Below are 57,671 nucleotides of genomic sequence, written 5' to 3'. Positions count from 1 at the left end.
TGTCAATGCACAAGGGCTACCAGAGTTACCAGAAAACAATACCTACCAAATGTGGAGTGATGTTGATGGTGAAATGATAAATATGGGATTGCTCCCTACCGATCAGGAGTTAATTACATTAAAGTACATCGATAAAGCGGAATCATTGAACATTACCATAGAACCCGCGGGAGGCAATGACCACCCTACTGTCGAAAAGTTGATTGCCTATGTGACTTTGTAGTTATAATGGTTTCTAAATTGGCATACTAACTAAATTTAGAAATCATGAAAAAATTAATTGCAGAATTTATTGGAACGTTGTGGCTTGTGCTTGGCGGATGTGGTAGTGCGGTCATTGCAGCGGCTTATCCTGAATTGGGTATAGGGTTTGTTGGCGTAGCCTTAGCCTTTGGCTTAACTGTCTTAACCATGGCATATGCAATCGGTCATATTTCAGGTTGTCATTTAAATCCTGCCGTATCAATCGGCTTGGCTATTGCTGGGCGTTTTGATAAGAAAGACTTATTCCCTTACATTATCGCACAACTTCTAGGAGCCATCGCTGGCGCAGGAATATTGTATGCTATTGCTACAGGAAAACCTGGATTTGAACTAGGCGGATTTGCGGCCAACGGTTTTGGAAAACATTCCCCAGGAGAGTACAATATGTTTTCAGCCTTCTTTACCGAATTGATTCTGACCTTTATGTTTTTAATCATTATTCTAGGGGCTACCCATTCAAAGGCTCCTAAAGGAATGGCTGGTCTGGCCATTGGTTTAGGCCTGACACTGATTCATCTCATTAGTATTCCCGTTACCAACACATCGGTTAATCCAGCGCGTAGTACAAGTCAGGCATTATTCGCAGAGGGCGCATGGGCAATTCCACAATTATGGTTGTTTTGGGTCGCTCCGATTCTAGGTGCTATCCTAGCCGGTTTTGTTTACAGTATTATATCCCCAGAAAATGAATAGACTTTAGCTAATTCACTTGACTAAAAGCGCAATCAGACATGGTTGCGTTTTTTTAAGAAACTGGTTCACCGTACAAGTCAAAATCGGAAGCTTCTGTAATCTTAATATTGGTAAAATCACCAATCTTCACATAATGCGCGGTGGCATCAATGAGCACTTCATTATCTACATCAGGAGAATCAAATTCAGTTCGACCAACAAAGTGGTTCCCTTCTTTTCGGTCAATAATACAGCGATAGGTTTCACCTATTCGTTCTTGGTTCAACTCCCACGAAATTTGTGACTGCACTTCCATAATTTCATTGGCGCGTTGTTGTTTCACTTCTTCTGGAACATCATCGACTAAATTATAGGCATGCGTATTTTCTTCATGGCTATAGGTAAAGCAACCCAAACGCTCAAAACGCATATCGATCACCCATTGTTTTAAAGTTTGAAAGTCCTCTTCCGTTTCACCCGGATAACCCACAATCAATGTTGTTCTAATGGCCATTTCTGGTACGGTCTCCCTAAAGTCTTTTAGTAATTTGGTTGTTTTAGCTTTGGTTGTTCCGCGACGCATACTCTTTAAAATGGGATCGGCTATATGTTGTAATGGAATATCAATATAATTGCAGATTTTAGGTTCGGTTTTCATCACATCCAAAACGTCCATTGGAAAACCAGTAGGAAAAGCATAGTGCAAACGAATCCATTCAATTCCCTCTACCTTCACTAATTTTTGAAGTAATTCAGCAAGATTTCGTTTTTTATATAAGTCAAGACCATAATACGTTAAATCTTGTGCGATTAATATCAATTCTTTGACTCCTTTTACGGCTAACTTTTCTGCCTCTTCGACCAATTCTTCAATCGGTTTACTTTTATGTTTTCCTCGCATTAATGGAATAGCACAGAAAGAACAAGGTCTATCACAACCTTCAGCAATCTTTAAATATGCATAATTCTTTGGGGTGGTTGTCAATCGCTCACCTATCAGTTCATACTTATAATCTGCACCTAGTGCTTTTAACAAATTGGGTAAATCGCTGGTTCCAAAGTATTCATCAACATTCGGAATCTCTTTTTGTAAATCGGGCTTGTAACGTTCACTCAAACATCCAGTTACGAAGACCTTATCTACCTCGCCAGCTTCCTTCTTTTCAACATACTCTAAAATGGTATTGACACTCTCTTCCTTAGCATTGGCAATAAACCCACAGGTATTGATCACAACAACATTTCCCTCTTCTTCATGAACAACCTCTTTGTTGTTCGCTTTAAGCTGCCCCATTAGTACCTCGGAGTCGTAAACATTCTTACTACAACCCAACGTTACTACGTTGATTTTGTTCTTTTTAAGTGATTTTGTGCGCATAGTGTTCAAATGGATGGCAAAAATACGATAAGCCCGTGCAATTGGTCGATTTTAACGCATATTTCTTTGGGTACTACGTTAAACTTAAAAGGCTTATCAGTGTCTAAATCTAAAACCTAGCCTTATGAAAAAGTTAATCTATATTATATTTTTAGTTTGTCTGTCAATAGCTTGTTCTACTGATAATACAGAACCTACGAATACCGATACTACTGAAGAATCACAAGCTTCAAATTTATACTTTCCTCCTTCACAATCCGCAACTTGGGAAAGCGCAACTATTGCAGAACTTAACTGGAATGCTAATGGCGAACAACCTTTACAAGAATTCTTAGATGAAAACGGCACCAAGGCCTTTATCATTTTAAAAGACGGGAAAATTGTAACAGAATGGTATTTTGATGATCATACCCAAAACACGAGCTGGTATTGGGCCTCGGCAGGAAAAACTTTGACCGCTTTTACAGTTGGAGTTGCACAAGAAAATGTTTTCTTGAATATCAACGATAAAACCTCAGATTACCTTGGTCAAAATTGGACTTCTTTGGAACAAGAGAAAGAAGATTTAATCACAATTTGGCATCAACTTACTATGACATCAGGAATGAACGATTTACAATTTGATTGCGTTACCCAAGACTGTTTGACCTACGTTGCTGATGCAGGAAATCGTTGGGCATATCATAACGGGCCTTATACCTTGTTGCAAAGTGTTGTGGCCAATGCTACACAAGAAGACTGGTCTGACTATTTTAACACTAACCTAAGGGATAGAATTGGGATGGATGGTTTTTGGTTTTCAACCAACGATTTGAACAATGTATTTTTTAGCACAGCTCGCAGTATGGCGCGTTTTGGGCTTTTGAACCTAAACAATGGTATTTGGGATGGAGAAACAATTTTAGCGGATACAAACTATTTAAGCGATATGAAATCAACTTCTCAAAATATTAATGATGCCTATGGGTATTTATGGTGGTTGAATGGAAAATCAACTTATCGTGCCCCTAGTTCACAATTAGAATTTAATGGAGAATTGATACCCAATGCGCCAGCAGACACCTATTCCGGGTTGGGTAAAAATGATCAAAAGTTATATGTAGTTCCAAGCCAAAACTTAGTAATTGTTAGAATGGGTGAAGATGCTGGCGAAAGCCTTTTAGGCCCTTCAAGTTTTGACAATGAGCTTTGGGGCTTGCTCAACGATTTGATGAATTGACTACTTTTCGAGAAGTACCTGCCATTTTTCAATATTCTTTTCGTTCATGCGGACAAACTCATCCTTTTCTAATTCCCGCACAATTTTAAGTGATTTTTTTGCTGATGAGATAGCTGCTTTATAATCCCATAGTTTAGCTTCCACCAGACTTTTGACCCGATGAAAATAATAGGTATCACCACCTAATTCCAATGCTTTATTCAAATATACCAAAGCTCTTTCAAAATCTTTTCCTTGTTCTTGAAGGTATCGTCCAGATTCATAATAAGTTTGAGCAGTAGGGTTTTCTTTGATTTGCTTTGCAATCTCCAATTCCATTTGCGAATGGGTATCTACGTTAAAAGGAATGGTTATCTGGGTTGATTCCCAAATTAAATTCAGGCTAAAAGAATTATGGGTAATGGAATCAAAAGCAATTAAAAAGTTTTCTTGGTGATAGGGTATTACGTGGGGCTTTACTTTAATTCTAAATGCATCTTCTGCCGGATTGTAATTTTTACGCCCATCACCCCAATGTGTTATATTGGTATGGAAAGCAATTTCCCATTCCTCTCTCTTAGGGAAAGCATATAATGCATACGTTCCTTTTGGCAGCGAATTCCCTTTGACTTCCACATCAGTATTAATAGTGATTTTGGTGCTTTCATTCGCACCAACACGCCAAATACGACCATAAGGCACTAGCCCACCGATTACTTTTCTTCCTCTTACTGCTGGTCTGGAGTATTCGATTGAAATTTTAGATAAGCCTATTTCTTGCTCAATTTGAGCGAAAGGACTCGATTTTGGGTAAGTTATTTGTGAGTTAACAACAGTGTTTACTAGAACACACAAAATGATTGAAAACAAATTACTTTTCGGCATATTTTAAACCTTAAAAAAAGAATCTACAAACTCGTATTTATTAAAAACCTGTAGGTCTTCAATACCTTCACCTACCCCTATGTATTTTACGGGTATTTGAAATTGGTCTGAAATTCCGATGACCACACCACCTTTTGCGGTACCATCTAATTTAGTGACCGCTAATGAAGATACTTCGGTGGCTTTAGTAAACTGTTTTGCTTGTTCAAAAGCATTTTGCCCAGTCGAGCCATCCAACACCAATAACACCTCATGTGGTGCCTCTGGCACCACTTTTTGCATTACCCGTTTTACCTTGGACAACTCGTTCATCAGGTTCACTTTATTATGTAAGCGCCCTGCTGTATCAATTAAAACAACATCTGCTTCATCTGCCACAGCAGAATTTAAAGTATCAAAAGCCACGGATGCGGGGTCGCTGCCCATTTTTTGTTTGATAATAGGTACTTCTACTCGATTGGCCCAAACCTCTAATTGGTCAATAGCTGCTGCCCGAAACGTATCGCCAGCCCCTAAAACCACTTTCAATCCTTTATTCTTGAATTGATTCGCCAATTTACCAATAGTCGTCGTCTTACCTACTCCATTGACACCAACCACCATAATTACATGGGGTTTGTGCGTAGTTGGCAAAGCAAAATCAGTATCCTCACCCACATGGGTTTCAGAAAGTAAACCAGCAATCTCCTCACGAAGAATCTGGTTCAATTCATTTGCCCCTAAATATTTGTCTCTTGAAACACGTTCTTCAATGCGCTCAATAATCTTTAAAGTGGTATCAACGCCAACATCAGAAGTTACCAATACCTCTTCTAAATTATCCAATACCTCATTGTCAACTTTTGATTTACCGGCAACCGCTTTGTTTAACTTACCAAAAAAACTACTTTTTGTCTTTTCAAGGCCTTTATCTAGGGTCTCTTTTTTGTCTTTAGAGAATATATTTTTAAACAAACTCATGGATGATTATTGTTGTAAATCAAAGATAGGAAAGTAAGGGCAGTTTTGTTAAACTAAAAAAGCCGCTAAATAGCGGCTTCTTATATATGTGTTCTTGTATAAGATTATTTTTTAGATAACCAATCGTTTACCAACTCTGGTGACATTACGGACTCGACGAATGTGTATGCACCTGTTTTTGGTGACTTTACCATTTTAATGGCTTTTGTCAATCTCTTTGAACTTCCTTGTAAAGTTGCTACGGTCTTCTTTGCCATGGCTTATAAGTCTTTTATTTAATTTCTTTATGAACTGTCATACGCTTAAGAATAGGATTAAATTTCTTAATCTGCATTCTATCAGGCGTGTTCTTTTTATTCTTTGTAGTTATGTAACGAGAAGTGCCTGGCATACCTGATTCTTTATGCTCCGTACATTCTAGTATAACTTGGATTCTATTGCCTTTCTTTGCCATTTTTCTAATCTTTTACTTCACAAAACCTTTAGCCCTTGCGTCTTTCAAAGCAGCAGAGATACCTTTCTTGTTAATAATTTTGATTCCTTTTGAAGAAACATTAAGGGTTACCCACTTATCTTCTTCTGGAATGTAGAATTTCTTTTTGGAAATATTGACGTCGAATCTTCTCTTCGTTTTATTGATAGAGAAAGAAACGTTGTTACCAAACATCACCTTTTTTCCTGTAACTTCACAAACTTTGGACATCTCCCTAACTTTTGAGTGATTTTATTGAGGGTGCAAATTTAGTTATTTCTGTTAGACAGACAAAAATTAATTCTCAAAATTTCAGAATTTCTTTTTGAAGTAATTCAAAAGCTTTATTGACCGACTTTTGAACGATACGTTCGCGATGATTACCCATCGTAAATTTCTGAGCAAAAGTATGTTCCGGTGTGCTTATCCCAATAAAAACCGTACCGACCGGTTCTTCAGAATCACCTTTGGTCGGGCCTGCGTTTCCTGTGGTAGCTATAGCAAAATCAGTATCTAAAATTTGCTTGGCATTTCGTGCCATGGCGACTGCCACCTCTTCACTTACAACCGAATGTGTTTTGATAAGGTCTTCATCAACCCCTAGTAGCTTTATTTTAGTTTCTGTGGCATAACTGACCACACTACCCTTGAAATAGTTTGAAGCACCAGGAATAGCCGTTAACTGTTCTGCAATTTTCCCTCCGGTAAAACTCTCCGCGGTAGCTAAAGTCATTTCTTTTTGAGTAAGCAGGTTTGCAATAAGAGCCTCTAAACTTTCATCTTCCTCTTCCCCATAAATGATATCTCCAATAAGCGGATATAATTTTTTAGCTTCAATATTGACCAAGTCTTGAAGTGATTTTTTGTTTTCTCCCTTTGCAGTCAATCTTAATCGAACGCGACCTAAACTTGGAAGATATGCTAGTCTAATTGGGGCAGGAAGGCTATTTTCCCAATCCTCAATACTATTTGCGATTGCGCTTTCGCCCAAACCATAAGTCATTATGGTCTTATGGATAATATGGGGGCGTTTATACTTTCTAATGATTCGTGGAAGTACTTCCTTACTAATCAACCCTTTCATTTCAAAAGGTACGCCCGGTAAGGAAATAAATGACGTACCCTCTTTTTCCATCCATAATCCAGGAGCTGTACCAAAATCATTCTGAAGCACATCAGCTTTGGTTGGCACTAGAGCTTGTAATCTGTTCAAATCTGAAATGGGAGTAGAAATGTATTTATCAAAAAGCATTTCTATATGAGACAGCACATCTTTATTTTGTACCAAAGTATCATCAAAATACTCGCAAAGTGTATGCTTGGTAATATCATCTTTGGTAGGACCAAGACCACCAGTAATAATAACAACTTGGCTCCTTTGATTGGCTGCCCTTAGTACATCTAATATATGCTGTCTGTCATCTTGAACAGAAGTGATTTGATAGACAGAAACCCCAATCTTGTTTAATTCTTTTGCAATAAAAGCGGAATTAGAATCCACTATTTGACCAATCAATATTTCATCACCTATCGTAATGATTTCTGCCTGCATAGTATACTTTTAAATATATTGATGTCATCATCAAAATTCAAAAATAACCAAAACGAATTTTATGAATACTAGGAATAACTTAGACGTTAAAATCTTTTTGTAGTTCAGAAATTACTTGTTCAACATCTTTCTTTAGCAAAGGGAATTTAGCTATAATATCTTCCATATTACCAGCAGTTTTACCCAAAGTTTCTATTTCTAATGCGTTGGCCCGTGTTTGTTCCATACCCAAGAGGTCTACATTGGGTTTTATTTTATGTGCCATCTTATATATCTGATCAAAATCCTTCTCATCAATCGCACTTTCTAAAGCACTTAAATCTTCAGGAACTTCTTCCAGAAAAACTGAAACAACGGAAAGTATGAAATCTTCATCACCTTCAGCCAATTCATTAATCTTATCTAGGGTGTAAATCATTATTTTACATTAATTGCAAAAATTTGCTCATCTTCAATTCTCCCTTGAAGGTAATCATTTGCAACTACTTTTCCAACACCAGCTGGAGTACCAGTAAAGAGAATATCGCCCTTTTTGAGCGTAAAATAGGTGGAAACGTAAGAAATTAACTCATCTATCTTCCACAACATCAGCGAAGTATCTCCTTTTTGTACAATTTCCCCATTCTTTAACAATGAAAACCCTAATTTGTCTATTTTTTCGTACTTTTCTTTTTGTAACCACTTACCAACTACTGCAGATCCATCAAAACCTTTTGCTTTTTCCCATGGTAAACCTTTTGCCTTTAACCCTGACTGTAAATCCCGTGCTGTGAAATCTATTCCTAAACCAATCTCATCATAATACTTGTGCGAAAACTTTTCAGATATGTGTTTGCCGAGCTTTTTTATTTTTACTAAAATCTCAACCTCATAATGAACTTCATTGGAGAATTCAGGAATATAAAAATCTTGTTCTTTTGGTAGTATTGCGGAGTCGGGTTTGATGAAAACTACAGGTTCTGAAGGACGTTCATTGCTAAGTTCGTCAATATGGGCAGCATAATTTCTGCCAATGCAAATTAATTTCATAAAGGCTTTATGAGAGTTTATTATTGAGTTTGCTCAGCTTAAGCTGTGTCAACACCTTCTTAGTGTATAAAGGGAAGTCAGCATTTAAAATCCAGCCAAAATAACCAGGCTCCTTTTCCATTACCTCATCAACAGTTTTTCCTTTATGCTTTCCAAAAGCAAAAATGGGTTGATCATCTTTATTAACCCCAATAAAGCCAGCAAAATCTAAAGATTGTTTACGGGTAGTAAATTCAGATAGTTTTTTTGTATTGTTCTCTAAGTCAGGATAACGCTCTAATTGTGATAAAAGAACCTCATAAGTGGCCAAGGTATCTGCTTCTGCGCTATGCGCACCTTCTAAATCTTTATCACAATAAAATTTATAAGCTGCGCCAAGAGTTCGCTTCTCCATTTTGTGAAAAATTGTTTGGACGTCCACGGAAACCATATGTTTCATATCAAAGTCAACATCAGCACGAAGCATTTCTTCAGCTAAAAGTGGAATATCAAATCTGTCTGAATTGAAACCAGCCAAATCACTGTCTTTTATCATTTTATAGATTTCTTTTGACAGTTGTTTAAAATTAGGTTCTTTGGCTACTTTATCATTAGAGATGCCATGTACGGCTATTACCTCTGCTGGAATTTCCATTTCAGGGTTTACCAACCATGTTTTGCTCTCTTTATTTCCGTTCGGAAATACCTTTAAAATAGATATCTCAACAATACGGTCCTTTGCTACGTTGGTCCCTGTCGTTTCTAGGTCAAAAAAACAAATTGGTTTAGTAAGTTTGAGTTGCATAAGTATTTATTTAGATATGGAAAAAAGCCAAGGCAACAATTCTGCTTCCGCAAAAGCATTGTCCCAGCTATTATGACCTACATTTGGATATAAAGAATACGTGACATCCGAACTCACCTTTTGTAATGCATTTACCATTTGAGTAGAATATATAGGCGGTACAGCCTCATCAGCATCTCCATGGAATACCCACCAATGCGTTTTCTTTATTTTATTCGCAATTACAGGATTAGCCCCGCCACAAATTGGAAATGCCGCTATGAACATTCTGGGATTTCGCCTTACCAATTCAAAAGTACCCATCCCGCCCATTGATAATCCACCCACATACATTTGGTCTTTATTAATGTTATACTTCTCTTTCAAATGCTTTATCAATCCTTCCAATAATAGCATATCGGCAGTAGGTTTGGCTTTCTTATAAAATGTAAACTCACGATTAGCCAATTGACCTCCATAACCCACCTTGGCCCATGAACTATTTGCTTTACATTGAGGAAATACAACAATGGCTGGGTAGTTTTCACGAACCTCGTCTTTTAAAAACAAACTAGAACCATGCACCAATTGAGATTCATTGTCATTCCCACGTTCGCCGGACCCATGCAAAACCAATATCAAAGGATATTGTTTCTGTTCATCAAAGTCTTTTGGTAATAGTATTCGATAGGGCATAGCTCCATTATCCATTTCAAATACCTGCTTTTGGTAAGATGCTACATCCTGGGCATTAAGATTTACCAAACAAAAAAGAGCAGTAACTACAATAAAGAAAAATGACTTCATTTGTTCTTAAATTTTGACTACCCTAAAATTAGAAAAGTATACGCAGAAAAAGGGAACAATAACTAGATTTCTCGATTAACATCCCAAGCTTCTAAGTAATCAGCAACTGCTTTAACAAACATTCCACCCAAAGCCCCATTAACAACCCTGTGATCATAGCTGTGCGATAAGAACATTTTGCTTCTAACTCCAATAAAGTCTCCTTCGGGAGTTTCAATTACTGATGGCATTTTTCGAATAGCCCCTAAAGCTAAAATACCTACTTGAGGTTGATTAATTATAGGTGTGCCAAAAATACTACCAAATGTACCTACGTTAGTAACTGTATAGGTTCCATCTTTGATATCATCTGGTTTGAGCTGATTGTTTCTTGCACGATTAGCCAAATCATTCACTGTTTTTGCCATCCCAACTAAGTTTAATCTATCAGCATTTTTTATTACCGGTACAATCAAATTACCGTCGGGCAAGGCAGCAGCCATGCCAATATTTATATTCCTTTTTTTGATAACGGTGTCACCATCTAAAGAAATATTGACCATAGGATATTTTTTTAAGGCAACAGCAACGGCCTCCATAAAAATAGGTGTAAACGTAAGCTTCTCACCTTCGCGTTCTTCAAAGGATCTCTTTGTTTTATTTCTCCAATTGACCACATTGGTCACATCAACTTCGACAAAACTTTGTACGTGGGCAGAATTTGAAATACTCTCTACCATATGATGCGCGATTAACTTGCCCATTCTGGTCAGTGGTATGCGTTCATCACCCGAGACAGATTCAACCTTCTTCGATTTTAGAACTTCTGCAACTGGTTTAATAACAGCAGTCTTTTCTTCTCTCGGCATATCAGGTTTGACCTGAATTTCTTCCACAAACTTAATTTTGCCACTACTTCTATTATCAATAAATGCCAGTATATCATTCTTGGTAACACGACCTTCCTTTCCTGTCCCTTGAATTGCATCCAGCTCCGTGATTGAAATACCTTCTTGTTTAGCTATATTTTTAACTAATGGAGAATAAAAACGCTCAGAATTAGAAAGGTCATAGATAGGGGTTGCTACAGTTTCCTTAGCAATGGAAAGTTCCTTTTCAATCTGGGCAACAGGTGTTTCAATGTTTTTCTCTACAACAACTGGAGCAATTTCTACTTGCCCCTCGCTTTGTTCAAAAGCACCATCTACCTCGATTACAGCAACTACTTCACCAACTTTAATGACATCATCAACATCAAATCTTTTCTCAACAAGTTTCCCTTCGACCTCGCTGGGCACTTCAGAATCTACCTTATCCGTAGCTATTTCGAAGATCGCTTCATCAAGTTCTACGGTATCTCCAACTTCTTTAAGCCAAGTCGTCAGTGTCGCTTCGGCAACACTTTCTCCCATCTGAGGTAATTTCAATTCAAAATTTGGCATATTCTTAATTAAAGTATCGTTTACGGCTTATTTTTTGCAAAAATACTACAAAAATGTCCTTATTTCTGATTTAAACGTATTAAATATAATATTTCGTATTCCTATTTTGTTCTAAATTCAATTTGCTTTCATTGAGTTTTCAAAGGGCACTCTATTTAAAATACTTCGACCTAAAGTCACTTCATCTGCATATTCTAATTCATCACCAACAGCTATTCCTCTGGCAATGGTAGAAGTAGTCACGTCAATACCTTCTAACTGTTTATAAATATAAAAGTTGGTAGTGTCACCTTCCATAGTCGAGCTCAAAGCAAAAATCAACTCTTTTATATTGCCTTCTTTTATTTTAGTTATCAAGGGAACAATATTAAGGTCTTGAGGACCAATACCTTCCATGGGGGATATTTTTCCCCCTAAGACATGATAAAGTCCTTGATATTGAGAAGTGTTTTCTATGGCCATTACATCTCGAATATCTTCCACAACACAGACCAATGAGGCATCTCTTTTGGGGTTGGCACATATTTCGCACAATTCAGTATCAGAAATGTTGTAGCACGAACTACAGAAATTAATTTCTGTCCTAAGCTTTAAAATTGCTTCTGCTAACAATGTGGTTTGTTGCTCTGGCTGCTTTAAAAGATGTAAAACCAGGCGCAATGCTGTCCGCTTGCCGATTCCTGGTAGCTGAGATACCTCGTAAACTGCATTCTCCAATAGCTTTGATGCGTATTCCATTCGTATAGTTGAGCAAGTAAAATTACGATTTTACATTTATGATTAGAGATATTTGTACTTTGCATTACAAATTGATTTTATGACCGCTACTCAAATTATACTCCTTATAGTAGCCTATTTTATTGTACTCCTTCTGATTTCCTATTTCACAGGGAAAAACGATTCTAATGCTGATTTTTTTAAAGCAGGAAAGAAATCTCCTTGGTATTTGGTTGCTTTTGGTATGGTAGGAGCATCGCTGTCTGGAGTGACATTTATTTCGGTTCCAGGCTGGGTAGAAGCCTCACAATTCGGGTATTTTCAAGTCGTCTTGGGGTATTTAGTGGGTTATTTTGTAGTTGCATTTGTGCTACTTCCAATTTACTACAAACTCAACCTTACCTCTATTTATGAATATTTACTTGAACGATTTGGGAAAGTAAGTCATAAGACAGGTGCTTTTTTCTTTTTTGTATCCCGTGTATTGGGGGCGGCTTTTAGGTTATACCTAGTTGCAATTGTTTTACAGCAATTTGTATTTGATGATTTCGGAATTCCTTTCGAAATTACCGTAATCATTTCTATTTTATTGATTTGGATTTACACTAACAAAGGGGGAATCAAAACCATCGTCTGGACAGATACGCTACAAACCGCCTTTATGATTGCTGCTGTTGTCTTATCTATTATTTTAATCAATCGGGAATTGGATTGGAGCTTTGGTGAGTTTTTGGTTTCTGAAGAATTAAAACAATACAATAAAGTATTATTCACTGAAGATTTTTTGGCTCGTAATCATTTTATCAAATCTTTTGTGGGTGGCATGTTTGTTACCATATGTATGACAGGGCTTGATCAGGATATGATGCAAAAAAACCTGACCTGCAAAAATTTAAAAGACGCTCAAAAAAACATGGTTTCTTTCAGTTTTGTATTGGTTGGTGTTACTTTTTTGTTCATGCTCTTAGGCGCACTTTTATTCATGTATGCTAACCAAAACACTATCACAATGCCATTAATGGATGGAAACCCAAAAACCGATTTGCTCTTCCCTGAAATAGCATTAAACAGTGGACTTGGATTAACGCTTTCCATCACTTTTATGCTGGGGCTTATAGCCGCAGCCTATAGCAGTGCTGATAGCGCATTAACTTCGTTGACCACATCTTTTTGTGTAGATTTTCTGAATTTAGAAAAGAAAGAAGAAGCAGAAAAAAAGCGTGTTCGCAAAAGAACCCATATTTGGATGAGTCTTGCACTAATCATAGTGATTATTGCCTTTAAATACATATTGAGCAGCAATGTGATTGACAGTTTGTTGACCGTAGCTGGGTATACCTATGGTCCATTGCTCGGGCTATTTGCCTTTGGTATTTTTACCAAACATAAAATTAAAGATAGATATGTATGGATTGTCAGTATTTTATCGGTAATACTAATTGCAATAATTGCCAATGTAGACAAAGCTTATTTAGGAGGATATGTTTTAGGGTATGAATTATTACCTTTAAATGGCCTATTGACCTTTTTTGGTCTTTGGTGTATTCGCCATAAAAACAACAACTTAAAAAATACTAGATGAAGGCTTTAATCTTTTCATTTTTATTTATTTCTATCTGCACGGTTTTCTCACAAGAAATAGTGAAACTGCCGCATAATACCATTGACGGGGTTACATGGACGAATCCGGAAAAAGAATACTTTTCCAATATTTGGATGACCCAAGTTGTGACTAATGTATCTGAACCAACCATGCAGGTTTATAGACCAACCAAAGAAAGTAACACGGGTACTGCAGTTATAATAGCGCCAGGGGGAGGCCTTTATGCCCATAGTATCAATAGTGAGGGCAATGAGGTGGCCAAATGGTTAGCTAAAAAAGGGATAACCGGTTTTGTATTAAAATATAGATTGGTTCCCACTGGTGAAGATGGGGTTGCAGACATCACCAAGTTATCGCAAACGAATCCACAAAAAATTGGAGAAGAAGTTGCCAAGGTTATGCCATATTCTATTCAAGATGGTTTAAATGCGATTTCTCACATCCGCGAAAATGCCTTAAACTATGGAATTGATCCAGAAAAAATTGGCTTTATGGGCTTCTCTGCGGGGGGTTCGGTAACTATGGGAGTTTCTTATAATTACGAAGAAAAGAACCGTCCTGATTTTTTAGTTCCTGTTTATGCTTGGACGGATGCAATGGCCGTTCAAACACCCAAAGAAGATGCTCCACCCATGTTAGTTGTTTGTGCCACTGACGACCCACTTGGTTTAGCAAAAGGTTCTATTGACCTGTATTTGTCAATGTTCAATGCAGGAAAAATTGTTGGTCTACATATGTATTCTAAGGGCGGCCATGGTTTTGGAATGCGAAAAAACGGATTACCATCAGACACTTGGATAGAACGTTTTCATGATTGGTCAATAGTAGAAGGAATCACTAAAGTTAAAATTCAATGATCAAATATTTTTCAATTCTCTTAATCGTCTTTGTCTCTATTCAGTCTACTGCCCAAAATGCCTTTCAAAAGGAAGTTGACAGTATTACTAGACGTAACGATAGTCTTTGGGACAATAACAAAGAAACCATTGTATTTACAGGGAGTTCGAGTATTCGGTTCTGGACAGATGTACAAGAACGTTTTCCAAAATATCAAATTTTAAATTCCGGTTTTGGAGGTTCACAGACTGCAGATTTATTATATCATTTAGATAAGTTGGTTTTGCGATACCAACCAGTCCAAGTATTTATCTATGAAGGGGATAACGATGTTTTTGCAAGAAAAAGGCCTCGTCAAATTATCAAAACTACTCAAGAGGTCTTACAACAGATTCAAACTAAATTACCAAATTCAGAAATCGTTTTGATTTCAGCCAAACCCAGTATCTCACGTTGGAAACTAAAAGGAAAATACAAACGGTTAAATAAACGTTTTTCAAAAATCGCTTCAGAAAATCCTAGAATCAGTTATGCCGATGTTTGGGATATTATGCTTAATGGTAGAAAAGTTAGAACAGATATCTTTATTGAAGATGGGCTTCATATGAACAAATTGGGTTACGATCTCTGGTATGAAAAAATCAAATCTTTTTTACCATAATACTATCAAAGTTTGAAAAAATAATACAAATCTTTATGACTTTTTCTCTCGTACCTTTGAGTTTAGTCAAAAGTTTAACCCTTCATAAAACTAGCTATGCTTAAATCTGCAATTTATAAAGGTATAATTGTATATACTGCGCTATTATTTTGTTTCGCCTGTACTGAACCAAAAAAAGAAGTACTTGTTCCCGATATCGATTTAGCTGAAGAAGCCCTGATTCCAATGCCTTTAAAGGTCATCCCAACAAATTCTGCATTTGCGTTAGATCAATTCACCGCGATATACACCTCATCAAGCGATAGCAGTCTTGCTGATATAGGAGCGTTTTTATCAACTAAAATTCAGTCAAAAACGGGGTTAAGACTACCTGTAAATGATACGGAAGGGAGTACAGTAGATCGTATTATTTTTATTAACCAAACTGAAAATTTGGAACTGAAAGAACATGAAGCCTACCAACTATACATTAACAAAGATTCATTGATTTTAAACGCAAAAACTACTGAAGGAGCTTTTAGAGGAATACAAACACTAAGGCAGTTAATTCCGGAAAAAAGCAACGACACCTTGAATGAGCATTCCATTTGGCCTATTCCCTCAGGTAAAATTATAGATGAACCAAATTTTGAGTTTAGAGGGGCAATGCTTGATGTTGCGCGTCACTTTTTTGGTGTAGATGAAGTCAAAAAGTTTATTGACATACTTGCCTATTACAAAATCAATGTATTGCACATGCATTTGACCGATGATCAAGGTTGGCGGATTGAGATAAAATCTTGGCCAAGGCTTACAGAAATAGGTGGTAGTACAGAGGTAGGTGGTGAATCTGGAGGTTTTTATACGCAAGAAGAATATAAAGAACTCGTGGCATATGCCAGCAAGCACCATATGATGATAATTCCTGAAGTCGATATGCCAGGTCATACCAACGCAGCGTCAGTTTCCTATCCATTCTTAAATGGCAATGGAAAAACACCTAAACTATACGAGGGAACCCATGTTGGTTTTAGTACATTTGACACTCGCAAAGACACCGTTTATTCTTTCATTGATGATGTTGTTCGAGAAATATCTCAGATGAGCCCAGGCCCATATTTTCATATTGGTGGTGATGAAAGTCACGTTACTAAGAAAAATGATTATAAATACTTTGTAGAACGTGTTGAAAAAATCGTTCAGAAACATGGAAAGAGAATGATTGGTTGGGATGAAGTGGCCACGGCAGATATAGATTCAACCTCAATTACACAATTCTGGAATAGCGAAGACAATGCAAGATCTGCCGTTAAGAAAGGAATGCAGGTTATTCTCTCGCCTGCAAAAAAAGCATATTTAGATATGCAATATGATCCATTATCAAAATATGGGTTGCACTGGGCTGCCTATATTCCCGTTGATTCTGCCTACGTGTGGACTCCTGAAACTTATAGTGGAATTGACAATGAAAACATTTTAGGTGTTGAGGCGCCGCTTTGGTCAGAGACCATTAGCAATTCTTCTGAGTTGGAGTATCTAGCGTTCCCAAGAGCAATTGGTTATTCTGAACTGAGCTGGTCTACAGAAGAAAACAGGGATTGGGAAAACTATAAAGTTAGACTGGCGAAACAAGCTCCATTCTTAGAACGAATGAATGTAAATTATTATCCTTCAAAATTAATAGACTGGGAGAAAAGCAAACATACTGTCGAAACAATTAAAAAAGACTAGAGTAGAAAAAAATTTTACTCCTCTTCACTTTTGGCAACTTCTTCATCATCTGTATCAGAAAAGTCTGTGATACCTTGTTCGTGAAGAATGTTATACCATTGAATTATTTTTTTAATATCGCTGGCATATACCCTATCCTCATCATAGTTTGGTAATATTTCAAAGAAGTATTCTTCTAATTTTAACTTATCCTCTTTATGACCTACTGATGTCTTCTCACCTTTTTCTTTATCCTTAATTTTTTGGAAAACATCTTTTAGGGGAACCTCCTCTTCCAAAGTGTAAATTGCAATTTCCGATAATACACTTACATTATTTTGCAAACTTACAGTCACTCTTTTGCCGTCTAATAAAGATTCTCCAACAAAACCGGCTCGGGTTTGTGTCAATAATTTATAAAGTCCTGGTTTACCCCCTATCGATAAGATTTTATCTAAAGCCATTTAAAACAATTTAGTGCGCGCAAATTTATACTTTTCATTAAAAATATGAGTGATTAGCGTCCTTTTTTAAGATTAGGAAAGCGCATTTTATAATCTACGTTTATTTTTCCTTTAGAAATTTTATCCAACCTACTTTTTAGCAATCGCTTTTTTAAAGACGATAGTTTATCTGTAAACAAAATACCTTCTATATGATCGTATTCATGTTGAATTACACGCGCAACTAATCCATCATAAATTTCTGTACGTGTTTTAAAGTTTTCATCTTGGTAAGAAATTGTAATCGTATCTTTTCTATTGACATCTTCTCTAATATCAGGTATGCTCAAACATCCTTCATTGAAAGCCCAATCTTCACCAGTTTCCTCTTCAATCTTCGCATTGATAAATACTTTCTTGAAGCCTTTCAAAACTTCTTGTTCTTCTTTGCTCAAGTCCTCATCATCTGCAAAAGGGGTAGCATCAATCACAAATAATCTTAACGAAAGTCCTACCTGGGGTGCGGCTAATCCAACACCACTAGCTTTATACATGGTTTCCCACATATTTGCTATTAATTCTTTCAATTTAGGGTGACCAGCATTGATATCTGATGCTCTTTTTCGCAAAACGGGGTCACCGTAGGCAACAATGGATAAAATCATAGGTTTAAATTCTTTCAAGATAAGATTGTAAGATTAAGGTGGCGCTAATCTCATCAACTAGTGCTTTGTCTTGTCTCTTTTTTTTTTTCACTCCGCCAGCCAACATGCTTTGCATGGCCATTTTTGAGGTAAAACGTTCATCTTGTCGTTCAACTCTTACCTTAGGAAACTGCTTTTCAAGTTTTTTTAAAAAAATTTGAATCAAAGCTTCCGATTCCGAAGCCGTTCCATCCATTTGTTTGGGTTCTCCCAAAATAATACGCTCTACATCTTCATTGGCCAAATACTTCTTTAAAAATTCCAATAACTCTTTAGTTGGAACAGTTGTAAGACCTGATGCTATCAACTGCATTTCATCAGTGACAGCTATTCCTGTGCGTACTTTTCCATAATCCAAAGCCAATATTCGAGCCAATCTTGAAATTTTGGCAAAAATAAACCTAAAATTGTTATGCATTTAAATTTGACCAAAATATTGTGATGGTTAAGATTATATTTACCAAAAATTTAGAACATGTATGCACTTCGAACTCGAATTGAAAATGCCTGGGATAACCGAGAGCTTTTAAAAGATCAAGAAACCCAAAATGCTATTCGAGAGGTTATTTCAATGCTAGATGATGGAAAATTACGTTGCGCTGAACCCTCTTTAGACGGTTGGCAAATCAATGAATGGGTCAAAAAAGGTGTTGTACTTTACTTTCCTATTCAAAAAATGGAAACCCTAGAAGCAGGAATCTTTGAATATCATGACAAGATTCCGTTGAAGCGTGGGTATGAACAAAAAGGTATTCGGGTTGTTCCACATGCTGTTGCTAGACATGGGGCATACATTTCAAACGGGACTATATTAATGCCAAGTTATGTGAATATTGGTGCATATGTAGATGAAGGTACCATGGTAGATACTTGGGCCACAGTGGGTAGCTGTGCCCAGATTGGTAAAAATGTTCACCTTAGCGGTGGCGTAGGAATTGGCGGAGTATTAGAACCCTTACAAGCGGCGCCTGTTATTATAGAAGATAATTGCTTTATTGGTTCTCGCTGTATTGTTGTTGAGGGGGTACGAGTAGAAAAAGAAGCTGTTTTAGGGGCCAATGTGGTGCTAACGGGATCAACAAAAATAATTGATGTGACCGGTAACCAGCCTGTTGAAAGAAAAGGAGTCGTCCCTTCTGGTTCTGTAGTAATTCCTGGTAGTTATACCAAAAAATTCAATGCGGGCGAATATCAAGTGCCTTGTGCCCTTATTATTGGAAAAAGAAAAGAAAGCACCAACAAGAAAACCTCATTGAATGACGCACTTCGCGAGTATAATGTAGCCGTTTAGTATCTTTATTAAATGAAAAAGATTCTCGTCATTCAACAAAAAATGATTGGTGATGTTTTGGCGAGTACTGTTGTCTGCGAACACCTAAAAATTCATTTCTCCGAGGCGGAAGTACATTTTCTGATTAACGAACACACTCGGGCCGTAGTTGATGGAAATCCATTTATTGACAAAATAGTATTGTTTGAAAATAGATTTAAAAAGGAAAAACTTCAGTTTTATAGGTTTTTAAAAGAGGTGAAAAGTGAACGGTATGATATTGTTATTGATGTATACTGCAAACTAGAGAGTAACCTAATCAGTTATTTTTCAAGGGCAGCCATCAAAATTTCATACAAAAAATGGTATTCAAAATTCATTTACGACCATTTGTTTAGCTATTCTCAAAACCCAGATACTAAATTGGGGCTGGCAATTGAAAATCGCCTTTTATTGCTCTCTCCTATTACTGCCAAGCTTAAAAAACCAGAATTGGCACCAAAAATATTTCTTGCTAATGAAGAGATAAAAGCAGCCGAGAAACTTTTAGAACGACATAAAACAGATTCTTCTAAAAAAGTATTTATGATTGGCATACAAGGCAGTAGCCCTATTAAAAGTTACCCATTGGAATACCTTGCCAAAGTAATTGATTATTTGACAGAAGCCTATGAAATAACATTACTTCTTAACTATATTCCGAGTCAAAAATCTAGTGTTTTAGAGCTTCTTAATTTATGTTCTACAAAATCTAAAAAAGCTATTAAGGAGAATGTTTTTTGTCCTTCACTAAGAGAATTTTTAGGACTCTTAAGTATTTGTGATGCTTATATTGGTAATGAAGGTGGTGCAACTAATATGTCTAAAGCATTAGATACCCCTAATTTTTCTATTTTTTCTCCTTGGATAAATAAAAAAGCGTGGTTAACCTACAATCAAAACACTGCTAATCGCGCTGTTCATTTGGCAGATTATTTTGAGAATGAAATCAACCTAATGCCTAAAAAGGAACGAAGGAAAAATTCATTACAACTTTACCAACGTTTCAAGCCAGAATATTTTAAAGAGGAATTGTTAAGCTTTGTCAAAAGCGAAGTCTTCTCTAACCAGTAATACCTGGTAAGCATCTATAACAATTCTCCATCCATTTTTAACCATATAGGCGATGACTAACTTGCCTTTACCCCCATTAGGTAAATCACAGTCATCAATTAAGACAACGCTATTCTCATGCAGCTTATCTTCAATTGCTTTAAATTCTAACAAATGGTGTTCTTGACTTTTTTTTTGTACTTCTACGTCACTGCTATAATCATAACTATCCAAATAAAGTAAATCTACTTTGTCATTAAATTCATCTAAAAATATCAAAGAATCAGAATGATGAATCTTTACAACTTTATTTAAGTTTTGATTATCTACTTCTTGCTGGGCGTTTCTGCAAGATTCTTCACTAATATCAACAGAATGTACAAAAGCATTATTCTCTTGAGCCCACTTGCCAAATACTATAGTAGCCGCACCATTACTTTTCGTCCCTCTTAGTCCTTCTCTTGAAGTACCAGTTTCAATAATGATGTTTGCGTTGATAGCATTCATTAAATCCATCGCTTTTAAGAAACTACCTCTTCTCTTTCTAAAATCATATCTAAAAGGCATAAAAGGATATAAAGACTTATGCTTAATAAACTTTCCAAGAAAAAAGGCGAAAACTCCTATGGCAAGAATTCCAATAAACCAATCCATACAATGTTTTTTCAAATATAAGCCAACCTTTTGCACTTTTTGTAATCTATAAGGTGTAAGGTTGATGATTTGAAAAAAATATGGGACGTAAGAAAAATACTTCTCTGTACAATTTTATCTTCTTTTTTTTGTTATAGTTTTACACTACCAAACCGCAAGAATACCAAACTATGGCTGAAATGCACACCCCAAAGCAGAAGCTATCGGCATTGATTATAACCTATAATGAAATAGGTTACATTGAAAGATGTATTGAATCTATTTCATTTGCAGATGAAATTATTGTTGTTGATTCTTACAGTACAGATGGCACCTATGAGTATCTTTTAACTCAATCTAATGTAAAGGTCATACAAAATCCTTTTGCAAATTTTACAGCTCAAAAGTCGTATGCTTTGGAACAAGCTTCGAACGATTGGGTGCTTTTTGTTGATGCAGACGAAGTGGTTACAGAAAGCTTGGAGTCTGAAATTATAGAAACCATTAACGACCCTAAATCTTGTGAAGCATATTGGTTTTATAGAACATTTATGTTCCAAAATCAAAAGCTAAATTTTAGCGGTTGGCAGACAGATAAGAACCATCGTCTTTTCAGAAAAAACAAAGTGAAATTTACTGATGCCAAGTTGGTACACGAAACTTTAGAAGTTGATGGAAACTCTTGCATTTTAAAAGAAAAATTAACCCACTACTGTTATAAAAACTTTGAAGACTATAAATCTAAGATGCTTCATTATGGAAGACTTAAAGCAAAAGAAGCTTTCTACAAAGAAAAAAGTTTCAATTATTTACTTTTAGTTGTAAAGCCACTTTGGAAGTTCTTGTACCAGTATATATTGCGTTTAGGTTTCTTAGATGGTAAAAAAGGCATCACTGTATGTTATTTAAACGCCTTGAGTACGCTGGAACGTTACCGTGAATTAAAACGCTTGGAAAAGAAAAACGAATTAGCATACTATTTAGTTATGCCATAGTGTGTCCACACATGCTTTTCAAGTCTTGTTTCTTTTCTAATTTTCCTGTTTTTTGAAATTGATTCTGGAGTTTTATAGCCTCTTTTATGATCTAAGTGAACACAAACTGCACTGTATCTTAACTGTTTAGATTTAAGTCCAAAATTAAAAAGTCGCTCTCCTAATTCTCTATCTTGACCGCCGTATTGCATTCTTTCATCAAAACCATTGACGTTTAAGATATCCTTTTTCCAACCGGAAGAATTATGCCCATTCCAACTGGCGTTAGTTGGCGTTACTGTATTTAAAAGTTTTGAAATAACTCCCCTTGCTGTCAACTTATTATTCTTAAATGTTTTAGGAATACCTTTTTCTTTTAGCCAACTAATTTGAAAACAATTTTGCTGTTCAATATCTTCTAAAGTAATTAGTTTAGAGATATTCATTGGCAACATATAATAGCCTCCAGAGATAAAATATCCTTTTTGCTTATTTATATAATGAACATGAACAAAATCTTCACGAGGAATACAATCTCCGTCTGTCATAATAATATAATCAGCGTTGCATGCCTCTACTGATTTATTTAAAATTCGGGATTTTTGGAAACCATTATCTTCCTGCCATACATGTACAATGTTATAGAACACTTTCTCTTTTAATTCTTCTAATAGCTCTTTTGTCTTAGGCCCAGAACCATCGTCTGCAATGACAATTTCAAAATCTTTAAAGGTTTGACAGTTAAAACCCCAAAGTACTTTTTTAAGCCATTCTTCAGCATTATAAGTACTTATTATTACAGATATTTTAGGTGATTCCATTCTGACAAAAATATAAATATTAAACTGTTCCACTATATCTTTAATTTTGCAATACTTGAAATTGATTTTTATGAAAGTAAAAGAAATTCCTATTTCTCTTTTTCACTCTTTGCGTTTGATGACTTTATCAAAAAAGAGGTTAACTAAAAATGGGCGAAATTCTCCTTTAATAGTTTCATTAGCTACTATTCCGTCACGTCTTAATATTGTCCATTTAACCATTAGAAGTATCCTAAACCAATCTATACTTCCAGAAAAAATAATTTTATGGTTACATAAAGATTTAAAAAATAGTATCCCTAAAAAGCTTTCTAGGTTAGAAGGAGAATTTTTTGAGATTAGATTTTCTAAACTTACCTCTTCGCACAGAAAACTTGTTAATACCTTAAAAATATATCCGAATCATATCATCATCACCTGTGATGATGATATGATTTACAGGAAAAATTGGTTAGAAAATATTTACAATGCCCATCAAAAGAGCCCAACATCGATTATTGCAAATCAAGTACGTTGTATTTCATATTATGATAATAAAGTATTAGCCTACACCAAATGGGCATTAATAAATGGTGCTTGCAACAATGGGAAAGCTTTATTACCAATAGGAGCCTGCGGAACACTTTACCCTCCAAATTCTTTATTTAAAGATGTTATAAATTCTGAGCTTTTTTTAAAATTAACACCTACTACAGACGATCTTTGGTTTAAGGCAATGTCTCTAAAACAAAATACTACTTCTTTACTCTCTGAGTACTTAACAAAAGAACCCATACCTATTTGGGGCTCCCAAGGTGTATCTCTAAAAAAAGGTAATATCAAGGAAGATAAAAATCGAATTCAATGGCGGAAAGTTGCTGATTATTATAGCTTACATGAATTAGTTAAGTAATGACAATAGAAATAAACAATTGCATTGAGAAATTAAAAAATGGTGGTCTTATCCTATACCCCACTGATACTGCTTGGGGTATTGGTTGCGATGCCACTAATGAAGAAGCGGTTAAAAATGTATATCAATTAAAAAAAAGAGAAGACAGCAAAACATTAATTTGTTTAGTTGCCGACCAAGCTATGCTAGAAAGATATGTTGAAGAGGTACCAGATGTGGCATACGATATCATTGATTTAGCTAGCAAACCAACCACCATAGTTTTTGATAAACCAAAAGGCTTAGCTAAAAATCTAATTGCTTCAGACAATACTATTGCGATACGGGTAGTTTCAGATAAATTTTGTCAATACCTAATCAATAAATTTGGTAAACCGATAATTGCAGCTTCAGTAAATTTTTCTGGTATATCATCCAAAAATTTTAATCAGATTGAAAACCAAATTTTAAAAGGCGTTGACTATGTGGTAAATTTGCAAGTGGAAAAGAAAAATTCACCACTTTCCTCTATGATAAAACTAAGCAACAATGGGGTGGTCAAAATCATTAGGGAATAAATCTAATTTTCGCACTTACAAAACAACATCTCGATGAATTTAAAAAAAGCCCTAAATCATGATATATTTCAAATTATCGGCACAATCGCAGATGACACAAAGGTCAATTGTTATGTGATTGGAGGCTTCGTAAGAGATTTTTTACTGAATAGGGGCAATGCGGCAAAAGATATTGATATTGTAACCATTGGTAGTGGGATTGAACTAGCCCAAGCCGTGGCCAAAAAGTTGAAGGGAAACCCAGATGTCACCATTTTTAAAAATTTTGGTACTGCCATGATTAAATACAATGGGCTTGAACTCGAGTTTGTAGGTGCAAGAAAAGAAAGCTATCAGAGAGAGAGCAGAAAACCTATTGTCGAAAACGGCACTTTGGAAGATGACCAAAACCGTAGAGATTTTACAATTAATGCGCTAGCGATTTCACTAAATTCAAAAAATTATGGAACGCTTCTTGACCCATTCAATGGTATTCAAGATTTGAACAAAAAAGTGCTACGAACACCACTTGAGCCATCTATAACCTATTCCGATGACCCATTAAGAATGATGCGCGCCATACGTTTTGCTGCGCAATTAAAGTTTGAGATAACTTCTGAATCGTTGGATGCCATTACCCAGAATAAAGAGCGTTTCAAAATTATTTCTAAAGAGCGTATTGTAGATGAGATACACAAAATTTTAATGAGCAACAAACCTTCCATAGGTTTTAGGCTTATGCACGAAACAGGGTTGCTTTCAATTGTGCTGCCCGAACTTAAAGCTTTACAAGGCATAGAAGAAGTAGAAGGACAAAAGCACAAAGATAATTTTTGGCATACTTTAGAAGTGGTTGATAATATCTCAAAAACCACGAATAACCTTTGGTTGCGATGGGCAGCGCTGTTACATGACATTGGCAAAGCCCCTACAAAGCGTTTTGTTAAAAAAATCGGCTGGACTTTTCACGCACATGAATTTGTTGGCTCTAAAATGGTTTATAAACTATTCAAGAGGTTAAAAATGCCTTTAAACGACAAAATGAAGTTCGTACAAAAAATGGTATTCATGAGTTCACGGCCTATCATATTGGCCGAAGAACATGTAACAGATTCAGCTGTGAGAAGATTGGTTTTTGATGCTGGTGACTATGTTGATGATTTGATGACACTTTGCGAGGCAGATATAACAACAAAGAATCCTGGAAAGCAAAAAAGATATCTGAAAAACTTTCAGTTGGTCCGTCAAAAAATCGTTGAAGTTGAAGAACGTGATCGCATTCGCAATTTTCAACCGCCAGTTTCTGGTGAAGAGATTATGAAAACTTTTGATTTAAAGCCTTCTAAGGAAATTGGCATTATTAAAGAAGCAATAAAGGAAGCTATTTTATCTGGGGAGATACCTAATGAACATGATTCGGCATTTGTTTTTATGGTAGAAAAAGGCAAGAAACTTGGTTTAAAGCCCATTGCAATATGAATGTAAAATTTATAAAGCTTGCCAAGCTTAGTTTGATTCTAATCTATTTAGTTATCATTGCCGGAGCTGTGGTTAGAATGACCGGCAGTGGTATGGGATGCCCTGATTGGCCTAAATGTTTTGGGTATTACATTCCTCCAACCGATGCAAAAACATTACAATGGCAACCCAATAGGGTTTTCATTAAAGGTCAAGTAATTATTTATGAAGAGAGCTTACAGGTCGCAAAAAATAACTTCACCACTACAGGAAGTTTTGAACTCAATAACTGGAAACCATACCTTAAACATGACTATGCTAAATTTAATGTTTGGCATACATGGATTGAATATATCAATAGACTTTTAGGTGCACTGGCAGGTTTGGCAACGTTAGCGTTGGCCTTATTTTCTATTCGGTTTTGGAAAGAAAGAAAATATATCTCCATAGTATCATTGCTAGTGGTATTTGGCATGGGATTTCAAGCTTGGTTAGGAGCAACTGTAGTATATTCGGTCTTAGAACCGGTAAAAATAACTACCCATATGATTATGGCTTTGGTCATCGTAGCTTTACTATTATTGATTATTCATAAGGCCAGTCAAAAAAATACTCAAGTATTAATTGCAAAATCAACACAAGCACTCGTGTTATCAACCTTAATATTGACATTGATACAAATAGTGCTCGGAACTCAAGTTAGGCAGTTTGTTGATGACCAATTAACCCTTGTTGGCGAAAATGCGAAAAATCTTTGGTTAGAAAACCCTTCAATACAATTTTATATTCATCGTTCTATGTCCATTCTCGTTTTTCTTTTAAATGGATACTTATTTTTTGACATAAGAAAAAAACAGCTTCCATTTGATAAAATAAAATGGATTGCATTTATAATCATGCTCGAGATAATCAGTGGTATTGCGATGTACTATTTTGATTTTCCATTTGCAAGTCAACCATTACATTTAGTTTTGGCGAGTGTGCTCTTTGGAATACAATTTTATCTATTTTTAGAAGCTACCAACAAGAGCAAAAGTCATAAATCTTTGTAACTTTGCCTCTACCCAATTTTAGAGGATGATTTATAAAATCAGGATAATTCTTGATACACAAGAAGATATTTTCAGAGATATTGAGATTGAAGCTAGTCAAAGTTTAGAAGAGCTCCATAATGCCATAACTCAAGCATTTGGTTTTATGGGAAATGAAATGGCTTCTTTCTACACTTGTGATGAAGAATGGAATCAAGATGAAGAAATTGCGCTCTTTGATATGAGCGAAGGTGGTTCTGAAGTTCGCTTAATGAATGAAACGTGGCTTGAAGACACTCTTACTGAAAAATCGCCTAAAATGATTTATGTCTACGATTTTTTTAATATGTGGACCTTTTTTGTGGAATTAGCCGACATCGCTGAGAAAGAAGACGGTAGAGCCTATCCAAACATCTTATTTAGTTTTGGTGAATTACCAGATTCTCCACCTGAAAAAAACTTTGAATCAAAACCATCGGTTGACTTTGATGATGACCTTGGAAATTATGATGATTTGGACTTTGATGAAAACTGGAATTAGTTACCCAAACTAAAACCGCTGCCTTAATTTATATATCAATTCATAACCTTTTTACAAACATATGCTCAACTTTTATCCCGCCCAAATCGAAAGTGTATCGCTGCACAGAGTAGGAAACAAAAACAAAAACGAAGGTGTTTTTTTATCTTCTGAACCCCACAATCTAAATGATGAAATATCTGGCTTGTTAAAAGAATACTTTTTCAGGCCTTTTCGCGAAAAAGAAGAAAATTATTTCAAATTTGCGCACGAAGTTGATGCAGACTTCAATGAAATATTTAAAGTGGTTTCAGAAATCTTTGCAGACTCATCTAAAGTCCATCTGCTCTCAAAAAAAATAGCCACGCATCTTTTTGAACAATCCAACCACCCACATATCAAAAGTGGTGAAGTTTATGTTGTCCAATTTTCGGATATGGTTCTTGACAATAAAAAAGTTGATGCCATTGGTATTTTTAAAAGTGAGTTGAAACACGATTTTTTACAATTTCAGGAGAATAAAGAAAATCTTGAAATTATTATTCGACAAGGTATCAACATTAATAAGCTCGATAAAGGATGCCTTGTTTTTAACGTAGATAAAGAAGAAGGGTATAAAGTATTGTCAATTGACAGCAATCGCTATGATGCAAAATATTGGTTGGAAAATTTTCTTGGACTAGAACCTCTTTCAGATGATAATTTCAAAACAAAAAACTACTTGAAGTTCTGCCAAAACTTTGCCAAAGACGTAGTGCTTCCTGCTGAAGACAAACAACAAGAAGTTCTTTTTATGAACCGTGCGGTAAATCATTTTGCTAAGAATGATGCTTTTGAAGAAAGTAGTTTTCTGAATGAGGTAATGGAAAACCCAGAATTAATTCCTGAGTTTAAACACTACAAAGTTGAAAAAGGTCCGAAATATAGTATTGAAGACGTTTCTAATTTTGACATCGCTAATAAAGCAGTTTCAGATGCCAGGAAAAAAATAAAGAACGTCATCAATTTAGATACCAATATTCAAATCAAAATGGATTTTATCAATCCAGAATCAGCTGAAAAATTTGTGGAAAAGGGTTGGGATGAGGAACGCCAGATGTACTACTATCTAGTATATTTTAATAAGGAGCAGAAGCACTAGGTTGTAAATATTGAGCTAAGAATTATTGAATCTTAATATTCTGTTCAATAATTTGCTTCATACTTACATCTTCATAATTCCGTTTTACAAAATTTAAGGCCAAGTCAAGAACATCTCCCATAGTCTTACATTTTTTAAAATTCAAATCGAGCGTAAGCTCATAAATCTGTTCAGAAAGAGTAGCAATATTTTCTTTTGTTGAAATTACATCGGTCTTACAAATACTTCTTAATCTTTTAATACGAACCCCAGAACTTAATATTCGTTTAGCAACGATTGAGCGTTCTTCCAATTTATATTGATCTACAGAATCTCTAAGAAGTTTACTACGGACCAATTCTACCATTTGATAGTTTTCTTTAAAAAATTGGGGACGGTATACTTTTAATTTCCCTTCAAAACATTGTTGGTCAAAATCTATAGCTCGAATACGATATACTACATGATCAAAATCATGAACGGGAACAATGACATAGTTATATGATCGCATATCACCCAATAGCCGAATCATGCAGCGTTCATTGAACTTGACAAACTCCTTGGCAAGTTGTGCTTTTTCAGGTTCTGAGCATTTTGGCAACATGTTCTTTATAAATTCATCACCTGGTATACCGGCAATATGCTCTTCTATCAAAGTGTCCTTATAAACTAAAAAGTTAAGATTATAAGGTGATAGCATATGTTCCAATTCCAATCCATAAATACGGGAGGCATCGGTCTTTTTTACATAGAAGTACGTAAAGTTATCATTAAGGATATTTCTGATTTTTATTCGAAAAGGTTTTGAATTCCCAAAGGTGCAAAAGTCAACTGCATCAACATTTAAATATTGATGAATATTATTACTTCCATCGGAATGTAAAATAGAGTACACTTTTTTAAGGCTATCATCAATTTCTTTTCTGTCAAACTCCGAATAATAAACTCGAATCCAAAGGGTATCTTCATCATTTGAGTCATAAACCGTCACCGAGCCAGAGAATCTAAGTAGGTCTTCATAAAAAATTGGAATTTCAATTTTTCGACTGTACTCACTTAAATAATCATCTAGCTTTTTGCTAACGGCAAATGCAGGTTTTTTCTTCGACATCAATTTTTCTTCCGACATATTCTAAACTTTTAAAATATCGTTTTGTATACTTAAAAACATATTTATATTGCCTTTCTAACAGTTCGGTCTTTTCTTACAAAAGCTTACCTATTTAGCCTCAACACTTTAGAATGTTAGAATAATTCTATTCTACAATTTACACAATTCTTAACGTTACCAACATCTTCGGCCCATTTTACAACATATTATTGGCAACCTCTAGCACTTATACTTTTTTTGATGTTCGGTAAAATGAGAAAATACCCCAAAAAGTAAACTGATGCGCCAAAAAATTCTGTTTTTATTATTCGTAATAGGATTTAGTTTTTCTATACATGCCCAATTAAGTGACCTTCATTACCTACCGCCATTAAAACAAGGTCAAAACAATGCTGGTATTAGAGAACAAGCGGTATATCTTTCAACGCCCGAACCTACAACATTCGCCGTAAACGTATATAGAGGAACTGGCACTACACCAATAGCAACCTTTAATATTTCGAATGTTAGCCCAGCTGTATACTCAATGAGCAACGGAGATAACAATATTATTTTGGTCAATAACGCTAATACCGGTATTGTTTTGGATAACAGTGGATTACGATTTGAATCTCCAAGCGGTAACCAGTTCTATGTAAATTATAGAGGTAATTCGCAATCCCAAGCTGCATCTTTAACTTCAAAAGGGCGACAGGCCTTAGGACAACGTTTCAAATGGGGGGGTGTACCTAATTTAGGTTCACATTCTTCAAAATCAAATACACTAGGTATAATGGCAACGGAAGACAATACGACCGTTAGACTTTTTGGATATGATCCAGGCTGTGAATTTAGAGTTGGAAACGATAGGGCTGGAATAACAGATAATACCTATACGATTACGTTAGATGCGAATGAATCATTTGTTTTTGAAACTTACATTGGAACTTCTCCAACTCAAGCTCACGAAGATGGGTGGATCGGAGCCACTATAGAATCAGACAAAGATATTGCTATCAGCAATGGATCTATAAATTTTGGAAGACAAGTGGGAGCTTCTAATAGAGATGCCGGTATCGACCAACCCGTACCAGAAAACAAACTCGGCAAAGATTATGTTTTCGTCAGAGGTAATGGTAATACCAATGGATGGACCGAATTTCCTTTAGTAATCGCAATTGATGACAACACACAAATTTTTGTAAACGGTGGTACCGTACCTATCGCAACAATAAACGAAGGTGATTATTACGAAATCCCAAGTAGCTATTTCTCATCAAACACCGTAGGAGCTAACATGTTTGTTCAGACTTCAAAAGATGTTTATGCCTACCAATGTATGGCTGGAGCAAGTCAAGTCTACACCCAAGGTCTTAATTTTGTAGCGCCAGTAAATTGTCTTCTGCCAGATGTAATGGATAACATTCCCGACATCCGAAATATGGCTGGTCAAACTGTTACCGGTGGTATGACCATTATTGCAGCAACAAACACACCTGATGCTAATATTCAAGTAACAGATGGCAATGGCCCTGTAACATTGCCCGCACATGTTCCAGTTGCAGGATCTGCAGATTGGAAAACTTTTTTTATTCCTAATCTAAATGGAAATGTAAGTGTACAATCAACTGGTCCGATGGCGATTGGTTTTTTTGGATATAATGGTGCCCGTGGTGTAGCCGGTTATTTCTCCGGTTTTGATACGGTTCCAGAAGTAATTTTAGAAATTCGTGGTGGCAGTGGATGCTTTGTTGGTTCTGAAATTTTTGAAGCAACAGGTAATTTTGATGCCTATCAATGGTTTGAAGACGGCGTTGCTATTCCAGGTGCAAATGCTCCTAGTTACGCACCTTCAGGGGCTGGTGATTTCTTTGTTCGCGGTACAAAAGGTCCATGTACATATGATAGTAATTCTATACGAGCACTTTACTGTGACCCAGATATCGTTATCAACAAATCGGTTGATCAGCCTGAAATCATGGAAGGCGAAACGGCAACGTTTACTATTAGAATTAGAAATTTAGGTATAGGCCCATTGACCAACTTACAGCTAACCGATAATATTCCAGCTGGTCTATCATTCGTCAGCGCTTTTACAATTGATGGAAGTTGGAGCGGTAATACTTGGGATATTGGTACCTTAAATGGTGGTGAGACGGCTACATTGGAACTCGAGGTTAGAGGTGACGAAATCGACACCTTACCTTTAGTCAGTTTAACCAATACCGTAACACATACCCAAGACCAAACAGATACCAACATTTCTGAAGACATACCTTCTGTTAGCATCATCGTACATAATGATTTTGATAATGATGGTGTTCGAGATATTACAGATTTAGATGATGACAATGATGGTATCTATGATACTGACGAATGTGGTACAACGATATGTTTTGAGACCATTGTAAACGAAAGTTTTGAGAGTCCTGCAATCCCAGGAGCTACTTACAGAGTACTAAGCGAAAATGATGTACCTGGTTGGCTTACTACCGCAACAGATGGTCAAATAGAACTTTGGTCTGATAATTTTCAAGGAGTACCAGCTTTTAATGGTAATCAATTTGCAGAACTAAATGCAAACCAAAGCTCTGCATTATATCAAAATCTCTGTTTAACACCGGGTACGGTGATGAATTGGTCATTGCGTCATAGAGGCCGCGCAGGTACAGATGTGATGCGGGTTAGAATTGGCGCTGATCTAGCGTCTGCAGCCGAACAGGCAATTATGACTGATGATAATACTGCTTGGGGCCTCTACACAGGTACATATACAGTTCCTTTAGGGCAAACTAATACCGTATTTATTTTTGAAGCAGTTTCTACAGCTGGAGGCAACCTATCCGTAGGCAACTTTATTGATGATATTCAAATTAGCATTGCTAATGTTCCTGTTTGTCAGGATACCGATAATGATGGGCTTCCTGATAACCTTGATTTAGATAGTGATGGTGACGGCTGTAGCGATGCCAATGAATTTTATAAAGATGAAAATGCCGATGGTGGTGATGATGGTGAATACGGTAATGGAACACCTGTAGTTGACCCAACTGATGGAACGGTGAATGATGCCACTTATATAAGGGTCTTGGCACCTGAGATTCTACTAGGGAATACTACTGAAGATTTAGGCGGTAACGATATTAACGGACAAGATGTAAGTCTTGGCCAAACTTTTGAATACGTACTCCGTTTTCAAAACACAGGTGATGATGATGCCACGAACTATACGATAAGGGATATCCTTCCTGCAAATGTTACTTTTAATACGGTAGATCTTTCTAACGCATCGGGAACACCTGCTCCTAGTTATGACCCCATAACTAATGAGCTTACATTTCAAATTCCAGATGAGCTGGTCGAAGTTGGTGATCCTGAATATAGTATCAGAATTGAAGTGACCATTGCTTTAAATTGCTCTGATTTTGTGGCTGCCTGTTCTTCGACTTTAGAAAACTTGGCATATTCAACTTACCAAGGTGCAACCAATACAGCAATTTTTACTGATGAAAATGGTTCTCCTTCTATTACAGCATGCCCTAGAACCCCTGAAGTCGCTAGCAACTCAATTTTCAACGACCTTAGCAATTGTAACCAAGCACGAACCGTACAATTGTGTGGTGATGATGTTTTATTAGCAGCAGGCAGTGGATTTACTATCTACAATTGGGTCTTGGATACCAATGGAAATGGTCAAGTTGATGGTTCTGACATTGTTCTAAATGATGGAGATTCAGATGGAGACCCAAGTACTTTTTTGGCAACTCAAATAGGTGATTACATTGTCGAAAAATCTGCAGGGGGTACTTGTCCTGATTTAGTGGAGCGAATTACAGTTGAACGTTTTGGTACAACGCAGACCAATCCGATTGTTGATTACTTCAATCAAGTAAACAGCGATGCAAATCCTGATAATGACATGCAGGGTGAAATCGTAACCTGTTCCATTGATGGTGATTTATTACCAAAGATTTTCTTATGCGGAGCTTCCGATGAGGCTACAATTCAATTAGGTATTACTGATGCTCAAAGTATTACTTGGGAAAAATTGGATGAAGCCAGTTGTTCTGATACTGGTGATGATTGTGCCAATAAAAATGGTACATGTCTTTGGAATTCCGTAGCTACATCAGACAATTTCACCTTAACTGAAAGTGGAGAGTTCAGGGTAGTCATCAACTATCAAAATGGTTGTTTTAGTCGCTTTTACTTCAATGTATTTAAAAATGAATTGGACATTGATTATGCCTCATCAGATATACTTTGTAGCACACCAGGTAACATAAGAATAACCAATGTGGGATCGGGTTATGGTTTTCAATTGGTAGATGCCGCCGATAATGATAATATCATTGTACCCTACAATACGAATAATGGACCAAACTTTGACATTGCCACTAGCGGAACCTATAAAGTCCAAATCACACAATTAGACCCAAGTAATGGTACTCCTGTGATTGGAGGTTGTATTTTTGAAACTCCTGAAATAGGTATTCAAGAAAGAAACTTTAGTGTTACCTTAAGCACTACACCAGCAGATTGCAATGACTTGGGTACAATCACTGTTCAAGCTTTAGATGCTCTACCAAATTATAGTTACGAGCTTCGATTGGATGATGGCAGCAATGGAGGGCAAGGGTCTCTTGTGAGCAATCAACCGGCTCTAAATGACAACACCTATACTTTTATCAATGTAAACCCAGAAGATTATATTGTTGTAACGCGCACTCAAGATGGTTGTTTTGATTCACAGCAAATTACGGTAGCTGAAATAGACGACCCTCAACTGAGCGCTGTCGTTTCTGAACATATCACTTGTAACTCGGGAATTGTAACCGTTACACCTAGTAATGGACTTCCAGACCCTGATTATAATATGGCTATTTGGAGCAGAGATGGTGTGAATTTATATCCAAGCCCCCCTGATATTAATGATATTCCGATTGCCGATATCCAGACAACAAATAATTTCTTATTTAGGGAAAGTACAGATGGTGGCGATTATCAATTTATTGTTTTTGATAGTAATGGATGTTATGCGATTTCAAATACAGTAACAGTTGTATTTTATGGTAGTCCCGTAATTACTGCCTCTAATTCAGATATTACTTGTGCTGATTCTTCCACAGCCACCTTAACAGTTGGTGTTACAGGTGGAACGGCACCTTACCAGTACAGTCTTGACGGTGGTATAAATTATCAGAACAGCAATGAATTTTTTAATCTTTCGGCAGGTCTTTATACCATAACAGTTATGGATTCTAGCGGGACTAGCGGGACTAACTGTGTCGAAAGCTTTGATTATGAAATTTTACAACCTTATAGACTTACTGCATCTGCAACCATTGTTGAGGATGCTTCATGTAACCCTGCTGGTGCATTGGTTAAAATATTAAACCCAAATGGAGGTCAGGGTCCCTATGAATTTAGTTTTGATGGGGGAAGCACTTTCAGTGCGTTGGATACACAAAATTTACTAGCAGGTACCTATCAATTAGTACTTAGGGATGCCCTAGATTGTACCTTTGATATGGACTTAACTGTTCCTGCTTCTACTACGGACCCTAGCTTTACGCAAGATGTTACATACGATTGTGATGGATTGGGTACGATAACCATTGACCCTTCTAACACAACGGATTTCACCTATTCTTATACGTTGAACGGAACTACAAATACACCTGTTGATAACAATATATTTACCAATGTTTTGGATGGTACCCATACGGTGACCGTTGGGTATTCAAGTAGTATTACCCCAGAACAAAGTACTTTGTTTAATGAAAATTTTGGAGTTGGCCCAACTACTCAAATAGGCGAAATAGGGCCAGGTTATTGTTACGAACCACAAGATGGCACTGCAACGGCATGTAACCTAGGACCAGCAGGTATCTTGGTAGATGGCGAATATGCAGTTACCACAGCGGTTACAAACCCAATTCCTGCATATCTCAATCCTAATGACCATACAGGTTTGGTAAATGGCCGATTCTTTGCTATCAATCCAAGTAATAACTTGGTTGGTCTTAATAGTGTGATATGGCAAAGAAATGCTATAGAGATATTACCAAATAGAGATATTACTATAACTTTTTACGCATATAATCTTCGTCAAACAGGCTCTGCTGGCAACAACCCAGAAATTGAAATCCAATTATTGGATGCCGGCGGTGCAATCATCAATAGTTCTGTTACCGCAGAAATACCAAAAAACAATAATGCCAATGACTGGCATGAAAGAACAGTAACCTTTAACCCTGGTGCCAATACTCAAGTTGATGTGGTTTTAATTAGTAGCCAGGCTAGTGATGATGGCAACGAATTAATTCTTGATGATATTCAGGCATTTCAGTTGCCTGAAATTTGTGAAAAAACAGTTGATATTACTGTTTTTGTTGAAGACAATCAACAGTTCTCAGCTAATCTTTTAGGTACTACGGACCCAAGTTGTAGTGGTAGTACAGATGGCTCTATACGTTTTGAGGTTTCAAACTTTGACGTTACGACCGGTTTTGAATATTCGACTGATGGAGGAACTAACTGGACTACATCTTTAAATTCACCTGTTACAACTCCAAGTACATTGGCCGACGGGAGCTATACCGTACAAGTCAGAAAAGTAAATGACAATTCATGTAACACAGATTTTCCTGCGACCTTGACCGAACCGTCCATAATAGTTCCCACATTAAATCAAACAGCAGATTATACTTGTTTCAATACCGGAGGAACTTTAGAGGCTTCCGTAACCGGAGGCAACCCATCATATGCTTATCAACTGGAAACCACTGGTGGGGCTATAGTAACCCCTTACCAAACCAATACACAATTCACCAATATTGCCGACGGGGATTATATCGTTCGTGTTCGAGATCAAAACGGATGCGAAGTAGCGATGGCCTTAACAGATGCCGTAACTATTAGTCCTCCAACGAACTTAACATTTAATACGACACCAACGGCCTGTTATTCAGGCACCAATGATGGGTCTATATTGGTAGATGTGACTTCTGGTAATGGTAACTATGAATTTAGAATAAATTCAGGCCCATGGATAACTCCTACACCATCAAATGCCATAAGTCATACGTTTGGAGGACTTTCTACGGGTAATTATGATATTGAGGTAAGAGACCAATTAGGGTGTCCAACCGCTCCAAATACCCAAACAGTGGTGATCAACCCACAACTGGTAGTAACTGTCGATGTGACTCAACTAAGCGCTTGTAATGATGGTTTGATTACCGTAAATGCCACCGGCGGAAATGGCACATTACTATATGCTATAGTGCCAGCGAATACAAGTCCGTCAGGTTCTTACGGCCCAGCAAATACGTTAACCATTACCGAAGCAATGGCTACTGCCAACCCTTCTGGTTATGATGTGCATGTTCAAGATAATAACGGAACACCGGCTATTTGTTCTTTTGTTGAAGAAGACATTATTTTAACACCTGTTACTCCATTATCGGTAGTCCCTACAGCAACAGATCCCTTATGTTTTGATGGGCTTGGTGAAATTGCTATTTCAGTTACTGGTGGTACTGGTCCATATTCGTATACACTGACCGATCTTTCACCAGCAGATGGTATTGACTATACAAGAAATAGTCCAAATATTAATGCGAATACCTTAACATATGCTGGTATAGGTATAGGCAATTATGAAGTAACCATAACGGATACGAATGGATGTAATATCACCTCAACTACGGTAGCCATTAACAATGCAATAGAAATTGTAGCGGATATTCGACCCATATTACCCGCTGCATGTGCAAGTACTGTGGAAAATGATTTTGGGTTTGAATTTTTCAATATAACTACACCAACAGGAACTCCTGGTACGGTAGAATACAGTAATGATGGAGGAACCACATGGCAGACCTCTCCTGAGTTAAGAGGTAGTGTAGCTAACCCAACCTTTTCTGGAACGGAAGTATTTCCTTCCATAAGGGTAGAAGTAGCTCCCGGCGTGTTTTGTCAACAAGATTTTGACAGGTACATCATTCCATTCCCATTAGATGATTTGGATATTACTCTATCGGCCATTGTAATTGGCTGTAATGACTTACAGGTAACCGTAGAAGGAAGTGAAGGTGATGACACTGGTGGATACGATTATACCTATACCGATGATCCTGCCAATTTCAGCACGTTTATTACTGATCCAAATGTTTGGATCGATAACGTACCAAGTGGAACAGCACATACCTTTGCCAATATTAACCCGACAACCCCTCAGTATCCAGAGGTACCGCTTTTGGTTCCTGGTAGAACATATGTTTTTTATGTACGAGATGGTGCTGGTTGTATCAGACAAAGTAATGTCAATGTAAATGACATACCAGGTATTGGCTTACCAATTGACATTACTACAGATGTCACTCCAAGCTGTGATAGTGTAGCAAACGGTGCTATTACCTTTAACCTTATTCCTACTGCCACACATCCTAGTATGCGTTGGGAAGTTTACCAACTAGGCAACCCTACACCTATTGAAGTGAGTGGTGGTGGAGTAAGCTCAGTAAATGTTCCTTACAGCGGTACCATTTCAACAACAGTTCCACTTGCCGAGGGCGAGTATTATATCGATGTTATTCAGGTGGACGTCTCGAATGTTGAAGCATGTCGCGGGGGCGGTGAAAATATCTATGTACCCGAACTCGCACCTTTAAGCGCTGTTGCCGCGGCAACAAGAGATATTTCATGTAACCTGCCTGGTTTAATTTCAATAACAGGAATAACCGGTGGTGGTGGAATTCCTTATACATACGATGTCAGCGGCCCTACGGGTTTCACGACCTTAACAGGAACAACAGATAATCCGATTGAAATTCCCGTAAGTTCTCCAGCGGGTAACTATACAGTCACATTGTATGATCAATATAGCTGTCCTTTGGTACTTAATACAGTTGCGTTGACATTGGCTCCCAATCCTACAATTAGTGTCAGTCAAGACAATTGTACTTCACCAATCACAGTAAATGCTGTCGGGGTTTCTGCAGCTGGTAATCTGAGGTATGCCATGGTCGATTTTGGTGATCCTGTACCTACAGCATTTGTGGATAATGGAGGAACATTTACCAATGTGGTTCCTGGTGCATATGATGTATACGTTATGGATGGCAATGGATGTACTGCATTGGAATCCAACTTTGTGGTAAATCCTGTTTTATCGGTTAATGCAACATTGACCAAATTATTAGATTGTACAGCTTCTCAAGATGCAACAATCAATATTGAAATATTGGATGGATCAGGCAGTTACGAATATAGTATTACAAATACTGGTGGTGCACCGCCAGTAGCGCAAACTACTGTTCCAAATACAAACTTTGACTATCATCCAACAGTAGCTGGAGATTATACAGTTACTATTTATGATACCAATACCCCAAGCAATGCAAACTGTGATAGGATATTTGTAATCAACGTACCTGATAGGATTGTTCCTATAATTAATCCTTCTATTGTGTCGTCAAGTGTTTCTTGTTTGGGTGCCAATGATGGTAGTATTACTATTTCTACAACTAATGGTGCAGCAGCACCGTACACCTTTGAAATTACATCGAGGGATGGTGTAGTGACCAGTATTGCCCCAACGAGCACCACTGGGAATTCAGCTACATTTACAGGTCTTGGACCAGCTATTTCCAATGGGTATATTATAACAGTTACCGGAGACGCAACAACCAATAATTGTAGCGTGACCAGTGTCCCTATTCCTATTTCAGAACCAAGCACAATTACCGTGCCTGCCCCAACAATTGTAGAATTTGCTTGTATATCTGGCAATACATCTAACAATGCCTCAATTACGGTGAATGATGTGGCTCCATTTGTGCAGGGTGGAAGTGGAACTTATACTAGGTATGAATTCATTGAAGAAGACGATCCTAATACTGTGACAATTGAAGCACCAAATGTTGTTCAGTCAGGCACCGCGACTACCTATATAGAAACAGATGTAGCCGGAGGTGTTTATACCATAAATATTTATGATGAGAACGGTTGCTTTGGAACCGCAACAGCAACAATAGCGGCATTTGATGTCCTTGGAACTCCAACAATACATATTGATGATGCAATAAGTTGTAGCAATTTGGGAGAAGATATTTCAATTGATATAACGGGAAGTATTACAAGCTTTACTACGCACCCTGGGAATTATGAATTTAGGATGTTACCTTCAGGAGTAGCTCAGGCTTCAAATACGTTTCTGGATTTACAGCCCGGCCCGTATACTTTCTCGGTCAGAAATATTGTCACGGGTTGTGAAACGACTATTTCACACAATGTAGAAGAACCCAATACTTTTGATGTAACTGTAGAAAAACTAGCCGATGTTGTTTGCTTTGGTGATGATGGTAGTATCCGTCTAACCATGAGCGATGTAACCTACACTGGAAGCTTTACCTACAACATTTTTGATACGAATGGCACTCCGGCCGACCGCTCAGATGATGGTGTGGCGATAATTACCGGGGCATCGCCTGATTTTGGGCCAACAGCGGCAATTACAGTGCCGGCTGGGAATTACATTGTTGAAGTTATTCAAGACGGGTTCCCTGAATGTGCTCAAATCAGATCATTCAATATAACTACACCCAGTGCACCTATTGGTTTAAATACTATTGACATAACACAAGTTGGTTGTAATAATGATCAAGGTAGTGCAGCTTTTACCCCAACAGGAGGTCAAGCACCATATGATATTGTTTTGACCAATACCACTACGGCAACGGTTTATAATATTACCCAAGTAAATTCAAATCTGTTTCAAGGTCTTAGTGCGGGTCAATATGATATTTTAATTACCGATGCCTTGGGTTGCCCAAGTACATTCATAAATGAGTTTGAATTGATATTACCTGACCCAATTTCAGGAAATATTGCGGCAACAACTCTAGTTTGTGAAGGAGATACGGATGCTTCAGTTTCCATTAGTTTAAATCCAAGAAATATTACTGCGTCATACCGATATATTTTAAATAGGTATGCCGATGCTGCTGGTACAGGTCTTTTACAAAGTTCTACAACACAAACAACAGCAACCTTTAATAACTTAGGTGCTGGTTTCTATAGTATCACAATTTTAGATGATACGAACTGTACTTTTGAGTCCAGCATTATAGAAATAATTAACCCGGTTGAACCTAGAGGTATGTTGATAACCTCAGCAAATCTAAGCTGTCTTACGGGGGCAGAACTCGAGCTTAGTGCCTTCGGCGGAACGGGGCCTTACGAATGGAGTACTGACGGGGTAATATTTAATGTGATGAACACATTAAATGGTGCAGGTACCCAAGTTTTCCAAAATGTAACTCCGGGGACATACCAGTATTTTATAAGAGATAGTTTTAATTGTATTTCAACACAATCCAATGAGATCACACTTAATGCTATTGAAACTTTAACTCTTGATATAGATACCAGTGGTGCCGCAATTAACTGTAGTGGCGATAACACGGCAGTAATTTTTGCGAGCGCAGGGGGTGGATTGGGTAATTATCAATATGGATTATTCTCAGACTCAGGTTTGACCAATGAAGTTAGACCTTATCAAACCTCCGAAGTATTTGCTGATTTACCACAAGGCAGTTACTATGTAAACGTTCAAAGTGAAGATTGTCAAACCACTTCATTAGAAATTCTTATAGAAGAGCCAACTCCTGTCGTTGTCACACCCATAATTACTCACATTAGTTGTAATGGCGGTGAAGATGGTAGTATTGTGCTCAATGTTTCTGGAGGAACGGGAGAATATCAATATGCTATCTCTCCAAACTTAAATCAGTTTGATAGTAGCAATATCTTTACTGGTCTTAGGGCAAGTAGTTATGATGTTATAGTCCAAGACGGTAACGGCTGTTTTGAATTGATTGAGTTTGACATTGTAGAACCAGATCCCCTTGAGGTTGAATTCACTTCAACCCCAGAGATTTGCGCTGGCGATGAAGATGGCACCATAACACTAACCATCACTGGTGGTACCGCGCCTTACAGTACAAGTCTTAATAGTAATATCGACAGTGATTATATTGAGGGGCAGATGAATTTTAATGGATTAGCTAGTGACACCTATGTGATCTTTATTAAAGATGCAGAGGGTTGCACTACCAATCAAATTATTGAAATCGATGCAGGAGCCAACTTAAACGGAAGTATCGAAGTAGTTTATGAATGTTCTGGTGATACCCCAGACAATAGTGTGATACTCACATTAGAAGACATCTCTGTTTCGGCAGATATTCTTTATGGTTTAGATACAGATGATCCAGCTAATATGGTTTTAGAACCAAATTTCGAGAATTTAACTCCTGGACAGCACTTTGTAACCATTGCCCATGCTAATGGGTGTATCAACACTTTAGATTTTGAAATAGAAGATTTTATGCCACTTCGATTAGTTGCGGAGCAATCTAATATGAATGAAATAACTGCTTCAGCTTCTGGCGGAAGAGAAGAATACACCTACTACTTCAATGATACAGACAATGGTGCTGATAGCACCTTTTATATTACACGTACGGATACGTATACCGTTCGAGTAGTTGATGAAAATGGTTGTGAGGCAATAACTTCAATATATATGGAATTCATTGATATTGAAATACCAACATTCTTCACGCCTGATGGTGATTTGTTAAATGATTATTGGATACCAGAAAACATAGGGCAGTATCCTAATATCTACATTAATATTTTTGATAGATATGGTCGTAAAGTATATCAACTAGAAGACAATGCAGAAGGTTGGGATGGTCTATATAACGATACGGATTTACCCACAGGAGATTACTGGTATATTATCAAGTTAAATGGAGAAAGTGATCAAAGAGAATTTATTGGACACTTTACTCTGTACAGGTAAACAAAATTAAATACAATAAAAGCCCCTAGAATAATTATTCTAGGGGCTTTTATTGTATTTCAAAACAGGGCAGCAACACAGTTATCGATGAAATACCACAGTATTGGTATCGTTCGCAACAAACAATTGTCAAAAAGCCCAAGCACTTGTTATTTTGATAAGGTTTGCTATTGGCTCAACCATATCATGAAACAATTTACCTTTCTTTTTATAGTATTGATCTCTGCGTTCGCTCATGGACAGCTAAGTGATTTACACTATTTACCACCATTAAAACAAGGAAGCAATAATCAAGCCATACAACAACAGTCCATTTACCTCTCAACACCAGAAGCAACAGCTTTCACAGTGAATGCATATAGAGGTATAAGTACAACGCCTATAGCTACTTTCACGATTTCAAATGTAAGTCCTCAAGAATATAGCTTAGGTAATGGTGACAATAATATTACTTTGGTAAGTAACTCTAATACCGGTGTCGTTTTGACTGATGGTGGACTGCGATTTGAAGCACCCAGCGGAAACAATTTCTATGTCAACTATCGTGGAAGATCAAATTCTCAAGCTGCCTCTTTAACATCAAAGGGGCGAATCGCACTGGGTACCAATTTTAAGTGGGGTGGGGTACCCAATTTAGGAACACATGTCTCAAAATCCAATACCCTTGGCATTATGGCCACTGAGGATAATACTACTATTACGCTATCAGGTTATGATCCCAATTGCGAGTTTCGTGTGGGTAATGACAGAGCTGGAATCACAGATGATAGTTATACGATTGTACTTGATCAAAATGAATCTTTTGTTTTTGAAACTTATATTGGTAATTCAGCTACCCAAGCTCATGAAGATGGTTGGATAGGTGCTTCTATTGTGGCAGATAAGGATATCGCTATAAGCAATGGCTCATTAAACTATGGTCGTCAAGCTGGTAGCAGTAATCGTGATGCTGGAATAGATCAACCTGTTCCAGAAAATAGGCTGGGTAAAGAATACGTTTTTGTAAGAGGAAATGGAAATTCTAATGGTTGGACTGAATTCCCGTTGATCATAGCTACAGAAAATAATACTCAAATTTTTGTAAATGGTTCTGTCACGCCAATAACTACAATTAATGAAGGTGATTTCTTTGAAATTCCAAGTAGTAATTACTCTTCAAATGCAGTAGGCTCGAACATGTATGTCGAAACATCAAAAGATGTTTATGCCTACCAATGTATGGGTGGATCCACCCAAGCTTATACTCAAGGATTGAATTTTGTTGCACCAGTGAGTTGTCTATTGCCTGATACCATGGATAATATACCTAATATTACCGATGCCGCTGGTGTCACAATTACAGGTGGTGTTACGATAATTGCTGCAACAACAACGCCTGATAGTAATATAACCGTTACTGATGGAAGTGGTACTGTCACCCTACCACCATCCTCTACTATAGCTGGGACAATCGACTGGAAAACATTTTATTTGCCAAGCTTAACAGGTAATGTTAGCGTACAATCTACTGGACCTATTGCTGTAGGTTTTTTTGGGTTTAACGGAGCAAGAGGAGTGGCAGGTTATTATTCAGGATTTGATACTGTGCCAAGTATCGACTTGCAGATTACTGGCAATAACTGTTTACCAGGTGCAATCTTAGAAATCTCAAGTGGAGAAACTTTTGATGCATACCAATGGTATGGAGATGGTGTTTTAATACCAGGGGCCACAACAGCGTCCTACACCGCAACAATGGCGGGAGATTATTTTTTAAGAGTGACAAGAGGACCTTGTACGTATGATTCAAATTCCATTTCAGTATACTATTGCGACCCAGATATCATACTTAATAAAACCGTTGATCAAAATAATGTAACTGATGGCAGTAATGTCGATTTTACAATCACGGTTGAGAATTTTTGGGATGAACCGGTTACCAATTTAAATTTAACAGACATATTGCCAAATGGATTAGAATTTGTTTCTGCCTCGATTACTGCTGGTACATTTACTTACCCTAATTGGACTTTAGGCACTTTAAATTCCGGACAACTTGAAACCCTTACCCTTACAGCAAAAGTACTTATATCAAATATTTACATGAATTCTCAAACATATACTAATACCGTAACCAAAACACAAGATCAGACTGATTTAAATATTACCACCGATAATCCAAGCGTAAACGTTACCGTCAATATGTTACCTCCAACAACAATAATCACCAACCGAAGAATTACAGTGCGGATAAATAAGAACTAGCCGGTTGTTCAAAAAAGATGTTTTGATATTATTTTGTAACAATTCTGATGATTAGTCGTCAAGTTATTATAACAATCAAAAAACAATTCCATCTTGGAAACTATACTGACCGTATCTGATCTTACAAAAAAGTTTGGCAGTCTTACCGCTGTTAAAAACTTATCATTTACTATTGAAAAGGGGAATGTCTATGGTATTTTAGGACCCAACGGCAGTGGAAAATCAACTACTCTAGGTATTATTTTAAATGTTGTAAACCGCACTGCTGGAGAGTTCAGTTGGTTTGAGGGAAATACATCCACCCATGATGCATTAAAAAAAGTAGGAGCTATTATTGAGCGGCCTAACTTTTACCCTTACATGACCGCTATTCAAAATCTAAAATTGGTTTGTAAAATCAAGGAAGTTCCTGAAGATAAAATTCAAGAGAAATTAGAACTGGTTGGACTTTGGGATAGGAAGGACAGCAAATTCAAAACCTATTCATTAGGCATGAAACAGCGTTTGGCGATTGCCTCTGCCCTGCTCAATGATCCTGAAATATTAATTTTAGACGAACCTACAAACGGCCTTGACCCCCAAGGAATTCATCAAATAAGGGAAATCATCAAAAAAATTGCTGGATTGGGAACAACAATTCTCTTAGCTTCTCACCTATTGGATGAAGTGGAAAAAGTATGTTCGCATGTAGTTATTTTAAGAAAAGGAGAGAAATTGTACTCAGGTCCAGTCGACAGTATGCTTTCCAGTCATGGCTTTTTTGAATTGCGTACCAAAGAAATGGAAAAACTAAAAAGCCTGCTTGAGAAAAACGCAAGTTTTGGCAAGATTGAAGGTGAGAATGGCACTTTGACCGCACATTTAAAAGAAGAATTAGATGCCGAAGAACTCAATAAAGTACTTTTTGAAAAGGGTATTGTACTTTCTCACTTGGTTAAAAGAAGAGAAAGCTTAGAAGAACAATTCTTAGAGTTAACCAAAAACAACTAATCAAAAAACACATGGTACGCTTACTACAAATAGAATTCATCAAGCTTTGGAACAACAGAGCAAGTAAAATACTTATCACATCTTACTTTGTATTATTGACATCAATTGCCTTAATCGCAGCAATTAAGTTTGATATTGGACCTGTAAAGTTTCATTTAGCGGAAATTGGGATTTTCAACTTTCCCTATATCTGGCACTTTAACACTTTTGTTACCGCATTCTTTAAGCTCTTTCTGGCCATCGTCATTGTATCTATGATGGCCAATGAGTATAGTAACAAGACCATAAAACAAAACTTGATAGATGGGCTTTCCAAAAAGGAATTTATTCTGTCTAAATTTCTGACAGTGATTTCTTTTTCATTGATTTCAACAGTTTTTGTGTTTGTTGTTTCCATAATTCTGGGCCTTTTTTATTCAGATTACAATGAAATTTCTATCATATTTTCAGACTTAGAATTTGTTTTTGCCTTTTTTGTAAAATTGGTAGGGTTCTTTTCCCTTTGTTTGTTTCTGGGCATCTTTGTAAAACGTTCAGCATTTGCACTAGGGTTCTTAATACTCTGGCAAATAGTTGAGGGAATCACCCGAGGTATAATTCGATGGAAACTATTTGATAGTGAAACCACAGAAACTGTTATGGGTTTCTTTCCACTACAATCTATGTTCAATCTAATTAAAGAGCCGATTACCCGGTTAGAGGCGGTTCAAACAGTTGCAGATCAAGTGGGTGAAAGCATTACACTAAACTACCATGTCCATTGGTACGAAATCTTGATTGTACTCTGTTGGACAGCTATTTTCATCTATTCATCCTATGCATTATTAAAAAAGCGAGATTTGTAGAATTTTGTAGAATCGAAAAGACGAAATTTAGTTTTTTTACATTGGATTAAATGAAGTTGTTCATTTTCTGACAAAGGCTTTATACTAAAAAGATAATACATCTACTGACTTCTTTTTAGGAGCTGCTTTAGTATTTTTATTGAATGAAATTTAAAGTTGTATCAGAATTTACCCCTACTGGAGATCAACCCCAAGCGATAGAAAAATTAGCAAAGGGAATTTATTCAAATGAAAGGTATCAAACCCTACTAGGTGTTACCGGTTCTGGCAAAACATTTACCGTTGCCAATGTCATTGCCGAAGTACAAAGACCAACATTGGTGTTAGCACACAATAAGACCTTAGCGGCACAATTATATTCAGAGTTCAAACAGTTTTTCCCTGAGAATGCTATTGAATATTTTGTCTCTTATTACGACTATTATCAACCAGAAGCTTACATTCCAACAAGTGGAACATATATTGAAAAAGACCTATCTATAAATGAAGATATTGAGAAGCTTCGTTTAAGTGCAACCTCGTCTTTATTATCAGGACGCAGAGATGTTTTGGTGGTCGCTTCGGTCTCTTGCTTATATGGTATCGGTAATCCAGTGGAATTTCAGAAAAATGTGATTTCAATACATCGAGACCAGGTCATCTCTAGAACTAAATTCTTACATCAGCTAGTACAAAGTTTGTATTCAAGAACGACCGCAGATTTTAGAAACGGTAATTTTAGAGTAAAAGGCGATGTGGTTGACGTATTTCCAGGTTATGCCGACCATGCCTTTAGAATCCATTTTTTTGGAGACGAAATTGAAGAAATTGAAGCTCTAGATCCATTCAATAATAAAGTTATTGAGATTTATGACAGTTTGAATATTTATCCGGCAAACATGTTTGTCACTTCCCCTGATGTCTTACAAAATGCTATTCATCATATTCAAGATGATTTGGGAAAACAAGTTGACTACTTTAAAGACATAGCTCGGCCATTGGAGGCAAAAAGATTAGAAGAACGTACCAATTTTGACCTAGAAATGATTCGAGAACTTGGTTATTGTTCAGGTATTGAAAACTACTCGCGTTATTTGGATGGTCGCGATCCGGGCACAAGACCTTTCTGTTTGTTAGATTACTTTCCTAATGATTATTTAATGGTCATTGATGAAAGTCATGTAACCATTCCGCAAGTACATGCTATGTATGGTGGTGATCGTTCACGTAAAGAAAATTTAGTAGAATATGGTTTTCGATTGCCCGCTGCCATGGACAATCGACCATTAAAATTTGAGGAATTTGAAGCATTGCAAAATCAAGTACTTTTTGTAAGTGCTACACCAGCCGATTATGAATTACAATTGAGTGAGGGGGTTTATGTCGAGCAAATTATTCGACCAACTGGATTGCTTGACCCTATTATTGAAGTACGTCCAAGCCTCAACCAAATTGATGATTTAATCGAAGAAATCCAAAAACGGGTAGAATTGGATGAGCGCACCTTAGTTACTACTTTGACCAAACGAATGGCCGAGGAATTAACCAAATACCTTTTGAGAATTGATGTTCGTTGCCGTTATATTCATAGTGATGTCGATACTTTAGAACGTGTTGAAATCATGCAAGACTTAAGAAAGGGGATTTTTGATGTTTTGGTCGGTGTGAATTTGTTGCGTGAAGGTCTCGACTTACCAGAGGTATCGTTAGTTGCAATTTTAGATGCTGATAAAGAAGGTTTTTTAAGAAGTAATCGATCGTTGACCCAAACTGTAGGTCGGGCAGCTCGTCATTTAAATGGACAAGCTCTAATGTACGCTGACAAGATTACGGAAAGTATGCAAAAAACCATTGACGAAACCAACTATCGCAGAGAAAAACAAATCGCCTATAATACCGAGAACAACCTTGTACCTAAAGCTCTCAATAAGAGTTTAGATAATGCTTTAGCAAAGAATTCAGTTTCTACCTACCATTTTCAAAAAGAAGAATTACGTGCTGCAGAACCAGATTTAGAATATTTGACCCCTGACCAAAAAGCTAAAATTATTTTACAAAAACGTAAAGCAATGGAAAAAGCCGCCAAAGAGCTTAATTTTATGGAAGCGGCAAAATTACGAGATGAAATTAAAATGCTACAAGAGCAGGAATGATAATTAGAGAAAAGTCAACTGGATATTTGTTTTGATCTGTACGCAAATAATAGATTTTATTTCCCTTTTGTGAATAAATCACAACTTTGGCTCACATTTTTTATTTTTGACAGAAATGATTCTATTCCTATTTATTCAGGCATTGCTTACCCTGTTTATTTCTGGTGGTTTTTTCTTTAATCAACCAAAATTTCAAACGAGAACCATCGCTCTATACTTTTTGCTTTTTTCAATTGAAATATTTTATTTTATTCATGGAAATACTGGCATTAGAGATATATTTCCTGAGATTCTTGGTCGCTTTTACTTTTCAATAGGTGTCTTGTATGGCCCGTTGTTATTCTTGCATTTTCAGTCGGTAACTTCAAAGAGCAGAACATTTATCAAGTTCGATTTACTTCATTTAATTCCGTTAGTTGCACTTAATATATTTATGTACGACATAATAACGATGTCCACAATTGAACGCGTGGGCTATTTCAATAATGGAGAAAATTTCTATAACTGCATCTTAAACTTAAACTATTTCAGAGCTGCCCATCAGCTTTTCTATGGGGTGTTGTTGTTTTTATTCTATAAAAAGAATGCTCCGAAACTTAAAGTAAACCAAAAATTCTATTTAGGAGGCATCGCAATTATCTATTTGTTGACGACTATGGTCATTTCTTGGTTTACGCAATTTGCGAATAGTTGGAATGATTTTTCATGGTATTATGTGATTTGCAACACGTTCGTTTTATTAATTGGCTATATACTATATCAGGATCCAAAATTTTTCAAGACATTAAAAGCCAAATATCAAAATTCAACTCTCAGCGAAAATGATATGACATCTATCAAAGCACAAATTGAAGACTTATTTATTTCTGAACAAACCTATCTCGACAATGAGCTTACTCTTGACAAATTATCGGTAAGACTATCTCTTAAGTCCCATCATATTTCACAAACACTATCTTATTTGTCAAAAGATAATTTCAATGATTTCATAAACGCTTTTCGGGTAGAACATGCCAAGCAACTAATGAAAAATGTTGGTTATAATCATTATAAAATTGAGGCCATTGCCTTAGAATCGGGATTTAATAACAAAGTGACATTTTACAAAGCCTTTTCAAAATTCGCCAATACTACTCCATCTAAGTTTCGAAAAAAAGTATTAAATGCGTAAACAATAATTATTGTTTACGTTTTGCCGCTTGTAATTCACATTTTTTTTATGAATTGATTTGAATTTTGTCACAGCTATTAATCAAAATTAAAATGTATACATCCAATCCCAAAGGCGGGCGATTTGTAATTATCATTGAAATCTTTTCGATTTTATTTAATTATGAAGGTGGTGAACTGTGATTCACTTTTTACTCTCCTTTTGATGATAATTACCTGTATTGCTGACATAACTATGAGCTCGTAACTTAAAGAAAGTCTTTTAAAGGAATGGTCCGTGACTTTATAAAAGACTGTAAATGGAATGAAAAATAATTTGAACAAATCACCAAATACAATGAGAAGATTAATACTATTCTTAATGCCCTTGATGATAGGGTTTTCCTGTAAAGAGGTTAAGAACAACAATAAAGAGAAGAAAAACTTGGTCACTGAAAAAATAACGGAAGATGAAGCATTGCATTTATTGCACAAATGGACCAACGCCTATCTTACAGGCAACGCAAATCCATTACATGAAGTTCTGGATGATTCTTGGGTTTATTCTGGTTCAACTAATGGCCAAACAACTGATAAAGTCGCCACCATTGAAGAGTTCTCAAATGCTGACTATAAATTTCATGATATTGAATATCAAGAATTGGATGTTCGTCTATTTAATGACATTGCTATAGTTAGAGGTTCCGAAAGAATGGTTATAGTAAGCAAGCCAGACAAAGACACGACAACACTAAAGCTACGTTTTACTGATGTGTATAAAAAAAAGAATGGGAAAATAAAGGCCATAGCAACTCATAGTTCGCCAATTATAGAAGAATAAATTTATTGATTCAATAATTACGAATAACCTTGCAGCAATCAAGAATCTTGCTATAGATATAATTCTGATTATGTCTCAGTCATTGCCCTCTTTAAATAAATCTTATCATATTTTGTTCTGAACCTTAAAAACATAAATCAAAATGAAATTAAACAGAAATACTTGGTTCTTAATAACAACAATTAGTTTGATAATATCATGCGGGAAAGAAAACAAATCTATGCGCCAAGCCGAAATTAAAAGCTTTGAAACTGAGGAACATAAAAAAAAACTTCATTATTTAAAAGAAGTGCTCTGGCCAAAAGCCTACAGTCAGCAAGACACTATATTATTAGATAAAATTTTAGATGATAGTTTTGAACTTATCGATAATAACGGGAACCGTTCCAATAAAAAAGATGAATTAGTATGGATTGCAAAGAATGCAATAAAACATGATTCATTTAGATATGAAATAAAACGATCGGATATATACCAAAATGGAACCTGCGTAATCGCGGGTACTGGGCATATCTATAACGACACTGTTCACAATAAATACCAATCTAGTAATGTTCTGGTATATCGAGACTCTATATGGAAAGCTATTTTATCACATGTGTCAGGCTTTAAAAAAATTAAAAATGGAAATTGATAATTGGATACATTCGCCTGTAGGAGGTATACATTTTATCACATCTGTTATAGGGTTATTTACGGGTGCTTATATTTTGTTAACCAGAAAAGGCACTAAAATTCATAAAAGTATCGGTTATGTTTTTTCGATTTCATTGTTATTAGTAAATGTTTCAGCTTTGTTTATCTATGATTTTAATAATGGTAAACCAAGTGTTTTTCACTATTTAATTATTGTTTCATTATTCTTCTTGTTCTTTGGAATCTTACCTATGCTAAAAAAGAATAAAACAAAAAAAAGTCTAAATAAGCATATAATTGGTCTGAATGGGGCGGCAATAGGTTTATGGGCTGCCGGCGCAACTGAGTATTTTATTAGAGAATTGGCTCATGATTTAAACAAAAACGAACTAATTATATATTCGTTTTTAATTTCTATACCATTTGCACTAGCAATTACTATAAGTATAACTTATAATTTGAAAAAACTTCATAAGAACAAATAATGAATTTCTATAAGAAAAATTTCAAATGAAAATAAAGAACGATACTACTGTTTTAACTGCACTGGCATTTCTCTTATTATTACCACTAAATTCAAACTGCTCCAACCAAATGAATGAATCTAACGAAATCAATGCAATAATTTCCAATGTAACTCCAATAACCAATATTCCTTATAAAAATATTGATTCAACAAGTCTATATCTTGATATTTATTTTCCATCAAAAAAACTTGGCCAAGATCCTTGGTTTGAGTCTACGAATGGTTTAAAACCCTTAATTATAAATTTTCATGGAGGGGGATGGATTGAAGGAACTAGGCAAGAAAGTCTGCTGAATTTACTTCCCTACATGAAGAAGAAGTTCATCGTTGTAAACGTTGATTATAGGCTATTGCCAAAAACAGATTTAAAAGGAAGTCTATCAGATTGTATTTCAGCAATTAATTGGGTTACAAAAAATCTATCCCAATATAATTTAAAGTATAATAAAATTATTCTGACTGGTGATTCTGCTGGAGGTCACTTAGCTCTGCTTGCTGGTACTATAAATCAGGATGGAATGGATTTATTGGGTATTGAAGATAAAAAACTCTTTAAAACCGATGCTATTATAAATTGGTATGGAATAACTGATGTACCTAAGGCCATCCATTTTTGGAATGATTCCGAGTATGAAAATATTTTACTTAAAAACGTATCACTTGATATAGAGCAATATTTTGAATTATTATCCCCAATTATTTATGTTGATAAAAACACCCCTAGTATCATAAGTATTCATGGTGATGCTGACATAAATGTTCCTATATCTCAGTCTATTAAACTACATGAAAAATTAGAAGGCTATTCTTTGAAGAATAAGCTAATAACTATTTCAGGAAAAAAGCACGGAGGTTTTTCTATAGAAGAACTAGATAAGGTATATAAGAATATTTGGAAATTTTTAGGTTCCTAAATAGAAAGAGAGAGGTAAACTCATAATATTCATTTACTAACTATAGCATCACTCAAATGCTAAAATTGAAGTATTTGACTCCTGACCAAAAAGCCAAAATCATTTTGCAAAAACGTAAAGCCATGGAAAAAGCCGCCAAAGAGCTTAATTTTATGGAAGCAGCTAAATTACGTGACGAAATTAAAATGCTACAAGAGCAGGAATAAAAAGAAAGCGCCACTTAAATAAGTGACGCTCTCCCTAACTAACCAACTAAACAACCAACCATTATGAAAACCGAAACGGCATCATAATTTTTTTATGTTATATCAATCAAGCGTTTTGGTTTTGGTAACGCCTCTTCTTTTTTGGGTACTACCACTTTTAATATTCCATTTTCATAAGTGGCGTTGATTTTACCTCCATCAACAGTTTCTGGTAACGTAAATGCTCTTTTGAAGGAAGTATATGAAAACTCTCTTCTGGTGAATTTTTCTTGTTTGGCTTCGCTTTCTGTTTTCACTTCAGATGAAATAGTAAGCACATCGTTGTCTAATTCAATGTTAAAATTATCTTTTTTAAACCCTGGGGCAGATAATTCAAGAACAAAGTCATTATCATTCTCTATGATATTGACAGCTGGTAAATTGCCGTTCCTATTTTCCATACCCCCAAACCAATCAGGATTGAAAATGTCATTCATTAAACTAGGGAATATTAAATTATTTCTTTTAACTAAACTCATGGTGTTTCTTTTAAAATTATGTTCACCTATAGCTAGTCAAAAGATATACCAATAAAATTTTACTGCCTTTTTGGCGTTAATCAAAATTTAATTCATGTCATTTTGGCATGATTTAATTTTGATGTGCTTTAAAAATATTGATAAGTACTTTGGGTGGAACTACTTTATTAGGGTATTTATGCATCACTTCTAAGACTTGGCCTATGGCCGAAGGTGGCAACCCCATCCATAATCCAATATTGTGTAGACGTTCAATCTCTTTTTTATGCTGTTCTTCGTCAATATTCATGAGCAGTAAGAGACGATTAAATTGGACTATCTTTTCTAGCTCCGTACTAGGTGTCTTTGTTGATGGCTTTTGCCTCAACAAGCTATCTAATGAAGCCTTTTTTACGTCAAGAAGATTAGCGACGCTCAATAAAAAATCATATTCAGATTCTTTGATCTTGTAATCAACTCGAGCAAAATCAATCAACTCACTTAAAACACTTAGTTTGTCTTGGTAGGTATTCATAGAAAAAGGGTTACCTTATAATAACTGGTAGAACTCAATTTTCGTATAATAAAAAAATCCTGAATTGATTCAGGATTTTTCAGCTAATTCAAATAACTATATTCTATACAGCTATTCTCACAGGAACTGTGTATGTTCTACCCTCTTTAAAATTGGCAAAGTCAACTTTTTGATAGTTTAAACGACCTTTTACAAAACTATCTAAAGTATCATCAGTGGTGTCGACTGATAGCACAACAATTTCGCCATTTTTATTGATGGTGAATTGTACATTGGCAGTTAAATCTTCTTCGACATTAAAAGAATTACTTTCAAGCATCTTGTGAATTTGTGCAGATAAATTTTTAGTGGAATTTACAGGTTCAGCATTTATGTTTGCTGAAACATTAGCAACTAAAAACATAGCTGCTGTAACCAAAACTAGGCTCATTTTTCTCATGACTTGTTGTTTTAACCTCCAGTTGAATTTATTGGAGATTGATTAATATTGATTGATGATGTAATACTATAAAGACGTTCGAAAAAGATATTTGTTACTTTAAGTCTATATTCTTAACAATTTTTTATCGAATCCTTGATTTTCTACATCGCCTCAAAATTAAATTGAAAAGCCTTGCCAAAAGAACCTGTATACGCTATTTAATGCTTTTATAAATTTGATAACTATAAGGTTATATTAAATGCTTTGGAAAAGTGGCAAAAACCTCTTGAAGAAACCGCACCAATTTATCATAAAAGAACGATTTTTCTTCATTCTTTCTATTTGACTTTTACTTTTTACTCAGTTTCTACAGTAGGTTCGTTGAAGAAATCAAAAAAAGGGCAATGTTAGTTAAACATTACCCCTTCAAATATTTATTATCAATAAGAAAGCTATGCTAACACTTCTTTTACTTTATCAGCAGCTTCTTGAAATTGAACAGCCGAATGAACCGCCAATCCTGAATTATCAATAATCTCTTTTGCCAATTCAGCGTTGGTTCCCTGTAGCCTCACAATGATTGGGACTTTAATGGCATCACCCATATTCTTATAAGCATCAACTACTCCTTGAGCCACACGGTCACAACGAACTATACCTCCGAAGATATTTATCAAAATAGCTTTTACATTAGGATCTTTCAAAATAATTCGAAAAGCTTCTTCTACTCTCTTTGCATCTGCCGTACCACCAACATCCAAGAAGTTAGCTGGTTCTCCACCAGCCATTTTTATCAAATCCATAGTAGCCATGGCAAGTCCTGCACCATTAACCATACAACCCACGTTACCATCTAAATCAACATAATTAAGGCCTACTGCCCTTGCCTCAACCTCAATGGCGTTTTCTTCGCGCAAATCACGCATCTCAGCATACTGTTTTCTGCGATAAAGCGCATTGTCGTCAATAGAAACCTTAGCATCTACCGCCATTATTTTATCATCCGATGTTTTTAAAACTGGATTAATCTCAAACATACTGGAATCACTCTCCACGTAAGCTTTGTACAAAGAAGCAACAAATTTGGTCATTTCTTTAAAAGCTGTACCCGACAATCCAAGGTTAAAAGCAACTTTTCTAGCTTGAAAAGGCATTAATCCGACAGCTGGATCTATTTCTTCGGTAAATATTAAATGAGGAGTTTTTTCTGCAACTTCTTCAATATCCATTCCACCTTCAGTAGAATACATGATCATATTTCTACCTGTTCCTCGATTTAACAAGACTGACATATAAAACTCACTGGTTTCACTATCACCTGGATAATACACATCTTCAGCAATCAAAACTTGATGAACCTTTTTACCTTCTGCGGAAGTTTGAGGTGTAATCAGGTTCATTCCAATAATTGAACCTGCCAATTCTTCAACTTCTTTCAAGTTCTTGGCCAATTTTACTCCTCCGCCTTTACCTCGACCACCAGCATGGACCTGGGCCTTGATGACATGCCATCCCGTTCCGGTTTCTTGAGTCAATTGCTTTGCTGCATCAACTGCTTCCTTTGCATTGTGAGCAACAATACCACGTTGAATTCTCACTCCAAAACTTGCCAAAATTTCTTTACCCTGATATTCATGAAGGTTCATATGATCGTAAAATTATATTAAGGTGACAAAAATAGGAAACCAGAGGTAGAATTAATAATTATAAATGCAGAATAAAATTAATTGATTGTTCAATAGTAAAGAGCTAGTCCCTAATCTACTTTAAAGTCTTCAAAGTCTAATGGGTCAAAATTTTTAAAATGTCCATTCATTTCAATAACCGCTTTGGTATTATTTATCTGTTTGAGTACCGTAATCGTTGATTCTAAATGCAGTCTAATGTAATGCAAGCGTTCCGTTTCATTTGTCAATTGCAAAAGCTCATACTCTTGATCAAAAGAAAGCCCCATTTTATGAGCAAATGCATAGCTATTGAACTTTTCAGAAGGCACTAGAGGCAATTCTACACCCATCAAATCGTAGAGCTCTTGGATTTTTTCGAGGACTTCTTCTCGCAAGCTTTCATCTGCATCATTATTAGCCTCTAAAAACTTAACTTCTCCACCGGCGTAGAGCTTTTCATCCATTTCATTATCAAAAGTTACGATTTTAAACACTTGACGTGCAACACAAACTACATCCATTTCACCACCTTCATAAGTGTTGACCACTTCAACCAATTGTACTTCTGTTCCGTACTCAATTTTTTTATTGATATACACCGGAATTCCAAATGTAATCGCTTCTTCACGGCAGTCTTTGATCAACTGCTGATAGCGCTCCTCAAAAATATGCAAGGGAACGGTTTCACCAGGAAAAAAAACAGATTGCAAAGGAAACATAGGTAACTTCATGAACAAATTTTTCTCTAAAATAAGGACATCGAGAGAACAAGTCAATATTCTTTTTTGTTATTTTTATAACAAATTGTTGTATTTAATTAATTATCGACATTATTTCTTGCTTCAAAGTAAATCCTATTTTAAATTTGAACAAAACTTGTTTATGAAATCATCAGAACTCTTGAAAGTAGCTAAAACGTATGGAGCACCCTTATATGTCTATGATGCTACTAAAATAACGTCGCAATATGAACGTTTGACCAATGCTTTTAAAGGAGTAGAAAGCCTACGTTTGAATTATGCCTGTAAAGCACTTTCAAACATCGCGGTATTACGTTTAATGCATAGTCTTGGCAGTGGACTTGACACGGTATCAATTCAAGAGGTGAAATTGGGCTTACTTGCCGGTTTTAAACCCGAGTCTATAATATATACCCCAAATGGCGTTTCCTTAGAAGAAATTGAAGAGGCTGCCACTCTAGGGGTTCAAATTAATATCGATAACCTATCGGTATTAGAACAATTTGGCAGCAAGCATCCAGATATTCCTGTTTGTATTCGAATTAATCCGCATGTAATGGCAGGTGGAAATTCGAATATTTCTGTTGGTCATATCGATTCTAAATTTGGAATAAGCATTCATCAAATTCCCCATTTATTACGAATTGTTGACTTGACTAATATGAATATTAACGGAATTCATATGCATACTGGCAGTGACATTCTTGATATTGATGTTTTCTTATACGCTTCAGAAATTCTCTTTGAAACCGCTAAAAATTTCAAAAACTTAGATTTCATTGATTTTGGAAGTGGGTTTAAGGTACCCTATAAATCAGGTGATATTGAAACTAATGTTGAAGAGTTGGGCAAAAAATTGACCGCCCGCTTCAATCAGTTTTGTAGTGAATATGGTAGACAATTGACTTTGGCCTTTGAACCTGGTAAGTTTTTAGTGAGTGAGGCTGGGTATTTTTTAG

51 protein-coding genes and 1 pseudogene (2 of these 52 only partly in view) are annotated in these 57,671 nt (G+C 36.2%); 28 read left to right on the top strand and 24 right to left on the bottom strand.

What is annotated here, in order from left to right; all coding sequences use genetic code 11:
- Together RM706_RS14705 and aqpZ are read left to right on the top strand one after the other, a co-directional pair.
- Nucleotides 1-223 carry the end of an anti-sigma factor domain-containing protein gene (locus tag RM706_RS14705; protein WP_311352897.1) on the top strand. It extends 530 nt beyond the left edge of the window, so 223 of the gene's 753 nt are visible here — the last part of the coding sequence; the start codon falls outside the window, past its left edge; the stop codon is at nucleotides 221-223.
- Between the two features lie 44 nt (nucleotides 224-267).
- Nucleotides 268-957 carry an aquaporin Z gene (gene aqpZ, locus RM706_RS14700; protein ID WP_311352894.1) on the top strand — a complete coding sequence of 230 codons (690 nt, stop codon included), beginning with the start codon at nucleotides 268-270 and terminating at the stop codon, nucleotides 955-957.
- Between the two features lie 52 nt (nucleotides 958-1,009).
- Here the strand turns inward: aqpZ and rimO are convergent, their stop codons facing one another.
- Nucleotides 1,010-2,314 (bottom strand): 30S ribosomal protein S12 methylthiotransferase RimO, encoded by a 1,305-nt coding sequence (gene rimO, locus RM706_RS14695; RefSeq protein ID WP_311352892.1) that lies wholly within the window; start codon nucleotides 2,312-2,314, stop codon nucleotides 1,010-1,012.
- Nucleotides 2,315-2,438: 124 nt separating this feature from the next.
- Between rimO and RM706_RS14690 the strand changes: the two genes are divergently transcribed.
- On the top strand, nucleotides 2,439-3,533 hold the full coding sequence (locus RM706_RS14690; RefSeq protein WP_311352890.1) for a serine hydrolase domain-containing protein: 1,095 nt from the start codon (nucleotides 2,439-2,441) through the stop codon (nucleotides 3,531-3,533).
- On the opposite strand, the gene RM706_RS14685 is transcribed toward RM706_RS14690, so the two are convergent.
- The 12 genes from RM706_RS14685 to recR all read right to left on the bottom strand — a co-directional run bounded on the left by RM706_RS14685 (nucleotide 3,534) and on the right by recR (nucleotide 12,139).
- On the bottom strand, nucleotides 3,534-4,397 hold the full coding sequence (locus RM706_RS14685; RefSeq protein WP_311352888.1) for a DUF2911 domain-containing protein: 864 nt from the start codon (nucleotides 4,395-4,397) through the stop codon (nucleotides 3,534-3,536).
- A 3-nt stretch (nucleotides 4,398-4,400) separates the two neighbouring features.
- Nucleotides 4,401-5,357 carry a signal recognition particle-docking protein FtsY gene (gene ftsY / locus RM706_RS14680; RefSeq protein ID WP_311352887.1) on the bottom strand — a complete coding sequence of 319 codons (957 nt, stop codon included), beginning with the start codon at nucleotides 5,355-5,357 and terminating at the stop codon, nucleotides 4,401-4,403.
- Between the two features lie 104 nt (nucleotides 5,358-5,461).
- Nucleotides 5,462-5,614, bottom strand: a complete 153-nt coding sequence (locus RM706_RS14675; protein WP_311352885.1) for a DUF4295 domain-containing protein — start codon at nucleotides 5,612-5,614, stop codon at nucleotides 5,462-5,464.
- Nucleotides 5,615-5,628: 14 nt separating this feature from the next.
- Complete coding sequence (gene rpmG, locus RM706_RS14670) at nucleotides 5,629-5,811, bottom strand: 50S ribosomal protein L33 (RefSeq protein WP_311352882.1); 183 nt, start codon at nucleotides 5,809-5,811, stop codon at nucleotides 5,629-5,631.
- 12 nt (nucleotides 5,812-5,823) lie between these two features.
- Nucleotides 5,824-6,060: a 50S ribosomal protein L28 gene (gene rpmB / locus RM706_RS14665; RefSeq protein ID WP_311352880.1), complete on the bottom strand. Its 237-nt coding sequence runs from the start codon at nucleotides 6,058-6,060 to the stop codon at nucleotides 5,824-5,826.
- A 73-nt stretch (nucleotides 6,061-6,133) separates the two neighbouring features.
- Nucleotides 6,134-7,381, bottom strand: coding sequence for a competence/damage-inducible protein A (locus tag RM706_RS14660; RefSeq protein ID WP_311352878.1), 1,248 nt, complete (start codon nucleotides 7,379-7,381; stop codon nucleotides 6,134-6,136).
- A gap of 79 nt (nucleotides 7,382-7,460) precedes the next feature.
- Complete coding sequence (locus RM706_RS14655; RefSeq protein WP_311352876.1) at nucleotides 7,461-7,799, bottom strand: Hpt domain-containing protein; 339 nt, start codon at nucleotides 7,797-7,799, stop codon at nucleotides 7,461-7,463.
- Nucleotides 7,799-8,410, bottom strand: coding sequence for a fumarylacetoacetate hydrolase family protein (locus tag RM706_RS14650; RefSeq protein WP_311352874.1), 612 nt, complete (start codon nucleotides 8,408-8,410; stop codon nucleotides 7,799-7,801). The genes RM706_RS14655 and RM706_RS14650 overlap by 1 nt, the downstream gene beginning before the upstream one ends.
- Nucleotides 8,411-8,417: 7 nt before the next feature.
- Nucleotides 8,418-9,194 (bottom strand): 3'-5' exonuclease, encoded by a 777-nt coding sequence (locus RM706_RS14645; protein WP_311352872.1) that lies wholly within the window; start codon nucleotides 9,192-9,194, stop codon nucleotides 8,418-8,420.
- Between the two features lie 6 nt (nucleotides 9,195-9,200).
- On the bottom strand, nucleotides 9,201-9,980 hold the full coding sequence (locus RM706_RS14640; RefSeq protein WP_311352870.1) for a carboxylesterase family protein: 780 nt from the start codon (nucleotides 9,978-9,980) through the stop codon (nucleotides 9,201-9,203).
- Between the two features lie 62 nt (nucleotides 9,981-10,042).
- Nucleotides 10,043-11,401 (bottom strand): dihydrolipoamide acetyltransferase family protein, encoded by a 1,359-nt coding sequence (locus RM706_RS14635; protein ID WP_311352868.1) that lies wholly within the window; start codon nucleotides 11,399-11,401, stop codon nucleotides 10,043-10,045.
- A 117-nt stretch (nucleotides 11,402-11,518) separates the two neighbouring features.
- The gene (gene recR / locus RM706_RS14630; RefSeq protein WP_311352866.1) at nucleotides 11,519-12,139 is read right to left on the bottom strand and encodes a recombination mediator RecR; all 621 of its coding nucleotides are present in this window, start codon (nucleotides 12,137-12,139) and stop codon (nucleotides 11,519-11,521) included.
- Nucleotides 12,140-12,218: 79 nt separating this feature from the next.
- On the opposite strand from recR, the gene RM706_RS14625 reads away from it, so the two are divergent.
- The 4 genes from RM706_RS14625 to RM706_RS14610 all read left to right on the top strand — a co-directional run bounded on the left by RM706_RS14625 (nucleotide 12,219) and on the right by RM706_RS14610 (nucleotide 16,929).
- A complete protein-coding gene (locus tag RM706_RS14625; protein WP_311352865.1) occupies nucleotides 12,219-13,700 on the top strand; it encodes a sodium:solute symporter in 1,482 nt (493 codons plus the stop codon).
- The gene (locus RM706_RS14620) at nucleotides 13,697-14,578 is read left to right on the top strand and encodes an alpha/beta hydrolase (protein ID WP_311352863.1); all 882 of its coding nucleotides are present in this window, start codon (nucleotides 13,697-13,699) and stop codon (nucleotides 14,576-14,578) included. The genes RM706_RS14625 and RM706_RS14620 overlap by 4 nt, the downstream gene beginning before the upstream one ends.
- Nucleotides 14,575-15,219: a GDSL-type esterase/lipase family protein gene (locus RM706_RS14615; RefSeq protein ID WP_311352861.1), complete on the top strand. Its 645-nt coding sequence runs from the start codon at nucleotides 14,575-14,577 to the stop codon at nucleotides 15,217-15,219. The genes RM706_RS14620 and RM706_RS14615 overlap by 4 nt, the downstream gene beginning before the upstream one ends.
- 96 nt (nucleotides 15,220-15,315) lie before the next feature.
- Nucleotides 15,316-16,929, top strand: a complete 1,614-nt coding sequence (locus tag RM706_RS14610) for a beta-N-acetylhexosaminidase (RefSeq protein ID WP_311352859.1) — start codon at nucleotides 15,316-15,318, stop codon at nucleotides 16,927-16,929.
- Nucleotides 16,930-16,943: 14 nt separating this feature from the next.
- Here RM706_RS14610 and RM706_RS14605 read toward each other — a convergent pair whose 3' ends face one another.
- The 3 genes from RM706_RS14605 to ruvX are packed head-to-tail and all read right to left on the bottom strand — an operon-like array spanning nucleotide 16,944 to nucleotide 18,431.
- Entirely contained in the window at nucleotides 16,944-17,372 is a 429-nt protein-coding gene (locus tag RM706_RS14605; RefSeq protein WP_311352857.1) for a DUF5606 family protein, read from the bottom strand.
- Nucleotides 17,373-17,425: 53 nt separating this feature from the next.
- A complete protein-coding gene (gene def, locus RM706_RS14600; protein ID WP_311352855.1) occupies nucleotides 17,426-18,016 on the bottom strand; it encodes a peptide deformylase in 591 nt (196 codons plus the stop codon).
- A gap of 4 nt (nucleotides 18,017-18,020) precedes the next feature.
- The gene (ruvX, locus tag RM706_RS14595) at nucleotides 18,021-18,431 is read right to left on the bottom strand and encodes a Holliday junction resolvase RuvX (protein WP_311352853.1); all 411 of its coding nucleotides are present in this window, start codon (nucleotides 18,429-18,431) and stop codon (nucleotides 18,021-18,023) included.
- A 99-nt stretch (nucleotides 18,432-18,530) separates the two neighbouring features.
- Here ruvX and RM706_RS14590 point away from each other — a divergent pair, with 99 nt between their 5' ends.
- Entirely contained in the window at nucleotides 18,531-19,346 is an 816-nt protein-coding gene (locus RM706_RS14590) for a 2,3,4,5-tetrahydropyridine-2,6-dicarboxylate N-succinyltransferase (protein WP_311352851.1), read from the top strand.
- Nucleotides 19,347-19,358: 12 nt separating this feature from the next.
- Complete coding sequence (locus RM706_RS14585) at nucleotides 19,359-20,438, top strand: glycosyltransferase family 9 protein (protein ID WP_311352849.1); 1,080 nt, start codon at nucleotides 19,359-19,361, stop codon at nucleotides 20,436-20,438.
- On the opposite strand, the gene RM706_RS14580 is transcribed toward RM706_RS14585, so the two are convergent.
- The gene (locus RM706_RS14580) at nucleotides 20,400-21,071 is read right to left on the bottom strand and encodes a class I SAM-dependent methyltransferase (protein ID WP_311352847.1); all 672 of its coding nucleotides are present in this window, start codon (nucleotides 21,069-21,071) and stop codon (nucleotides 20,400-20,402) included. The genes RM706_RS14585 and RM706_RS14580 overlap by 39 nt on opposite strands.
- 170 nt (nucleotides 21,072-21,241) lie before the next feature.
- Here RM706_RS14580 and RM706_RS14575 point away from each other — a divergent pair, with 170 nt between their 5' ends.
- A complete protein-coding gene (locus RM706_RS14575) occupies nucleotides 21,242-22,045 on the top strand; it encodes a glycosyltransferase family 2 protein (RefSeq protein WP_432264976.1) in 804 nt (267 codons plus the stop codon).
- Here RM706_RS14575 and RM706_RS14570 read toward each other — a convergent pair.
- Entirely contained in the window at nucleotides 22,027-22,845 is an 819-nt protein-coding gene (locus RM706_RS14570) for a glycosyltransferase (protein ID WP_311352843.1), read from the bottom strand. The genes RM706_RS14575 and RM706_RS14570 overlap by 19 nt on opposite strands.
- A gap of 70 nt (nucleotides 22,846-22,915) precedes the next feature.
- Here RM706_RS14570 and RM706_RS14565 point away from each other — a divergent pair, with 70 nt between their 5' ends.
- The 6 genes from RM706_RS14565 to RM706_RS14540 all read left to right on the top strand — a co-directional run bounded on the left by RM706_RS14565 (nucleotide 22,916) and on the right by RM706_RS14540 (nucleotide 28,423).
- The gene (locus tag RM706_RS14565; RefSeq protein WP_311352841.1) at nucleotides 22,916-23,737 is read left to right on the top strand and encodes a zinc-binding alcohol dehydrogenase; all 822 of its coding nucleotides are present in this window, start codon (nucleotides 22,916-22,918) and stop codon (nucleotides 23,735-23,737) included.
- Nucleotides 23,737-24,294: an L-threonylcarbamoyladenylate synthase gene (locus RM706_RS14560; protein WP_311352840.1), complete on the top strand. Its 558-nt coding sequence runs from the start codon at nucleotides 23,737-23,739 to the stop codon at nucleotides 24,292-24,294. Before RM706_RS14565 ends, RM706_RS14560 begins: the two co-directional genes overlap by 1 nt.
- Nucleotides 24,295-24,327: 33 nt before the next feature.
- Nucleotides 24,328-25,752: a CCA tRNA nucleotidyltransferase gene (locus RM706_RS14555; RefSeq protein WP_311352838.1), complete on the top strand. Its 1,425-nt coding sequence runs from the start codon at nucleotides 24,328-24,330 to the stop codon at nucleotides 25,750-25,752.
- Entirely contained in the window at nucleotides 25,749-26,783 is a 1,035-nt protein-coding gene (locus tag RM706_RS14550) for a COX15/CtaA family protein (RefSeq protein WP_311352836.1), read from the top strand. Before RM706_RS14555 ends, RM706_RS14550 begins: the two co-directional genes overlap by 4 nt.
- A 25-nt stretch (nucleotides 26,784-26,808) precedes the next feature.
- Nucleotides 26,809-27,303 carry an IS1096 element passenger TnpR family protein gene (locus RM706_RS14545; protein ID WP_311352834.1) on the top strand — a complete coding sequence of 165 codons (495 nt, stop codon included), beginning with the start codon at nucleotides 26,809-26,811 and terminating at the stop codon, nucleotides 27,301-27,303.
- 61 nt (nucleotides 27,304-27,364) lie between these two features.
- Nucleotides 27,365-28,423: a nucleoid-associated protein gene (locus tag RM706_RS14540; RefSeq protein ID WP_311352832.1), complete on the top strand. Its 1,059-nt coding sequence runs from the start codon at nucleotides 27,365-27,367 to the stop codon at nucleotides 28,421-28,423.
- A gap of 22 nt (nucleotides 28,424-28,445) precedes the next feature.
- On the opposite strand, the gene RM706_RS14535 is transcribed toward RM706_RS14540, so the two are convergent.
- A complete protein-coding gene (locus RM706_RS14535; RefSeq protein ID WP_311352830.1) occupies nucleotides 28,446-29,531 on the bottom strand; it encodes a hypothetical protein in 1,086 nt (361 codons plus the stop codon).
- Nucleotides 29,532-29,793: 262 nt separating this feature from the next.
- Between RM706_RS14535 and RM706_RS14530 the strand changes: the two genes are divergently transcribed.
- From RM706_RS14530 to RM706_RS14480, 11 genes and pseudogenes are all read left to right on the top strand, one after another.
- The gene (locus tag RM706_RS14530; RefSeq protein WP_311352829.1) at nucleotides 29,794-42,369 is read left to right on the top strand and encodes a T9SS type B sorting domain-containing protein; all 12,576 of its coding nucleotides are present in this window, start codon (nucleotides 29,794-29,796) and stop codon (nucleotides 42,367-42,369) included.
- A gap of 87 nt (nucleotides 42,370-42,456) precedes the next feature.
- Entirely contained in the window at nucleotides 42,457-44,613 is a 2,157-nt protein-coding gene (locus RM706_RS14525) for a DUF11 domain-containing protein (protein ID WP_311352827.1), read from the top strand.
- Between the two features lie 93 nt (nucleotides 44,614-44,706).
- The gene (locus RM706_RS14520; protein WP_311352825.1) at nucleotides 44,707-45,603 is read left to right on the top strand and encodes an ABC transporter ATP-binding protein; all 897 of its coding nucleotides are present in this window, start codon (nucleotides 44,707-44,709) and stop codon (nucleotides 45,601-45,603) included.
- An 11-nt stretch (nucleotides 45,604-45,614) separates the two neighbouring features.
- A complete protein-coding gene (locus RM706_RS14515) occupies nucleotides 45,615-46,448 on the top strand; it encodes an ABC transporter permease (protein WP_311352822.1) in 834 nt (277 codons plus the stop codon).
- Nucleotides 46,449-46,591: 143 nt separating this feature from the next.
- A complete protein-coding gene (gene uvrB / locus RM706_RS14510; RefSeq protein ID WP_311352820.1) occupies nucleotides 46,592-48,580 on the top strand; it encodes an excinuclease ABC subunit UvrB in 1,989 nt (662 codons plus the stop codon).
- A gap of 115 nt (nucleotides 48,581-48,695) precedes the next feature.
- Entirely contained in the window at nucleotides 48,696-49,751 is a 1,056-nt protein-coding gene (locus RM706_RS14505) for a helix-turn-helix domain-containing protein (protein ID WP_311352818.1), read from the top strand.
- Nucleotides 49,752-50,087: 336 nt separating this feature from the next.
- Nucleotides 50,088-50,570: a nuclear transport factor 2 family protein gene (locus tag RM706_RS14500; protein WP_311352816.1), complete on the top strand. Its 483-nt coding sequence runs from the start codon at nucleotides 50,088-50,090 to the stop codon at nucleotides 50,568-50,570.
- A gap of 142 nt (nucleotides 50,571-50,712) precedes the next feature.
- Entirely contained in the window at nucleotides 50,713-51,204 is a 492-nt protein-coding gene (locus RM706_RS14495) for a DUF4440 domain-containing protein (protein WP_311352814.1), read from the top strand.
- Entirely contained in the window at nucleotides 51,194-51,691 is a 498-nt protein-coding gene (locus RM706_RS14490; protein ID WP_311352812.1) for a DUF2306 domain-containing protein, read from the top strand. Before RM706_RS14495 ends, RM706_RS14490 begins: the two co-directional genes overlap by 11 nt.
- Before the next feature lie 25 nt (nucleotides 51,692-51,716).
- Nucleotides 51,717-52,646 (top strand): alpha/beta hydrolase fold domain-containing protein, encoded by a 930-nt coding sequence (locus RM706_RS14485; protein WP_311352810.1) that lies wholly within the window; start codon nucleotides 51,717-51,719, stop codon nucleotides 52,644-52,646.
- 71 nt (nucleotides 52,647-52,717) lie between these two features.
- Nucleotides 52,718-52,852: pseudogene (locus RM706_RS14480) on the top strand (UvrB/UvrC motif-containing protein); the annotation flags it as partial.
- A 92-nt stretch (nucleotides 52,853-52,944) separates the two neighbouring features.
- On the opposite strand, the gene RM706_RS14475 reads toward RM706_RS14480, so the two are convergent.
- The 5 genes from RM706_RS14475 to RM706_RS14455 all read right to left on the bottom strand — a co-directional run bounded on the left by RM706_RS14475 (nucleotide 52,945) and on the right by RM706_RS14455 (nucleotide 56,703).
- Nucleotides 52,945-53,370, bottom strand: a complete 426-nt coding sequence (locus RM706_RS14475; protein WP_311352805.1) for an Hsp20/alpha crystallin family protein — start codon at nucleotides 53,368-53,370, stop codon at nucleotides 52,945-52,947.
- 112 nt (nucleotides 53,371-53,482) lie between these two features.
- The gene (locus RM706_RS14470) at nucleotides 53,483-53,884 is read right to left on the bottom strand and encodes a TerB family tellurite resistance protein (RefSeq protein WP_311352803.1); all 402 of its coding nucleotides are present in this window, start codon (nucleotides 53,882-53,884) and stop codon (nucleotides 53,483-53,485) included.
- A 103-nt stretch (nucleotides 53,885-53,987) separates the two neighbouring features.
- Entirely contained in the window at nucleotides 53,988-54,323 is a 336-nt protein-coding gene (locus tag RM706_RS14465; RefSeq protein WP_311352801.1) for a hypothetical protein, read from the bottom strand.
- A 434-nt stretch (nucleotides 54,324-54,757) separates the two neighbouring features.
- Nucleotides 54,758-55,951, bottom strand: a complete 1,194-nt coding sequence (gene sucC, locus RM706_RS14460; RefSeq protein ID WP_311352799.1) for an ADP-forming succinate--CoA ligase subunit beta — start codon at nucleotides 55,949-55,951, stop codon at nucleotides 54,758-54,760.
- Between the two features lie 110 nt (nucleotides 55,952-56,061).
- A complete protein-coding gene (locus tag RM706_RS14455) occupies nucleotides 56,062-56,703 on the bottom strand; it encodes an LON peptidase substrate-binding domain-containing protein (protein WP_311352797.1) in 642 nt (213 codons plus the stop codon).
- Between RM706_RS14455 and lysA the strand changes: the two genes are divergently transcribed.
- A protein-coding gene (lysA, locus tag RM706_RS14450; protein ID WP_311352795.1) for a diaminopimelate decarboxylase crosses the window boundary here: on the top strand, nucleotides 56,702-57,671 show its 5' portion. The gene runs 425 nt beyond the window's last position; 970 of the gene's 1,395 nt are visible here — the first part of the coding sequence; the start codon lies at nucleotides 56,702-56,704; its stop codon lies off the right edge, out of view. The two genes, RM706_RS14455 and lysA, sit on opposite strands and share 2 nt — an antisense overlap.

This window comes from Croceitalea rosinachiae, assembly GCF_031846445.1.
Lineage (GTDB): Bacteria > Bacteroidota > Bacteroidia > Flavobacteriales > Flavobacteriaceae > Croceitalea > Croceitalea rosinachiae.
The sequence above is the reverse complement of the archived record's forward strand: the minus strand, read 5'-3'. Positions and strand labels throughout refer to the sequence as shown.

What these genes read in the sequence shown, in the direction of transcription:
- RM706_RS14620 (WP_311352863.1), top strand. Translation starts at nt 13,697, where the DNA reads ATGAAGGCTTTAATCTTTTCATTTTTATTTATTTCTATCTGCACGGTT.
- RM706_RS14660 (WP_311352878.1), bottom strand. Translation starts at nt 7,381, where the DNA reads ATGCAGGCAGAAATCATTACGATAGGTGATGAAATATTGATTGGTCAA.
- RM706_RS14555 (WP_311352838.1), top strand. Translation starts at nt 24,328, where the DNA reads ATGAATTTAAAAAAAGCCCTAAATCATGATATATTTCAAATTATCGGC.
- RM706_RS14565 (WP_311352841.1), top strand. Translation starts at nt 22,916, where the DNA reads ATGAAAGTAAAAGAAATTCCTATTTCTCTTTTTCACTCTTTGCGTTTG.
- RM706_RS14635 (WP_311352868.1), bottom strand. Translation starts at nt 11,401, where the DNA reads ATGCCAAATTTTGAATTGAAATTACCTCAGATGGGAGAAAGTGTTGCC.
- RM706_RS14575 (WP_432264976.1), top strand. Translation starts at nt 21,242, where the DNA reads ATGGCTGAAATGCACACCCCAAAGCAGAAGCTATCGGCATTGATTATA.
- RM706_RS14570 (WP_311352843.1), bottom strand. Translation starts at nt 22,845, where the DNA reads ATGGAATCACCTAAAATATCTGTAATAATAAGTACTTATAATGCTGAA.
- RM706_RS14655 (WP_311352876.1), bottom strand. Translation starts at nt 7,799, where the DNA reads ATGATTTACACCCTAGATAAGATTAATGAATTGGCTGAAGGTGATGAA.
- RM706_RS14475 (WP_311352805.1), bottom strand. Translation starts at nt 53,370, where the DNA reads ATGAGTTTAGTTAAAAGAAATAATTTAATATTCCCTAGTTTAATGAAT.
- ftsY (WP_311352887.1), bottom strand. Translation starts at nt 5,357, where the DNA reads ATGAGTTTGTTTAAAAATATATTCTCTAAAGACAAAAAAGAGACCCTA.
- uvrB (WP_311352820.1), top strand. Translation starts at nt 46,592, where the DNA reads ATGAAATTTAAAGTTGTATCAGAATTTACCCCTACTGGAGATCAACCC.
- RM706_RS14615 (WP_311352861.1), top strand. Translation starts at nt 14,575, where the DNA reads ATGATCAAATATTTTTCAATTCTCTTAATCGTCTTTGTCTCTATTCAG.
- def (WP_311352855.1), bottom strand. Translation starts at nt 18,016, where the DNA reads ATGATTTTATCCATTGTTGCCTACGGTGACCCCGTTTTGCGAAAAAGA.
- aqpZ (WP_311352894.1), top strand. Translation starts at nt 268, where the DNA reads ATGAAAAAATTAATTGCAGAATTTATTGGAACGTTGTGGCTTGTGCTT.
- RM706_RS14580 (WP_311352847.1), bottom strand. Translation starts at nt 21,071, where the DNA reads ATGGATTGGTTTATTGGAATTCTTGCCATAGGAGTTTTCGCCTTTTTT.
- RM706_RS14590 (WP_311352851.1), top strand. Translation starts at nt 18,531, where the DNA reads ATGTATGCACTTCGAACTCGAATTGAAAATGCCTGGGATAACCGAGAG.
- RM706_RS14465 (WP_311352801.1), bottom strand. Translation starts at nt 54,323, where the DNA reads ATGAGAAAAATGAGCCTAGTTTTGGTTACAGCAGCTATGTTTTTAGTT.
- rpmG (WP_311352882.1), bottom strand. Translation starts at nt 5,811, where the DNA reads ATGGCAAAGAAAGGCAATAGAATCCAAGTTATACTAGAATGTACGGAG.
- rimO (WP_311352892.1), bottom strand. Translation starts at nt 2,314, where the DNA reads ATGCGCACAAAATCACTTAAAAAGAACAAAATCAACGTAGTAACGTTG.
- RM706_RS14640 (WP_311352870.1), bottom strand. Translation starts at nt 9,980, where the DNA reads ATGAAGTCATTTTTCTTTATTGTAGTTACTGCTCTTTTTTGTTTGGTA.
- RM706_RS14485 (WP_311352810.1), top strand. Translation starts at nt 51,717, where the DNA reads ATGAAAATAAAGAACGATACTACTGTTTTAACTGCACTGGCATTTCTC.
- RM706_RS14585 (WP_311352849.1), top strand. Translation starts at nt 19,359, where the DNA reads ATGAAAAAGATTCTCGTCATTCAACAAAAAATGATTGGTGATGTTTTG.
- RM706_RS14690 (WP_311352890.1), top strand. Translation starts at nt 2,439, where the DNA reads ATGAAAAAGTTAATCTATATTATATTTTTAGTTTGTCTGTCAATAGCT.
- RM706_RS14625 (WP_311352865.1), top strand. Translation starts at nt 12,219, where the DNA reads ATGACCGCTACTCAAATTATACTCCTTATAGTAGCCTATTTTATTGTA.
- RM706_RS14505 (WP_311352818.1), top strand. Translation starts at nt 48,696, where the DNA reads ATGATTCTATTCCTATTTATTCAGGCATTGCTTACCCTGTTTATTTCT.
- RM706_RS14550 (WP_311352836.1), top strand. Translation starts at nt 25,749, where the DNA reads ATGAATGTAAAATTTATAAAGCTTGCCAAGCTTAGTTTGATTCTAATC.
- RM706_RS14470 (WP_311352803.1), bottom strand. Translation starts at nt 53,884, where the DNA reads ATGAATACCTACCAAGACAAACTAAGTGTTTTAAGTGAGTTGATTGAT.
- RM706_RS14495 (WP_311352814.1), top strand. Translation starts at nt 50,713, where the DNA reads ATGAAATTAAACAGAAATACTTGGTTCTTAATAACAACAATTAGTTTG.
- recR (WP_311352866.1), bottom strand. Translation starts at nt 12,139, where the DNA reads ATGGAATACGCATCAAAGCTATTGGAGAATGCAGTTTACGAGGTATCT.
- RM706_RS14675 (WP_311352885.1), bottom strand. Translation starts at nt 5,614, where the DNA reads ATGGCAAAGAAGACCGTAGCAACTTTACAAGGAAGTTCAAAGAGATTG.
- RM706_RS14545 (WP_311352834.1), top strand. Translation starts at nt 26,809, where the DNA reads ATGATTTATAAAATCAGGATAATTCTTGATACACAAGAAGATATTTTC.
- RM706_RS14610 (WP_311352859.1), top strand. Translation starts at nt 15,316, where the DNA reads ATGCTTAAATCTGCAATTTATAAAGGTATAATTGTATATACTGCGCTA.
- RM706_RS14490 (WP_311352812.1), top strand. Translation starts at nt 51,194, where the DNA reads ATGGAAATTGATAATTGGATACATTCGCCTGTAGGAGGTATACATTTT.
- RM706_RS14605 (WP_311352857.1), bottom strand. Translation starts at nt 17,372, where the DNA reads ATGGCTTTAGATAAAATCTTATCGATAGGGGGTAAACCAGGACTTTAT.
- RM706_RS14530 (WP_311352829.1), top strand. Translation starts at nt 29,794, where the DNA reads ATGCGCCAAAAAATTCTGTTTTTATTATTCGTAATAGGATTTAGTTTT.
- sucC (WP_311352799.1), bottom strand. Translation starts at nt 55,951, where the DNA reads ATGAACCTTCATGAATATCAGGGTAAAGAAATTTTGGCAAGTTTTGGA.
- rpmB (WP_311352880.1), bottom strand. Translation starts at nt 6,060, where the DNA reads ATGTCCAAAGTTTGTGAAGTTACAGGAAAAAAGGTGATGTTTGGTAAC.
- RM706_RS14455 (WP_311352797.1), bottom strand. Translation starts at nt 56,703, where the DNA reads ATGAAGTTACCTATGTTTCCTTTGCAATCTGTTTTTTTTCCTGGTGAA.
- RM706_RS14540 (WP_311352832.1), top strand. Translation starts at nt 27,365, where the DNA reads ATGCTCAACTTTTATCCCGCCCAAATCGAAAGTGTATCGCTGCACAGA.
- RM706_RS14500 (WP_311352816.1), top strand. Translation starts at nt 50,088, where the DNA reads ATGAGAAGATTAATACTATTCTTAATGCCCTTGATGATAGGGTTTTCC.
- RM706_RS14535 (WP_311352830.1), bottom strand. Translation starts at nt 29,531, where the DNA reads ATGTCGGAAGAAAAATTGATGTCGAAGAAAAAACCTGCATTTGCCGTT.
- RM706_RS14685 (WP_311352888.1), bottom strand. Translation starts at nt 4,397, where the DNA reads ATGCCGAAAAGTAATTTGTTTTCAATCATTTTGTGTGTTCTAGTAAAC.
- RM706_RS14645 (WP_311352872.1), bottom strand. Translation starts at nt 9,194, where the DNA reads ATGCAACTCAAACTTACTAAACCAATTTGTTTTTTTGACCTAGAAACG.
- RM706_RS14560 (WP_311352840.1), top strand. Translation starts at nt 23,737, where the DNA reads ATGACAATAGAAATAAACAATTGCATTGAGAAATTAAAAAATGGTGGT.
- RM706_RS14650 (WP_311352874.1), bottom strand. Translation starts at nt 8,410, where the DNA reads ATGAAATTAATTTGCATTGGCAGAAATTATGCTGCCCATATTGACGAA.
- RM706_RS14515 (WP_311352822.1), top strand. Translation starts at nt 45,615, where the DNA reads ATGGTACGCTTACTACAAATAGAATTCATCAAGCTTTGGAACAACAGA.
- RM706_RS14525 (WP_311352827.1), top strand. Translation starts at nt 42,457, where the DNA reads ATGAAATACCACAGTATTGGTATCGTTCGCAACAAACAATTGTCAAAA.